This is a genomic window from Paenirhizobium cremeum, from assembly GCF_022884085.1.
Lineage (GTDB): Bacteria > Pseudomonadota > Alphaproteobacteria > Rhizobiales > Rhizobiaceae > Allorhizobium > Allorhizobium cremeum.
In genome coordinates this window covers 284,060-338,055 of record NZ_JAGGCS010000004.1, presented here as the reverse complement: position 1 = coordinate 338,055, position 53,996 = coordinate 284,060, and the positions used below count along the sequence as shown (strand labels likewise).

58 protein-coding genes, 1 tRNA gene and 2 riboswitches (2 of these 61 running past the window's edge) are annotated in these 53,996 nt (G+C 62.8%); of the genes, 25 read left to right on the top strand and 34 right to left on the bottom strand.

The window, feature by feature from the left end; all coding sequences use genetic code 11:
* A protein-coding gene (acnA, locus tag J5N58_RS10190) for an aconitate hydratase AcnA (RefSeq protein WP_113338078.1) crosses the window boundary here: on the bottom strand, positions 1–1,574 show its 5' portion. The gene continues 1,120 nt to the left of window position 1, outside the view; the window shows 1,574 of its 2,694 coding nt (coding positions 1–1,574); its start codon is at positions 1,572–1,574; the stop codon falls past the left edge of the window.
* A gap of 277 nt (positions 1,575–1,851) precedes the next feature.
* On the opposite strand from acnA, the gene ccmA reads away from it, so the two are divergent.
* The 5 genes from ccmA to J5N58_RS10165 all read left to right on the top strand — a co-directional run bounded on the left by ccmA (position 1,852) and on the right by J5N58_RS10165 (position 4,856).
* On the top strand, positions 1,852–2,499 hold the full coding sequence (gene ccmA, locus J5N58_RS10185) for a heme ABC exporter ATP-binding protein CcmA (RefSeq protein ID WP_113466018.1): 648 nt from the start codon (positions 1,852–1,854) through the stop codon (positions 2,497–2,499).
* A 91-nt stretch (positions 2,500–2,590) separates the two neighbouring features.
* Positions 2,591–3,250 carry a heme exporter protein CcmB gene (gene ccmB / locus J5N58_RS10180; protein ID WP_112830602.1) on the top strand — a complete coding sequence of 220 codons (660 nt, stop codon included), beginning with the start codon at positions 2,591–2,593 and terminating at the stop codon, positions 3,248–3,250.
* A 45-nt stretch (positions 3,251–3,295) separates the two neighbouring features.
* Entirely contained in the window at positions 3,296–4,063 is a 768-nt protein-coding gene (locus J5N58_RS10175) for a heme ABC transporter permease (protein WP_113338080.1), read from the top strand.
* Positions 4,060–4,242 (top strand): heme exporter protein CcmD, encoded by a 183-nt coding sequence (gene ccmD, locus J5N58_RS10170; RefSeq protein WP_112830600.1) that lies wholly within the window; start codon positions 4,060–4,062, stop codon positions 4,240–4,242. The genes J5N58_RS10175 and ccmD overlap by 4 nt, the downstream gene beginning before the upstream one ends.
* On the top strand, positions 4,239–4,856 hold the full coding sequence (locus J5N58_RS10165; RefSeq protein ID WP_113338081.1) for a DsbE family thiol:disulfide interchange protein: 618 nt from the start codon (positions 4,239–4,241) through the stop codon (positions 4,854–4,856). The genes ccmD and J5N58_RS10165 overlap by 4 nt, the downstream gene beginning before the upstream one ends.
* On the opposite strand, the gene J5N58_RS10160 is transcribed toward J5N58_RS10165, so the two are convergent.
* From J5N58_RS10160 to J5N58_RS10105, 12 genes are all read right to left on the bottom strand, one after another.
* On the bottom strand, positions 4,840–6,021 hold the full coding sequence (locus J5N58_RS10160; protein WP_244710666.1) for a GGDEF domain-containing protein: 1,182 nt from the start codon (positions 6,019–6,021) through the stop codon (positions 4,840–4,842). The genes J5N58_RS10165 and J5N58_RS10160 overlap by 17 nt on opposite strands.
* A gap of 203 nt (positions 6,022–6,224) precedes the next feature.
* On the bottom strand, positions 6,225–6,815 hold the full coding sequence (locus tag J5N58_RS10155; RefSeq protein WP_113443155.1) for a DUF2585 domain-containing protein: 591 nt from the start codon (positions 6,813–6,815) through the stop codon (positions 6,225–6,227).
* Positions 6,812–7,462 carry a septation protein A gene (locus J5N58_RS10150; protein ID WP_113443154.1) on the bottom strand — a complete coding sequence of 217 codons (651 nt, stop codon included), beginning with the start codon at positions 7,460–7,462 and terminating at the stop codon, positions 6,812–6,814. The genes J5N58_RS10155 and J5N58_RS10150 overlap by 4 nt, the downstream gene beginning before the upstream one ends.
* Before the next feature lie 46 nt (positions 7,463–7,508).
* Positions 7,509–8,870: a signal recognition particle-docking protein FtsY gene (gene ftsY, locus J5N58_RS10145; protein WP_113443153.1), complete on the bottom strand. Its 1,362-nt coding sequence runs from the start codon at positions 8,868–8,870 to the stop codon at positions 7,509–7,511.
* Positions 8,871–8,899: 29 nt separating this feature from the next.
* Complete coding sequence (mtaB, locus tag J5N58_RS10140; RefSeq protein WP_280519926.1) at positions 8,900–10,273, bottom strand: tRNA (N(6)-L-threonylcarbamoyladenosine(37)-C(2))-methylthiotransferase MtaB; 1,374 nt, start codon at positions 10,271–10,273, stop codon at positions 8,900–8,902.
* The gene (gene dapF, locus J5N58_RS10135) at positions 10,195–11,100 is read right to left on the bottom strand and encodes a diaminopimelate epimerase (protein ID WP_244710663.1); all 906 of its coding nucleotides are present in this window, start codon (positions 11,098–11,100) and stop codon (positions 10,195–10,197) included. Before dapF ends, mtaB begins: the two co-directional genes overlap by 79 nt.
* A 78-nt stretch (positions 11,101–11,178) precedes the next feature.
* Complete coding sequence (locus J5N58_RS10130; RefSeq protein ID WP_244710660.1) at positions 11,179–11,784, bottom strand: thiamine phosphate synthase; 606 nt, start codon at positions 11,782–11,784, stop codon at positions 11,179–11,181.
* On the bottom strand, positions 11,781–12,554 hold the full coding sequence (locus J5N58_RS10125) for a thiazole synthase (protein WP_113338088.1): 774 nt from the start codon (positions 12,552–12,554) through the stop codon (positions 11,781–11,783). Before J5N58_RS10125 ends, J5N58_RS10130 begins: the two co-directional genes overlap by 4 nt.
* A 1-nt stretch (position 12,555) precedes the next feature.
* Positions 12,556–12,753 carry a sulfur carrier protein ThiS gene (thiS, locus tag J5N58_RS10120; protein WP_112830590.1) on the bottom strand — a complete coding sequence of 66 codons (198 nt, stop codon included), beginning with the start codon at positions 12,751–12,753 and terminating at the stop codon, positions 12,556–12,558.
* Positions 12,750–13,760 carry a glycine oxidase ThiO gene (gene thiO / locus J5N58_RS10115; RefSeq protein WP_244710658.1) on the bottom strand — a complete coding sequence of 337 codons (1,011 nt, stop codon included), beginning with the start codon at positions 13,758–13,760 and terminating at the stop codon, positions 12,750–12,752. The genes thiS and thiO overlap by 4 nt, the downstream gene beginning before the upstream one ends.
* A 1-nt stretch (position 13,761) precedes the next feature.
* A complete protein-coding gene (gene thiC / locus J5N58_RS10110; protein WP_244710656.1) occupies positions 13,762–15,603 on the bottom strand; it encodes a phosphomethylpyrimidine synthase ThiC in 1,842 nt (613 codons plus the stop codon).
* Positions 15,604–15,742: 139 nt separating this feature from the next.
* Positions 15,743–15,874, bottom strand: a riboswitch (TPP riboswitch).
* Positions 15,875–15,923: 49 nt separating this feature from the next.
* The gene (locus J5N58_RS10105) at positions 15,924–16,931 is read right to left on the bottom strand and encodes an MBL fold metallo-hydrolase (RefSeq protein WP_244710654.1); all 1,008 of its coding nucleotides are present in this window, start codon (positions 16,929–16,931) and stop codon (positions 15,924–15,926) included.
* Positions 16,932–17,261: 330 nt separating this feature from the next.
* Between J5N58_RS10105 and ffh the strand changes: the two genes are divergently transcribed.
* The 5 genes from ffh (at position 17,262) to trmD (ending at position 21,012) form a co-directional block, all read left to right on the top strand.
* A complete protein-coding gene (ffh, locus tag J5N58_RS10100; RefSeq protein ID WP_244710652.1) occupies positions 17,262–18,833 on the top strand; it encodes a signal recognition particle protein in 1,572 nt (523 codons plus the stop codon).
* A gap of 11 nt (positions 18,834–18,844) precedes the next feature.
* Positions 18,845–19,165 (top strand): chorismate mutase, encoded by a 321-nt coding sequence (locus tag J5N58_RS10095; RefSeq protein ID WP_112830585.1) that lies wholly within the window; start codon positions 18,845–18,847, stop codon positions 19,163–19,165.
* A gap of 63 nt (positions 19,166–19,228) precedes the next feature.
* Complete coding sequence (gene rpsP, locus J5N58_RS10090; RefSeq protein ID WP_112830584.1) at positions 19,229–19,603, top strand: 30S ribosomal protein S16; 375 nt, start codon at positions 19,229–19,231, stop codon at positions 19,601–19,603.
* Between the two features lie 129 nt (positions 19,604–19,732).
* Entirely contained in the window at positions 19,733–20,302 is a 570-nt protein-coding gene (gene rimM, locus J5N58_RS10085; protein WP_113338091.1) for a ribosome maturation factor RimM, read from the top strand.
* Between the two features lie 8 nt (positions 20,303–20,310).
* Positions 20,311–21,012, top strand: coding sequence for a tRNA (guanosine(37)-N1)-methyltransferase TrmD (trmD, locus tag J5N58_RS10080; RefSeq protein ID WP_112830582.1), 702 nt, complete (start codon positions 20,311–20,313; stop codon positions 21,010–21,012).
* On the opposite strand, the gene J5N58_RS10075 is transcribed toward trmD, so the two are convergent.
* Positions 20,994–21,740 (bottom strand): sulfite exporter TauE/SafE family protein, encoded by a 747-nt coding sequence (locus tag J5N58_RS10075; RefSeq protein ID WP_244710650.1) that lies wholly within the window; start codon positions 21,738–21,740, stop codon positions 20,994–20,996. The genes trmD and J5N58_RS10075 overlap by 19 nt on opposite strands.
* A gap of 268 nt (positions 21,741–22,008) precedes the next feature.
* Here J5N58_RS10075 and rplS point away from each other — a divergent pair, with 268 nt between their 5' ends.
* The 4 genes from rplS (at position 22,009) to J5N58_RS10055 (ending at position 25,038) form a co-directional block, all read left to right on the top strand.
* Positions 22,009–22,545, top strand: coding sequence for a 50S ribosomal protein L19 (rplS, locus tag J5N58_RS10070; RefSeq protein WP_244710648.1), 537 nt, complete (start codon positions 22,009–22,011; stop codon positions 22,543–22,545).
* A 145-nt stretch (positions 22,546–22,690) separates the two neighbouring features.
* Complete coding sequence (gene tsaA / locus J5N58_RS10065) at positions 22,691–23,215, top strand: tRNA (N6-threonylcarbamoyladenosine(37)-N6)-methyltransferase TrmO (RefSeq protein WP_244710645.1); 525 nt, start codon at positions 22,691–22,693, stop codon at positions 23,213–23,215.
* Positions 23,216–23,363: 148 nt separating this feature from the next.
* Positions 23,364–24,161, top strand: a complete 798-nt coding sequence (locus tag J5N58_RS10060) for a transporter substrate-binding domain-containing protein (RefSeq protein WP_113466005.1) — start codon at positions 23,364–23,366, stop codon at positions 24,159–24,161.
* A gap of 43 nt (positions 24,162–24,204) precedes the next feature.
* Positions 24,205–25,038, top strand: coding sequence for an amino acid ABC transporter permease (locus tag J5N58_RS10055; RefSeq protein ID WP_113443145.1), 834 nt, complete (start codon positions 24,205–24,207; stop codon positions 25,036–25,038).
* An 18-nt stretch (positions 25,039–25,056) separates the two neighbouring features.
* Here the strand turns inward: J5N58_RS10055 and ppk2 are convergent, their stop codons facing one another.
* Positions 25,057–25,962 (bottom strand): polyphosphate kinase 2, encoded by a 906-nt coding sequence (gene ppk2 / locus J5N58_RS10050; RefSeq protein WP_112830727.1) that lies wholly within the window; start codon positions 25,960–25,962, stop codon positions 25,057–25,059.
* Positions 25,963–26,282: 320 nt separating this feature from the next.
* Between ppk2 and leuC the strand changes: the two genes are divergently transcribed.
* The 4 genes from leuC to J5N58_RS10030 all read left to right on the top strand — a co-directional run bounded on the left by leuC (position 26,283) and on the right by J5N58_RS10030 (position 30,446).
* Complete coding sequence (gene leuC, locus J5N58_RS10045; RefSeq protein WP_244710643.1) at positions 26,283–27,692, top strand: 3-isopropylmalate dehydratase large subunit; 1,410 nt, start codon at positions 26,283–26,285, stop codon at positions 27,690–27,692.
* 187 nt (positions 27,693–27,879) lie between these two features.
* The gene (locus J5N58_RS10040) at positions 27,880–28,689 is read left to right on the top strand and encodes a class I SAM-dependent methyltransferase (RefSeq protein ID WP_112830575.1); all 810 of its coding nucleotides are present in this window, start codon (positions 27,880–27,882) and stop codon (positions 28,687–28,689) included.
* Between the two features lie 195 nt (positions 28,690–28,884).
* Positions 28,885–29,715: a DMT family transporter gene (locus J5N58_RS10035; protein ID WP_244710641.1), complete on the top strand. Its 831-nt coding sequence runs from the start codon at positions 28,885–28,887 to the stop codon at positions 29,713–29,715.
* Between the two features lie 173 nt (positions 29,716–29,888).
* Positions 29,889–30,446, top strand: a complete 558-nt coding sequence (locus J5N58_RS10030; RefSeq protein WP_112830574.1) for a SixA phosphatase family protein — start codon at positions 29,889–29,891, stop codon at positions 30,444–30,446.
* Between the two features lie 46 nt (positions 30,447–30,492).
* Here the strand turns inward: J5N58_RS10030 and J5N58_RS10025 are convergent, their stop codons facing one another.
* Complete coding sequence (locus J5N58_RS10025) at positions 30,493–30,915, bottom strand: hypothetical protein (RefSeq protein WP_244710639.1); 423 nt, start codon at positions 30,913–30,915, stop codon at positions 30,493–30,495.
* Entirely contained in the window at positions 30,912–31,469 is a 558-nt protein-coding gene (locus J5N58_RS10020) for a L,D-transpeptidase family protein (RefSeq protein ID WP_414899878.1), read from the bottom strand. The genes J5N58_RS10025 and J5N58_RS10020 overlap by 4 nt, the downstream gene beginning before the upstream one ends.
* A gap of 151 nt (positions 31,470–31,620) precedes the next feature.
* On the opposite strand from J5N58_RS10020, the gene J5N58_RS10015 reads away from it, so the two are divergent.
* Entirely contained in the window at positions 31,621–32,304 is a 684-nt protein-coding gene (locus tag J5N58_RS10015) for a response regulator transcription factor (RefSeq protein WP_112830573.1), read from the top strand.
* 22 nt (positions 32,305–32,326) lie between these two features.
* On the top strand, positions 32,327–32,782 hold the full coding sequence (locus tag J5N58_RS10010; RefSeq protein WP_112830572.1) for a cyclic nucleotide-binding domain-containing protein: 456 nt from the start codon (positions 32,327–32,329) through the stop codon (positions 32,780–32,782).
* A gap of 14 nt (positions 32,783–32,796) precedes the next feature.
* On the opposite strand, the gene xth is transcribed toward J5N58_RS10010, so the two are convergent.
* From xth to tesB, 6 genes are all read right to left on the bottom strand, one after another.
* Positions 32,797–33,600, bottom strand: a complete 804-nt coding sequence (gene xth, locus J5N58_RS10005) for an exodeoxyribonuclease III (protein ID WP_113338097.1) — start codon at positions 33,598–33,600, stop codon at positions 32,797–32,799.
* A gap of 84 nt (positions 33,601–33,684) precedes the next feature.
* The gene (locus J5N58_RS10000) at positions 33,685–34,296 is read right to left on the bottom strand and encodes an outer membrane lipoprotein carrier protein LolA (RefSeq protein WP_414901820.1); all 612 of its coding nucleotides are present in this window, start codon (positions 34,294–34,296) and stop codon (positions 33,685–33,687) included.
* 145 nt (positions 34,297–34,441) lie between these two features.
* Positions 34,442–37,117, bottom strand: coding sequence for an FtsK/SpoIIIE family DNA translocase (locus J5N58_RS09995; protein WP_113438903.1), 2,676 nt, complete (start codon positions 37,115–37,117; stop codon positions 34,442–34,444).
* Positions 37,118–37,379: 262 nt separating this feature from the next.
* Entirely contained in the window at positions 37,380–38,741 is a 1,362-nt protein-coding gene (locus J5N58_RS09990) for an ammonium transporter (RefSeq protein WP_112830568.1), read from the bottom strand.
* Between the two features lie 27 nt (positions 38,742–38,768).
* Complete coding sequence (locus J5N58_RS09985) at positions 38,769–39,119, bottom strand: P-II family nitrogen regulator (RefSeq protein ID WP_162708326.1); 351 nt, start codon at positions 39,117–39,119, stop codon at positions 38,769–38,771.
* Between the two features lie 213 nt (positions 39,120–39,332).
* Positions 39,333–40,217, bottom strand: coding sequence for an acyl-CoA thioesterase II (gene tesB / locus J5N58_RS09980; protein ID WP_113438904.1), 885 nt, complete (start codon positions 40,215–40,217; stop codon positions 39,333–39,335).
* Positions 40,218–40,338: 121 nt separating this feature from the next.
* Between tesB and J5N58_RS09975 the strand changes: the two genes are divergently transcribed.
* Entirely contained in the window at positions 40,339–41,553 is a 1,215-nt protein-coding gene (locus tag J5N58_RS09975) for a ubiquinone biosynthesis hydroxylase (protein WP_113438905.1), read from the top strand.
* Between the two features lie 55 nt (positions 41,554–41,608).
* On the opposite strand, the gene J5N58_RS09970 is transcribed toward J5N58_RS09975, so the two are convergent.
* The 4 genes from J5N58_RS09970 to J5N58_RS09955 all read right to left on the bottom strand — a co-directional run bounded on the left by J5N58_RS09970 (position 41,609) and on the right by J5N58_RS09955 (position 44,272).
* The gene (locus J5N58_RS09970) at positions 41,609–41,797 is read right to left on the bottom strand and encodes a Trm112 family protein (RefSeq protein ID WP_113338279.1); all 189 of its coding nucleotides are present in this window, start codon (positions 41,795–41,797) and stop codon (positions 41,609–41,611) included.
* A gap of 135 nt (positions 41,798–41,932) precedes the next feature.
* Complete coding sequence (locus tag J5N58_RS09965; protein WP_112830723.1) at positions 41,933–42,616, bottom strand: LON peptidase substrate-binding domain-containing protein; 684 nt, start codon at positions 42,614–42,616, stop codon at positions 41,933–41,935.
* A gap of 95 nt (positions 42,617–42,711) precedes the next feature.
* Positions 42,712–43,689 carry a thioredoxin gene (gene trxA, locus J5N58_RS09960; RefSeq protein ID WP_113443142.1) on the bottom strand — a complete coding sequence of 326 codons (978 nt, stop codon included), beginning with the start codon at positions 43,687–43,689 and terminating at the stop codon, positions 42,712–42,714.
* Positions 43,690–43,750: 61 nt separating this feature from the next.
* Positions 43,751–44,272: a prolyl-tRNA synthetase associated domain-containing protein gene (locus J5N58_RS09955; RefSeq protein ID WP_112830564.1), complete on the bottom strand. Its 522-nt coding sequence runs from the start codon at positions 44,270–44,272 to the stop codon at positions 43,751–43,753.
* A gap of 260 nt (positions 44,273–44,532) precedes the next feature.
* On the opposite strand from J5N58_RS09955, the gene J5N58_RS09950 reads away from it, so the two are divergent.
* Positions 44,533–44,607: transfer RNA gene (locus J5N58_RS09950), tRNA-Gly, on the top strand.
* Positions 44,608–44,726: 119 nt separating this feature from the next.
* Positions 44,727–45,494: an SDR family NAD(P)-dependent oxidoreductase gene (locus J5N58_RS09945; protein ID WP_244710637.1), complete on the top strand. Its 768-nt coding sequence runs from the start codon at positions 44,727–44,729 to the stop codon at positions 45,492–45,494.
* A 34-nt stretch (positions 45,495–45,528) separates the two neighbouring features.
* Here J5N58_RS09945 and J5N58_RS09940 read toward each other — a convergent pair whose 3' ends face one another.
* The 6 genes from J5N58_RS09940 to J5N58_RS09915 all read right to left on the bottom strand — a co-directional run bounded on the left by J5N58_RS09940 (position 45,529) and on the right by J5N58_RS09915 (position 50,701).
* A complete protein-coding gene (locus J5N58_RS09940) occupies positions 45,529–46,539 on the bottom strand; it encodes an aldose epimerase family protein (RefSeq protein ID WP_113425456.1) in 1,011 nt (336 codons plus the stop codon).
* 39 nt (positions 46,540–46,578) lie between these two features.
* Positions 46,579–47,763 (bottom strand): vWA domain-containing protein, encoded by a 1,185-nt coding sequence (locus J5N58_RS09935; RefSeq protein WP_113425457.1) that lies wholly within the window; start codon positions 47,761–47,763, stop codon positions 46,579–46,581.
* Between the two features lie 6 nt (positions 47,764–47,769).
* Complete coding sequence (locus J5N58_RS09930) at positions 47,770–48,222, bottom strand: GNAT family N-acetyltransferase (RefSeq protein WP_112830560.1); 453 nt, start codon at positions 48,220–48,222, stop codon at positions 47,770–47,772.
* Between the two features lie 4 nt (positions 48,223–48,226).
* On the bottom strand, positions 48,227–49,156 hold the full coding sequence (gene metA, locus J5N58_RS09925; protein ID WP_113338104.1) for a homoserine O-acetyltransferase MetA: 930 nt from the start codon (positions 49,154–49,156) through the stop codon (positions 48,227–48,229).
* A gap of 106 nt (positions 49,157–49,262) precedes the next feature.
* Positions 49,263–49,340: riboswitch (SAM riboswitch) on the bottom strand.
* A gap of 24 nt (positions 49,341–49,364) precedes the next feature.
* On the bottom strand, positions 49,365–49,862 hold the full coding sequence (locus J5N58_RS09920; protein WP_113425458.1) for an NUDIX hydrolase: 498 nt from the start codon (positions 49,860–49,862) through the stop codon (positions 49,365–49,367).
* Positions 49,859–50,701: an AAA family ATPase gene (locus tag J5N58_RS09915; RefSeq protein ID WP_113443139.1), complete on the bottom strand. Its 843-nt coding sequence runs from the start codon at positions 50,699–50,701 to the stop codon at positions 49,859–49,861. Before J5N58_RS09915 ends, J5N58_RS09920 begins: the two co-directional genes overlap by 4 nt.
* A gap of 233 nt (positions 50,702–50,934) precedes the next feature.
* Here J5N58_RS09915 and J5N58_RS09910 point away from each other — a divergent pair, with 233 nt between their 5' ends.
* Both J5N58_RS09910 and J5N58_RS09905 read left to right on the top strand, forming a co-directional pair.
* Positions 50,935–51,585: a thiamine diphosphokinase gene (locus J5N58_RS09910; RefSeq protein ID WP_112830722.1), complete on the top strand. Its 651-nt coding sequence runs from the start codon at positions 50,935–50,937 to the stop codon at positions 51,583–51,585.
* Between the two features lie 4 nt (positions 51,586–51,589).
* Positions 51,590–53,422, top strand: a complete 1,833-nt coding sequence (locus J5N58_RS09905; protein ID WP_113443138.1) for an ABC-F family ATP-binding cassette domain-containing protein — start codon at positions 51,590–51,592, stop codon at positions 53,420–53,422.
* 45 nt (positions 53,423–53,467) lie between these two features.
* Here J5N58_RS09905 and J5N58_RS09900 read toward each other — a convergent pair whose 3' ends face one another.
* Positions 53,468–53,996, bottom strand: the final stretch of a protein-coding gene (locus tag J5N58_RS09900) for an ABC transporter ATP-binding protein/permease (protein ID WP_112830555.1). Its footprint extends 1,277 nt past the window's final position; the window shows 529 of its 1,806 coding nt (coding positions 1,278–1,806); its start codon lies off the right edge, out of view; the stop codon is at positions 53,468–53,470.

Here is a 53,996-nt window from a genome sequence, read left to right as displayed (position 1 = left end):
CCCTTGTCGTTGATCGTCTTCGAAATTGCCGGCGGCAGCGGGCCGGAGTTACCGATGCAGGTCGTGCAGCCAAAACCGACAAGGTTGAAGCCGAGCGCGTCGAGTTCCTTCTGCAGGCCGGACTTGGCGAGATATTCGCCGACGACCTGCGATCCCGGTGCGAGCGAGGTCTTGACCCACGGTTTGGTCTTCAGGCCCTTGGCAACGGCGTTGCGGGCGAGAAGGCCGGCGGCGATCAGGACGCTCGGATTCGACGTGTTGGTGCAGGAGGTGATGGCGGCGATGCAGACGTCGCCATGACCGAGATCGAAGCTTTCGCCTTCGACCTGGTAGCGCGTGGTAAGCTGACCCGGCTTCTTGTAGTCGCCTTCGAGGGCGGTTGCGAAGTTCGGGGCGATGGTTTCGAGCGGCAGTCTGCCTTCCGGACGCTTCGGGCCGGCCATCGAGGGAACGACGTCGCCGAGGTCGAGTTCCAGCGTGTCGGTGAAGACGAGCTGGGAGCCGTCATTGTCGCGCCACATGCCCTGCGCCTTGGAATAGGCTTCGACGAGGGCGATGCGGTCCTTGGTGCGGCCGGACATGTTGAGGTAGTTGACGGTTTCGGCGTCGATCGGGAAGAAGCCGCAGGTCGCGCCGTATTCCGGACCCATGTTGCCGATGGTGGCGCGGTCGGCGACCGGCATGTTGTCCATGCCCGGGCCGAAGAATTCAACGAACTTCGAAACGACGCCCTTCTTGCGCAGCATCTGGACGACGGTCAGCACGAGGTCGGTGGCGGTGACGCCTTCCTTGAGCTTGCCGGTGAGCTTGAAGCCGATGACCTCGGGCAGAAGCATCGAGACCGGCTGGCCGAGCATGGCGGCTTCGGCTTCGATACCGCCCACGCCCCAGCCCAGAACGCCGAGGCCGTTAATCATGGTGGTGTGGCTGTCGGTGCCGACGCAGGTATCGGGGTAGGCGATCGTCTCGCCGTCTTCTTCCTTGGTCCAGACAGCTTGGCCGAGATATTCGAAATTGACCTGGTGACAGATACCGGTGCCCGGGGGAACCACGCGGAAGTTCTTGAATGCCTGCTGGCCCCACTTCAGAAAGCGGTAGCGCTCGCCGTTGCGCTGGTATTCGAGTTCGACGTTGCGGGCGAAGGCCTGGGGCGTGCCGAATTCGTCGACGATGACCGAGTGGTCGATGACGAGGTCGACGGGAACGAGCGGGTTGATCTTTTCCGGGTCGCCGCCGAGAGCCTTGATGCCGTCACGCATGGCGGCGAGGTCGACGACCGCCGGAACGCCGGTGAAATCCTGCATCAGCACGCGAGCCGGGCGGTAGGCGATTTCCGCTTCCTTGAGGCCCTTGTTGTTCAGCCATTCGGCAACGGCTTCAATGTCGGCCTTGGTAACCGAACGGCCGTCTTCGTTGCGCAGCAGGTTCTCGAGCAGAACCTTCATCGAGTAGGGAAGCTTCGAGACGCCGGCGAGGCCGTTGGCCTCGGCCTTCGGAAGGCTGTAATAGACATAATCCTTGCCGTTGACGGTGAGCGTCGAACGACAATTGAAGCTGTCGATGGATTTGGACACGGATATGAACCCCGCTTATTCTGATAGCCTACACGTTCGTGCGGACGCCTATGCACTTCATGCACATCAGGATGCGGGTGCGACCATTTCCGCTGTCCGCCCGTGAAAATTGCCTTTCGCAATCATCAAGTTCGGCACAAGGATGAACTTCACGCCGGCCGCTGGCGTGGTTGAAACCCATATAGATAATTTCTAAGAAAGGTGCCAGACCAACGAATGGCGAATTGAGACAATTTTTTCGACAGGCAGCCGGGATGGTTGCCGGAAAGCGAACGGCATGCGGCTCACTGCCGAAAAGCTCGCCGCCAGGCGGGGTGAAGACCTGATTTTCGTCGACATTTCCTTCGAGTTGCGTGCGGGCGATGCGATGGTGCTGACCGGCCGCAACGGTTCGGGCAAATCGACATTACTGCGGGTGGTCGCCGGGCTTCTGAGGCCGGACCGGGGCAAGGTCGAGTTCCGTTTCCGGGATGGCGAAGAAACGCGCCCGGCACGGGAGGCGAGCCATTATCTCGGCCATCGCAACGCCATGAAGCAGGAACTGACCGTCCGCGAAAATCTCGCCTTCTGGCGGGATTTCCTCGGCGACGCCGAAGGCGGGGCCGGCCTTTCCGTGGAAGAGGCGGCCGAATCCGTCGGCCTCGGCAGCATCGCGCATCTGCCCTACGGCTATCTTTCCGCCGGCCAGCAGCGGCGATTCGCCATGGCCAAGCTCATCGTCGCCCACCGGCCGGTCTGGATTCTCGACGAGCCGACGGCGGCGCTCGATGCCAGCGCAGACGAAATGTTCGCCGGTCTGGTCCACGCCCACCTCGCCAAGGGTGGCATCGCAATTGCCGCTACCCACCAGCCGCTCGGCCTCAAGAACGCTAAGACGCTGGTGATGAAGGGGTTCGAGTATCACGAGGCGGAGGAAGTTTCGTGATGTGGCTTATACCCCTCTGCCCCGCCGGGCATCTCACCCTCAGGGCAGAGGGGGGTGCGGTCGGCGGAATGGTCGAAAATGGAGTTTCCGCATGATCGCCCTTTTCTTCCGTGACCTCAAACTCTCGGTGCGGGCGGGCGGCGGCGCGCTGATCGGCGTCCTGTTCTTCATGACGGTCGTCGCCGTCATCCCGTTCGGGGTCGGGCCGGATCTCAACCTCCTGTCGCGCATCGGGCCGGCCATCGTCTGGATCGGGGCGCTGCTTGCCGCCCTTCTCGGGCTCGACCGCCTGTTCCAGGCGGACCGCGACGACGGGTCGCTCGATCTGATCCTGATGCAGGAGACGCCGCTGGTCTTTACCGTCTTTGTCAAATGTCTGGCGCACTGGACCGCCACCAGCCTGCCCCTGGTTGCTGCTTCGCCCTTGCTCGGCCTCTTCATGAACATGAACGAGGTGGCGATCGGTGCGGTGATGTTGACGCTTCTCGTCGGATCACCGGCGATCACTTTTATTGGAGCGGCCGGTGCCGCCGTTGCCGTCGCATTGCCCCGCGGCGGACTTCTGGTATCCATTCTGGTGCTGCCGCTGGCCATTCCGGTACTGATCTTCGGGGTTAGCGCCTCCTATGCGGCGGTGGAGGAGCCGGCCCCATTTATGCCGCCGTTCCTGTTTCTGATTGCGATCACGCTGTTCTTCGCTGTGATCGGTCCGCTTGCCGCCGCTCTGGCGTTGCGCAATGCGTCCGATTGACCCGGATCAATTGCAGACGACCCTCTCTCAGGTTAGAAGCATTCCATGAACGACACGAGCCTTGCCATTTCGAAGTTCAGCGATCTTGCCAACCCGACCCGGTTCCTGGCGCTGGTCGCCCGTGTCCTGCCGTGGTTTGCCTGTCTGACCGCCATGCTCCTTGCGGTCGGGCTCTATCTGAGCTTCACGACCGAGGGCGACTATCAGCAGGGCGAGACGGTGCGCATCATGTATGTGCATGTGCCGGCAGCCTGGCTTTCGATGATGTGCTATTCGGTCATGGCGCTTTCGGCGATCGGCACGCTCGTCTGGCGTCATCCGCTTGCCGATGTCAGCCACAAGGCCGCCGCTCCGCTCGGGGCCGCCTTCACCCTGATTGCGCTTATCACGGGTTCTCTGTGGGGCAAGCCGATGTGGGGAACGTGGTGGGTCTGGGACGCGCGGCTCACCTCCGTCTTCGTGCTGTTCCTGATGTATCTCGGCCTCATCGCCCTCAACCGGGCGATGGACGATGCGTCGAGAGCCGCACGCGTCAGCGCCGTGCTCATCCTCGTCGGTTTCGTCAACATCCCGATCATCAAGTTTTCTGTCGAGTGGTGGAACACGCTGCATCAACCGGCGTCGGTGATCCGGCTCGACGGGCCGACCATCGATCCGGAATTCCTCTGGCCGCTGCTCATCATGGCGGTCGCCTTCACCATGCTGTTCTTCACGCTGCATCTGATGGCCATGCGTAACGAGATCTGGCGCCGCCGGATCGCGACGCAGCGGCGCATGGCGGCTCGCATGGCGGGCCGGGAGGTTTCTCCATGAGCCATGCCTTCTACGTCTACCTGTCCTATGGGATTGCCGGCCTGATCGTTCTTGCGCTGATTGTGTGGGTCTGGCTTGACGGCCGCGCGCGTCAGGCCGAACTCAAAGCTCTGGAAGCTTCCGGCCTGCGCCGTCGCAGCGCCGGTGCGGCAAGCAAGGCCGAGGGCGCCGCGCAATGAGCGAACCTGCCATCGAGGAAAAGGCAAGCAAGGGCATCGGCCGATATGCACTGGCGCTCGTTCCGCTCGCGGTGTTTGCCGTCATCGCCGGTACGGCCGCCAAGATGCTTTACGAGCAAGATGTCAACGGCAAGAATGTTTCCGATATTCCCTCGGCCCTAATCGGCACCCGTGCGCCTGCGCTCGACCTGCCCGCTCTCGACGGTTCGAACACGGCGCCGCTGACAACGGCCGCCATTTCCGGCAGGCTGACGCTGGTCAACGTGTTTGCCTCATGGTGCGTGCCCTGCCGGCAGGAGCACCCGATCCTCAAGGAACTCTCGAAGGATCCCCGCCTGAACGTGGTGGGCATCAACTACAAGGATAAGAACGAGAACGCCCTGCGCTTCCTCGGTGAACTCGGCAATCCCTACAAGGCGATCGGCGTCGATCCGAACGGCAAGGCCGCAATTGACTGGGGCGTTTACGGCATTCCGGAAAGCTATCTTGTCGCCGCCGACGGCACGATCCTTTACAAGAAGGTCGGACCCTTCGATCCGCAATCGCTGGAAAACGGCCTCTTCCCGGCCATCGAAAAGGCGCGCGCCGCCGCCGAGGTCACGACGACGAAATGATGCGCAGTGTCGGCGTTTCCCCGGATACCTTTCCTTCCATGACCACCTTGTTGCGGCCGGCGCGTTTCGCCTCGTAGAGACAGGCATCGGCGCGGGCGATTGCGGCGTGGACGGAATAATCGCTTTTCGCCTGGGCGGCGATGCCGAAGCTTGCGGTTATCTCGCAATTGAAACCGTCATTCTCCCAGGCGTGGGCGGCAAAGGCCTGGCGTAGCTTTTCCGCGATTTCCCCTGCTGTCGCCGGCACTTCCTCTGGCAGGAAGGCGACGAAATCCTCACCCCCGAACCGGGCGAGAATGGCTTTGCGGGGCATGAAGTGCGTGAAGAGCGCCGCAAAGCCGGCAATTACCGCGTCTCCGGCGGCGTGGCCGAAACGATCGTTCACCTGCTTGAAGTGATCGATATCGCCGATGACAATGGTGCCGGCCAATCTTCCGGCCGGCATGGAGTCCATCGCCTGCTCGAAGCCCCGGCGGTTGAGAAGGCCCGTCAGGGGATCGCGGTAGGCGGCATATTTGTAGCGCTGTATGAGGTCGTCGACCAGCGTGCCAAGCACCGTCAGCGCCAGCAGGAAAGCGATCACTCCGGCGCCGAGTTGGATGTAGAAGGCGTAGGCCGAACCGAGGAAGGCGTCGAGGGTCCCCACATCGGAGGACGAGGTCATCAGGATCAGGACGGCCACTCTCGTGAAGGTCTCGACCACGACGAGGCCGACCATGAAGACCAGCAGGCGGTCCATGGGACGACGCGGAGCGCGGGCGACTTGAAACACCGGCACGATCAGCAGCAGGGCGATGCTGGTGTCGCCGAGGATCAGTTCAGCCCGCAGGTCTTCCTTGAGGATGATGACGGCGGCAATCGCCACGAGCGCGATGCCGGCGAAGGCATAGCGCGGAGCGCGGTAATGTCTTTCCCCGAAACGGGTGAGCAGCGCATCTCCGAAAAGACAGAAGGCCGCGAGGAACAGGGCGTTTGCAACAATGGCCTGGGCCTTGAAGGACAGCACCTCCGGTGGCAGCAGCGGTATGGAAAAGCCGGCCGCCGCCGACAGGAAGCCAAGTCCCCAGAAGGTCGCGGAACCGGCGGCCCAGAGATGTGCCGACAGGAAGACCGCTCCAAAGACCGTCATGAAGAAAGGCAGGAGAAAGGCGAAATTGTCGGTCATGTCCATACGCACCCGCGCCAGTCGGCGACCGGGCGGTTTGTCCGTCCGATCGGCGGGAACCCAGCAGACGGAAATCTGCGCCGCGGCTCCCGGGTCAAAACAGGGGTCGGCGCGCTAGCCGTGGCGCGCCTCGTGCTGTTTGTCCGGAAAGCCTAGCAACCTTTTCTTAACAAAGTCTCGCTCTTGACGATCGTCAAGAAATTTCAGCCGCCCTGCCACGCGCGGACCGCATCCAGCGGCCAGACGAGCATCAGCACGTTGAGGGTGAGGTTGTCGCGGATCAGCCAGCCGGTGAAGAGTTCGAAGGCGATGGCGATCACGACCGTCAGCCAGACGGGCGCACGGGCGGCGAAGAGAAAGCCCAGCATCATCGCGACCGTATCCATCGCCGAATTCAGCACGCTGTCGCCGGTATAGCCGATCGCCATGGTCTCGCTGCGGTAGCGATTGATGATGATCGGAGAGTTCTCGAGGATTTCCCAGGCTGCCTCGATGATGACTGCAAGCGTCAGGCGGGCGCCGAACGAGCCCCGGCGCAGTACCGCCCAGCCGAGCAGGTAGAAGAGGAAGCCGTGAATGATATGGGAGGGCGTGTACCAGTCGGCGATGTGCTGGGAATTGCCTGGCGTGTTGACGCCGGGTTCGAAGAGCTTGACGTAGCCGCATTCGCAGATCGGTATGCGCCCCATGCCGAGCAGCACGACGATCTGGGCCAACAGCAACAGGCCGGTGACGATCAGCCAGAAGCGGGTGGAACTGTTGCGTATTTCGAGGTTGCCGGCGCCCGTCGTCATTTCGTCTTTCCTTCCGTGTCCTGCTCGACACCATGACGCATAATCAGCGGCATCTGGGCGAGGGTGAAGAGGATGGTGATCGGCATGGTGCCCCAGACCTTGAAGTTCACCCAGACATCGTCGGAGAAGTTGCGCCAGACGGCTTCGTTGAGCACGGCGAGGAACAGGAAGAAGATGCCCCAGCGCAGGGTGAGCTTCTTCCAGCCTTCCTCATCGAGCTGGAAGGCGGCGTTGAACACATAACCGAGCAGCGACTTGCCGAAGAAGAGGCCGCTGAGCAGAACCACGCCGAACAGCGTGTTAACGATGGTCGGCTTCATCTTGATGAAGGTCTCGTCCTGCAGCCAGATCGACAGCGAGCCGAAGACCATGACCACCACGCCCGAGACGAAGGGCATGACCGGCAGGTGCCTGAAGACGATCTTGGAAACGATCAGCGATGCAATCGTCGCGGCCATGAAGAGGGCGGTCGCGATCAACAGCGGTCCGCCGACTGCGGTCAACGCCGGGAAGGTTTTTGCCAGCCATTCGCCGCGCAGGTTGCCGAAGAAGAAGACAAGCAGCGGGCCAAGTTCGAGCGCCATCTTCAAAAGCGGATGGTGACGCTCCTCGGTGGTTGGCTGGGTATCGCTTTCGAAGTTGTTCATTGAGATGTCCGTTTGTAATCCCTGGGCTTCGGCCCGCAGTCGGTCGTCAGCGGGCGATGCCGGCAATGGCACTGGCGAAATCCTCGGCCTCGAAGGGTTCGAGATCGTCGACGCCTTCGCCGACCCCGATGAAGTAGACCGGCAGCTTGTGCTTCGCCGCGATGGCGACGAGGATGCCGCCGCGGGCGGTGCCGTCGAGCTTGGTCATGATGAGGCCGTTGACGCCCGCCACGTTGCGGAAGATTTCCACCTGGTTCATGGCGTTCTGGCCTGTGGTGGCGTCGAGCGTCTGGAGAACCGTATGCGGCGCTTCCGGATCGAGCTTGCCGAGAACGCGTACGATCTTTTCGAGTTCGGCCATCAGCTCGGCCTTGTTCTGCAGCCGGCCGGCGGTATCGATGATGAGGACGTCGCTTTTTTCGGCCTTCGCCTTTTCGAAGGCGTCATAGGCAAGACCTGCGGCATCGGCCCCGAGTTTGGTGCCGATGAAGGTGGAGCCGGTGCGGTCGGCCCAGATTTTCAGCTGCTCGATGGCGGCGGCGCGGAAGGTGTCGCCGGCGGCGAGCATGACCTTGAGGCCGGAGCCGGAAAGTTTGGCGGCGAGCTTGCCGATGGTGGTGGTCTTGCCGGTGCCGTTGACACCGACTACGAGGATGACATGCGGCTTGTGGCTGAGGTCGAGCGCCAGAGGCTTTGCCACCGGCTTCAGCACCTTGGTGATTTCGGCCGCCATGATGCGGGCGACATCCTCGCCGCTTACATCCTTGCCGTAGCGTTCGGATGACAGGGCACCGGTGATGCGCATGGCGGTCTCGACGCCGAGGTCCGCCTGGATCAGCAGGTCCTCAAGCTCGTCGAGCGTATCCTCGTCCAGCTTGCGCTTGGTGAAGAGGGCGGCGATCTGCCCGGTCAGCTGCGAGGAGGTGCGGAAGAGGCCCGCCTTCAGGCGCTGGAACCAGGTGAGTTTTTCCTTCGGCGTTTCCGCTTCCGGCTCAGGCGTCGTTTCTGCCGTGGCGAAGCCCTTGGGGAGTGCCACCGGCCCTTCCTGTTCCGGAGCGATGTCCTCCCGCGATGCGATTTCCCCATGGGGAACGTCGGCGGGCTGTTCGGGTTGAGGGTGGAAGGCGGCTTCGGCTTCTTGCGGGACCTCGGGAATGGCGGACGGTTCCTCGGGTGCAGAGGCCTGCTCTTCCTCGACCGCCTCGTCCGGCGATGGGCCGCCGGCGGTTTCGATCACTTCGGGCAGTACCGGCTCGGCGGCGAAGACGGCTTCCTCCGGCATCGCTTCGGCTTCAGCCTTCTCGGCAGCTTCGATCAGGCTTGCGAAATCCTCGCCTTGCGGCGGCTTTTCGCTTGCCGGCTTCTCCTTGCCGAAGGTGAAGACTTTCTTGATGAAGCCGAGCGCCATGAAGCTTTCCGTTCTGTCTTTCCGTTCGATCAGGCGGCCGAGGCCGGTTGAATCTCGAGGTGGCGGCCATTGTGGCCGGTGATCGTGACCGTCACAAGGTCGCGCGGCTGGAAGCCGGGCGTGGCGACGAGCGCGAAGTTTTCCGTATGGGCCATGCCGCTCATTTCCACAAGCACCGTCTGTCGCGTGCCGATCATCGCGGCGAGATGGCGGGCCTGAAGCTTTTCCGCTGTCTCGCGCAGCCGGGCGGCGCGCTCCTTGACGAGGCGGCGGTCGAGCTGCGGCATTCGGGCAGCGGGCGTGCCCGGACGCGGGCTATAGGGGAAGACGTGAAGTTGGAAAATCCCGATCTCTTCCGCGAGCCGGGCGGAATTTGCCGCCATTTCCTCGGTTTCGGTCGGGAAGCCGGCGATCATGTCGGCTCCGAAACTCATGTCGGGGCGCAATTGTTTCACGTGCGACACGAATTTCAGCGCGTCGGCCCGGCTATGGCGCCGCTTCATCCGCTTGAGGATCAGGTCGTCGCCATGCTGCAGCGAGAGATGCAGATGCGGCATGAAGCGCGGCTCCGCGGCGATCAGGTCGAGGAGGTGGCGGTCGACCTCGATGCTGTCGATCGAGGAGAGCCTGAGCCGCCGGATTTCCGGCACCTGCTTCAAGAGCGTCTTCGCGAGCAGCCCGAGCGTCGGTTCACCCGGCAGGTCGGTGCCGTAGGAAGTGGCATCGACGCCGGTCAGCACCACTTCGCGGTAGCCGTTTTCGGCAAGCTTGCGGGCCTGTTCGACCACCGCGCCCATGGGCACGGACCGCGAGTTGCCGCGGCCGAAGGGGATGATGCAGAAGGTGCAGCGGTGGTCGCAGCCGTTCTGCACCTGGATGAAGCCGCGGACATGGCCGTCGAGATGGCCGACCATCTGCGGGGCGGTTTCGGTCACGCTCATGATGTCGTTGACGCGAACCTTCTCCTCGGCGGAAATGCCGAAGTCGGGCAGCGACCGGTAGCTCTCGGAGCGCAACTTCTCCTCGTTGCCGAGCACGGCATCGACCTCGGGCATGGCGGCAAAGCCGGCCGCATCGGTCTGGGCGGCGCAGCCGGTGACGATGATGCGGATTTCGGGATTGTCGCGCCGCGCCTTGCGGATCGCCTGACGAGCCTGACGCACCGCCTCGCCGGTGACGGCGCAGGTGTTGAACAGGATTGCGCCGTTCAGCCCGGCCCTGGCGGCTTCCGCCTTCATTACCTCGGATTCATAGGTGTTGAGCCGGCAGCCGAAGGTGACGATGTCGATGCCGCCCTGCCCGGTTGCGCGCGAAGCGTCGCGGCTCACTTTGCCGAGGCCCCGGCTTCCGCGTCGCGTTCGAAGGCGCCGGTCACGGGATCGAGATGGCCGGACCACTCCCATTCGGCGGGACCCGTCATGACGACGTGATCGTCGCGCTCGCGCCATTCGATGACGAGCGGCTGGCGGCTGGGGCTGGACGCAACGTCGATCGTCACCTTGCGGCCGGTTCGTCCGGTGCGCGCGGCCGAGACGCCGGCGGCACAGGCGGCGGAACCGCAGGCGAGCGTCAGGCCTGCGCCGCGCTCCCAGGTGCGGGTGCGCAGGCAATCCTTGCCGGTGACCTGGGCGAGCGTGATATTCGCCTTTTCGGGAAACATCGGATGGTTTTCGAGCAGCGGCCCGAAGCGGCCGAGATCGAAGGACATGGGATCGCGGTCGACCCAGAAGATCGCGTGCGGATTGCCCATGGAGGCGACGGAGGGGGAGTGCAGGACCGGATCGTCGATCGGGCCGATCTGCAGTTCGATGCGGCTGGTGTCGTGGAATTCCTCCGCCAGCGGAATGCGGTTCCATTCGAACACCGGCTTGCCCATGTCGACGGAGATCATTCCGTCTTCGTGTTCCACAGCATTGAGGATGCCGGCGACGGTCTCGAAGGTGAAGGCCTTACGGCCGGTTTCGGCTGAAAGCGCCTGAACGACGCAGCGCGTGCCGTTGCCGCAGGCCTGCGCCTTTGAACCGTCGCAGTTGATGATGTCGATATAGGCGTCGGTGCCGTCGATCTTCGGATCGTGGATCGCCATGATCTGGTCGAAGCCGGTCTCGGCCTCGGCGGCAAGGGCGACGGCGGCCTCCGGGGTCACCCGGTCGCCACGGCCGCGCATATCGACGACGAGGATCTTGTTGCCAAGCCCGTTCATCTTCGCGAATTCGACCATCTCTGTCATGCAGCGCCCGTCTTCTCTCGATCTTGTGGCTTATATGGCCGAAAAGCGGTGAAATTACCAGTGGCGTGATGCGGGTGCTCAGCGCCAGCGGCACGTCGCGGCGATCCACTCACGGGTCCGCTGTTCGGGGTCGGGATTGCGGGTGATGTCGGTGACCACCGCGGCGCTGTCGGCACCATGGGCGAAGACGTCGTCCAGCCGTTCTACCGTCACGCCGCCGATCGCTACGAGCGGCAGATCGCCGATCCTCTCCTTCCAGTCCTTCACCCTTGCCAGCCCCTGAGGTGCCCAGGGCATCTCCTTCAAGACGGTGGGCCAGACGGGGCCGAGCGCAACATAGTCCGGTGCCGCGGCAAGGGCCGTGGCCAGTTCCGCCTCGTCGTGGGTGGAGAGGCCGAGCCGCAACCCCGCCGCGCGGATCGCGCCCACATCCGCCTCACACAGATCCTCCTGGCCGAGATGGACGAAATCGCAGCGTTCCTCGATCGCGATCTGCCAGTGGTCGTTGACGACGAGTTGGCAGTCATGGGCGGCGCAAAAAGCCCTGGCCTGGCGAATTTGCGTTCGCAGTTCTGCCTCTGTGCGATCCTTCATCCGCAATTGTACGAGCCTGACGCCGAGCGGCACGAGGCGTTCGATCCAGCCGGCGCTGTCGACGATCAGATAGAAGGGATCGAGCCTCATGCGAAGACGCCCTTGCCGATCACCGGCGTCGACGGCACGGCCATGTCGCGTGGTTCAAGTGGGCCGGCGAGCCAGGCCTTGCGCCCGGCGTCAATCGCTCCGGCAAAGGCTTCCGCCATGCCGGCGGGGTCGCCGGCACTCGCGACGGCGGTATTGAGCAGCACCGCGTCATAGCCGAGTTCCATCACGGTCGCCGCATGGGACGGCCTTCCGATGCCTGCATCAATGATCATCGGAATTTCCGGAAAGGCCGCCCGCATGGCTCTGAGGGGGGAGAGGTTCTGCGGTCCCATGGCGCTGCCGATCGGGGCGCACCAGGGCATCAGCACCCGGCATCCGGCGTAGAGCAGGCGCTCGCCAACCACAAGGTCGTCGGTCGTGTAGGGGAAGACCTCGAAACCATCGTCGGCAAGGATGCGTGCCGCCTCGACAAGCTGGAAGACGTCGGGCTGCAGCGTGTCGTGATGACCGATCAGTTCGAGCTTGATCCAGTCGGTGCGGAACAGGTCGCGAGCCATGCGCGCGGTCAGAACCGCTTCTGATACGCTGTGACAGCCGGCTGTGTTGGGTAATATCCGAACGCCGAGGTCACGGATCAGTTCGAAGAAGGCACCGCCTGCCCTGCCACCAGCAGTTTCACGCCGCAGCGAGACCGTGACGATGCCGGTGCCGGACCGGCGGACCGCTTCCGCCAGTACCGATGGTGAAGGGTAACGCGCGGTGCCGAGCAGCAGGCGCGAAGCGAGTTCTGTCCCGCAAAGTTCGAACATGTCAGCCTCCCTGCATGGGCGTAAGGATTTCGATCCGGTCGCCGTCCGATAGCGGGAAGGAGGCGCGGTCTTCGCGATGGACCAGTTCCCCATTCACTGCGGTGGCGAGCCAGTCGCCTTCGTAGTCGAGTGTACGGAGCAGGTCTTCCAGTGTAGTGGCGGTGCAATCCTGTTGGTCGCCGTTGACGATCAGCGTCATCGGAATGTTCTCCTGTTGTTGTCGGATGGAGTGCGGTCTCCTTCGAGCCGCTTCAGCAAGAGGTCTGCCGTCTGGCGCGCCATGGCCGGCGCCAGCAGAAAGCCGTGCCGGTGCATGCCGGCGATCGCGAGCCCCTCGTCAGTTTCGACGACGCGGGGAAGGTTGTCGGGAAAGGCAGGGCGCAGACCGACGCCGGTCTCCACAAGTCGCGCCTTGGCAAAGGCCGGGTGCAGTGCGTAGGCGGCGTTGAGCAGTTCCATCAGCGATTGTACGCTGATTGCCCCGTCATCTTCCGTCTCGAGCATGGTCGCACCGATCATGACACGGCCGTTCGAGCGGGGCACGAGATAGATCGGATAACGCGGGTGCAGCAGCCGTACCGGACGGCGAAGATGAAGCTCGAAGGTTTCCACGACGAGCATCTCCCCGCGTACGGCCCTCAGGCCGGCAAGCTTGCCGATCGCCTGGGGGCCGGTGCAGTCGATGACGGCGGCGTGGCTCCGTCGGTCGGGCGGCGCGACGGTATCGAGATGGAACCGCGCGCCCCGTTCGTGCAGCCGGCGCGCGAGGTCGGCCAGCGTTGTTTGCGGATCGAGATGTGCCTCGTCGGCAAAGAACAGGCCACGGCGAAACCGTCCTCTGAGATCCGGCTCGAGAGCCGCGATCCCAGCTTCATCCACCCACTCGAAGCCGGTGGTTCGTGCCGCAAAGCGGGAGAGCTCGTTGACGTCACGGCCTGGCGCCAGGACAAGCGTTCCCTGGCGCGTGACCGACCCCGGAACGGCGGCCTCCCACCAGTCGGCAGCCTGCAAGCCGAGGGTCAAGACGGCCTCCCCGGCTGTCTCGCGTTCGCAAAAGGGGGCAAGCATGCCGCCGGCGAAATGCGAAGCCCCGTGCCCGACTGCTCCGGCGCGGTCTATGATCTCGACGTTGAAGCCGCGCTCTGCGAGTTCATGGGCTGCGGCAAGGCCGGCAACACCGGCGCCGCGGATCAGGATACCGACCATTTCAGCCATCCGTGGCGAGCGTGCCGGGTGCTGTGACCGGCATGTAGAGGTCGCCGCCGTCGCGGTATTTCGTGGCCATGGCTTCCATGCCCTCCTTCTGGGCCTCCGCGCGGATGTCGTGGGAAATCCGCATGGAGCAGAATTTCGGGCCGCACATCGAGCAGAAATGGGCGACCTTGTGGGCCTCCTTCGGCAGGGTCTCGTCATGCATCGAGCGGGCGGTATCGGGATCGAGCGACAGGTTGAACTGGTCTTCCCAGCGGAACTCGAAGCGGGCGCGCGACAGCGCGTCGTCGCGGACGCGCGCCGCCGGATGGCCCTTGGCGAGATCGGCGGCATGGGCGGCGATCTTGTAGGTGATGACGCCCACCTTCACGTCGTTGCGGTCGGGAAGGCCGAGATGCTCCTTCGGGGTGACGTAGCAGAGCATGGCCGTGCCGAACCAGCCGATCATCGCCGCGCCGATGCCAGACGTGATGTGATCGTAGCCCGGGGCGATGTCGGTGGTCAGCGGTCCGAGCGTGTAGAACGGTGCCTCGCCGCAGACTTTCAGCTGCTTGTCCATGTTCTCCCTGATCTTGTGCATGGGAACATGGCCGGGACCCTCGATCATAACCTGGCAGTCCTTCGCCCAGGCGATCTTCGTCAGTTCGCCGAGCGTTTCGAGTTCGGCGAACTGCGCGCGGTCGTTGGCGTCGGCAATCGAGCCGGGGCGCAGGCCGTCGCCCAGCGAGAAGGACACGTCATAGGTCCGGCAGATGTCGCAGATCTCCTCGAAATGTTCGTAGAGGAAGCTTTCCCGGTGATGATGCAGACACCACTTGGCCATGATGGAGCCGCCGCGCGAGACGATGCCGGTGACCCGGTCGACGGTGAGCGGGATGTAGGCGAGGCGCACGCCGGCATGGATGGTGAAATAATCGACGCCCTGTTCCGCCTGCTCGATGAGCGTGTCGCGATAGACTTCCCAGGATAGGTTTTCGGCGATGCCGCCGACCTTTTCCAGCGCCTGATAGAGAGGCACGGTGCCGATCGGCACCGGGGCGTTTCTCACGATCCAGTCGCGGATGTTGTGGATGTTGCGGCCGGTCGAGAGATCCATCACCGTGTCGGCGCCCCAGCGGATCGCCCAGACCATCTTCTCCACCTCTTCGGCCATCGACGAGGTGACGGCGGAATTGCCGATATTGGCGTTGATCTTCACGAGGAAATTGCGGCCGATCGCCATCGGCTCGCTTTCGGGATGGTTGATGTTGGCAGGGATGATGGCGCGGCCGGAGGCCACTTCCTGACGCACGAATTCGGGGGTGACGACGTCGGGAATATGGGCGCCGAAGCTCTCGCCATCGCGGGGCGTGGGGAGGGAAGCATCCCGCATCGCCTTGCGGCCGAGATTTTCGCGGATGGCGACGAATTCCATTTCCGGCGTGACGATGCCGGCGCGGGCATAGGCGAGCTGGGTGACGGCTTTGCCGTCCCTGGCGCGCAGTGGCGCATGGCGGAGCGGAAATTCGGGCGTCAGTTTTTCGGGCGAGACGAAGCCGTTGTCCTCCGGCTTCACGATGCGTCCCTCATAGGTCTCGACGTCGCCGCGTGCCGCGATCCATGCGGCCCTGAGGCGGGCAAGACCCCGGTCGATGGCAATGTCGCAGGCGGGGTCGGTGTAAGGGCCGGAGGTGTCGTAGACGTTAACCGGTGGTTCTCCGGCGGTCGGATGAACGGCGATCTGGCGCATGGGGACGCGGATTGCCGGGTGGATCTCGCCGGGAATGTAGATCCGGGTCGAGGCGGGAAGAGGGTCCGTGGTGATGTCGGGTTTTGCGATCTGCGGGGCGATGTTCATCGTGGAGCTCCAAGGTTTGATGTTGGAGACCCAGTCATGTCAGCCGGAATGATGGAATGCGCCTTGCGGATCCTGTTTCGGATCCGTCTTCGCCTGAGCCGTTCCGAGAAAACCAAGGAGGTCCTTGCCCGAAAGAGATCTGGCAGCGCTCGCACCGTCCCTACGCCAGTATGAACTGGATCAGGTTCAACGGGTCACCGCGCTGCCATCCGTCGTTTTGGATGGCCCAGCGGAATCTCAGCCCCTTGTCGGGACACCCCTGGTGAATTCGATGATTTTCGAAAATTCCGGCGCGCCTGTCAACGGCCGGAGGAGAGAGTTCACGGCACGGGCGGCACGTCGAAGGCTTCGCCGGCACGCAAGGGACGGAAGCGCTCCGGCTCCATGCCCTCAGCGGCAAGGGCTTGCGACAGGTGTTCCACCGGCGCTTCGATGGCCTCGTCGGTGAGCTGGAAGGTACCGAAATGGTGGCCGACGGCATAGGCCGCGTTGCAGAGCCGCATGCCGGCGACGGCTTCCGCGGGGTTCTGGTGTTGCCCCTTCATGAACCAGCGCGGTTCGTAGGCGCCGATCGGCAGCACGGCGAGGCGGAAGGCGCCGTGCTTTGCCGCGGCGGCCTTGTAGTTTATGCCGTCGTGAAAGCCGGTGTCGCCGATGTGGTAGACCTTGCCGGCCGGTGTCGAGATGACGAAGGCGGCCCAGAGCGCCATGCGGCGGTCGTTCATGCCGCGCGCCGACCAGTGATGGCAGGGTTCCGCATCGATGGAAACGTCATCGGAAAGCGCGATGCGGTCGCCCCAGTCCATGACCGAAATCAGGGCCCCGGGCATGGCCTTGCGGATCAGCGGGTCGTTGCCGAGCGGGGCGACGACCTGCGGCGCATGATGCTTGCGGAGGCGGGAAAGCGTTTGAAGATCGAGATGGTCGTAGTGATTGTGGGTGACGATCACGAGGTCGATCGGCGGCAGCTTGTCGAAGGGGATGCCCGGCTCGATCACACGCCTTGGTCCGGCGAAGGAAAAGGGGCTGGCGCGTTTTGACCAGACGGGATCGGTGAGGATATTGAGGCCGGCGACCTGGATCAAAAGGCTGGCATGGCCGATCATGGTGACGCGCAGGCCGTCGCCGCTGATGCGTTCAGCAGGCGCTGCCGGCTGCGACAGGCGTTCGACCCGCTTCGGCCAGCGGGCGCGCTCGCCGTTGGTTCGCCATTTCCAGAGATCGCGGAGATTGCCGGGTTCCACGCCTTCCGGATTGAAGAAGCGAATGCCGTCGAAATGATCGGTGACGGGGCCTGAATAATAGGGGTTGGCCGGTTTTCTCGCCATGGTGCCTTGCCGTTGTCGATGAAGACATGCATCTGGGAATGGGGCGGCTGGTTTGGAAGAGGCATTGCGCAAAATGCCCGCTTTTGCGTCCATTTCCCGGCAAGCCTTGACTTTCCCGGGCATTTCCTGTTTATCGCGGCGAAATCTGCGACGAGACAAGAACTCCGAGCCGCCGACCGGGACCCTGACAGGTATAAAGAGATCCCGGAGGTCAACATCCGACAGCGCGATGCGCCCTCGGGTGCTTTTTGGCTTTGCGTCTTGTTTTCGGCGGAAAAAAGACCAACGTTCCGGTTCGAAAGACGAAACCGGAACGATAAGGAAGAGCCGATGTTTGAAAACCTCCAGGACCGCCTTGGATCCATTCTGAATGGACTGACCGGCCGTGGCGCATTGTCCGAGGCGGATGTCTCCGCCGCGCTGCGCGAGGTGCGTCGTGCGCTTCTGGAAGCCGACGTGGCGCTGGAAGTGGTGCGTTCCTTCACCGACAAGGTGCGGGAAAAGGCGGTTGGCGCCTCCGTCCTGAAATCGATCAAGCCCGGCCAGATGGTCGTCAAGATCGTCCATGACGAACTCGTGGAAATGCTGGGCTCGGAGGGCGTGTCCATCGACCTCAATGCGCCGGCTCCCGTCGTCATCATGATGGTTGGCCTGCAGGGCTCGGGCAAGACCACCACCACCGGTAAGATCGCCAAGCGGCTGACGGAACGCGACAAGAAGAAGGTGCTGATGGCGTCGCTCGATACGCGACGCCCGGCCGCCCAGGAACAGCTTCGCCAGCTCGGCGCACAGACCGGCATTGACACGCTTCCGGTGATCGCCGGCCAGTCGCCGACCGACATCGCATCGCGCGCCGTACAGGCGGCCAAGCTCGGCGGCCATGACGTCGTCATCCTCGACACCGCCGGCCGTACCCATATCGACGAGCCGCTGATGGTCGAGATGGCCGAGATCAAGGCCCGCTCGAAGCCGCATGAAATCCTGCTCGTCGCCGACAGCCTGACCGGTCAGGACGCCGTCAATCTTGCCCGCAATTTCGACGAGCGCGTCGGTATTACCGGTCTCGTCTTGACTCGCATGGACGGCGATGGCCGTGGCGGTGCGGCCCTTTCGATGCGCGCGGTCACCGGCAAGCCGATCAAGCTGATCGGCGTCGGCGAAAAGATGACGGAACTTGAGGAGTTCCATCCCCGGCGTATCGCCGACCGCATCCTCGGCATGGGCGACATCGTTTCGCTGGTCGAAAAGGCGGCCGAGACGATCGACGCCGAGAAGGCGGCCGCCATGGCCGCCAAGATGGCGAAGGGCAAGTTCGACCTCGACGACCTCGCCGAGCAGCTCAAGCAGATGAAGAAGATGGGCGGCATGGGCGGCATCATGGGCCTGATGCCCGGCATGGCCGGCATGAAGGACAAGATGGCGTCGGCCGGTCTGAACGACAAGCTGTTCGACCGCCAGATCGCCATCATTTCCTCGATGACGAAGGCCGAGCGCGCCAATCCCGATATCCTCAAGCATTCCCGCAAGAAGCGCATCGCGGCAGGTTCCGGTACGGACGCCGCCGAGATCAACAAGCTTCTGAAAATGCACCGCCAGATGGCCGACATGATGAAGATGATGGGCGGCAAGGGCAAAGGCGGCATGATGAAGCAGATGATGGGCGGCCTTGCCTCGAAGATGGGGCTTGGGGGCGGCATGGGCGGTATGCCCGACCTCTCGAACATGGACCCGAAGCAGCTCGAAGCGCTGGCCAAGCAGGCGGAAGCCGCCGGCCTCAAGCCGCCGCCCGGTCTCGGTGGCATGGGCGGACTTCCCGGTCTCGGTGGCGGAGGGCTTCCGGGTCTGGGCGGAGCGAAGCTTCCCGGTCTCGGCGGCCTGCCGGGCCTGCCGAAGAAGAAGTGAGGGGAAGGAAGATGGTCGATCAAGCCGTCAAGGAACAGCTTTCCAGCTATCGCCAGTCGATCGACAATATCGACGCCGCACTGGTGCACATTCTGGCCGAACGCTTCCGCTGCACCAAGGCAGTGGGCATGCTGAAGGCCAAGTATAATCTGCCGCCGGCCGACCCGGCGCGCGAGGAATACCAGATCGCTCGCCTGCGCCGGCTGGCACAGGACGCGCATCTGGACCCGGATTTCGCCGAGAAGTTCCTGAACTTCATCATCACGGAAGTCATCCGGCATCATGAAGCCATTGCCGCCGAACATGGCGGTGCAACCGAAAAGACCGCCTGACGGCGGCCTCAACAAGAACCGGACCGCCGGAAGGCGGCCCAAAGAAAACCCAAGGAGTACATTATGTCCCTCAAGATTCGTCTCGCCCGCGGCGGTTCCAAGAAGCGCCCCTACTACCAGATCGTCATCGCCGACGCCCGTTCGCCGCGCGACGGCCGTTTCCTGGAAAAGGTCGGTTCGTGGAACCCGATGCTCGGCAAGGACAATGAAAAGCGCGTCGAACTGAACGTCGACCGCATCAAGGATTGGCTCGCCAAGGGCGCACAGCCGACCGACCGCGTCCTTCGTTTCCTCGCCGAAGCCGGCGTTGCTACTCGCGATGCCCGCAACAACCCGGAAAAGGCAAAGCCGGGCAAGAAGGCCCTCGAGCGCATCAAGGAAAAGGAAGCAAAGGCTGCTGAAGCCGCTGCTGCCGCCGCCGAAGCTGCTGCCGAGTAATTTTTCTACCGGATTTGTCCGGTTTGAACGGGCGGCAGGTCTCCTGCCGCCCGTTTTAGCGTTTTCTTTCGGTGGGTTTCGCACTAAAAGGCAGTGATCCGACAATTGCCCGAAAATGCGACAGAACCCATGACCAAGCTAGAAAATCCCGTTCTGATGGCCGTGATCGGCGCAGCCCAGGGCCTGCGCGGCGAAGTCCGGGTGAGGGCCTATACCGGCGATCCGCTGGCACTCGGCGACTACGGCAACCTGCACAGCCTTGACGGGCGGGTCTTTGAAATCCTCGAGATCCGCGAGGCCAAGAATGTCGCCATCGTGCGGTTCCGTGGGGTGAATGACCGCAACGCCGCCGAAGCGCTGAACGGGCTGGAGCTTTATATCGACCGCGACGCCCTGCCGGATGAAGAGCTCGACGAAGACGAATTCTACTATGCCGATCTCGAAGGCCTCGACGTGCACGATGCCGAGGGCAATCATTACGGCGCGGTGACCGGCATATACGATTTCGGCGCGGGCGATCTGCTCGAGCTGAAGGGCCCCGGCAAGCGTCCGGTCCTGATCCCGTTCTCAGAGGCCGCCGTTCTGGAAATCGACCTTGAAGGCGGTAAGATCCTCGTCGATCCCATTGCCGCCGGGCTCAAGGACGACGAGGAAAAGCCCTATGGCGGCGGCAAGGTGCGTCCGAAGAAGGACGAGTGAAAACGCTCATGGCTTTCAAGGCGACGGTTCTTACCCTCTATCCGGAGATGTTTCCAGGTCATCTCGGGGCGGCACTTGCCGGTCGGGCGCTGGAGCGCGGCGACTGGTCGATGGAAGCGGTGCAGATCCGCGATTTTGCCCTCGACAAGCACCGCAGCGTCGACGACACGCCATCCGGCGGCGGAGCCGGCATGGTGCTCAAACCCGATGTGCTTGCCCGCGCCATCGACTCGGTCGGGGCCGATGACCGTCCGCGGCTGCTGATGAGTCCGCGCGGACGGCCGCTGACGCAGGAGCGTGTACGTGCGCTTGCCGCCGGCGAGGGTGTGGTGATCGTCTGCGGCCGGTTCGAGGGCGTCGACCAGCGGGTGATCGATGCCCGCAATCTCGAGGAAATTTCCATAGGCGACTATATTCTTTCCGGCGGCGAACCCGCCGCGCTGACCCTGCTCGATGCCATCGTGCGTATTCTGCCCGGCGTCATGGGCAACCAGCTTTCGGGCGTGCATGAAAGCTTCGAGGCAGGGCTTCTGGAACATCCGCACTATACCCGGCCGCAGGTGTTCGAAGGTCGCGAGATCCCGGCGGTGCTGACCTCGGGGGATCATGCGGCCGTCGAAAGATGGCGGCTGGAGGAGGCGGTCAAGCTGACCGCTGAACGGCGGCCGGATCTCCTGATGGCGGACGAGGATCAGCCGGTCAGGAAGTAATAGACGGCGAGCAGAAGGCCGGCCACGATGACCAGGAAACGCAGGATAGACTGGGGGACCCGCCTGGCGAGGCTGACGCCGGCATAGCCGCCGAGCGCGACAGCGGGGACCATGACCAGCGCATGGGTCCAGGAGACGGCACCGGCCGTGGCAAAGACCGCGATCGCCACTGCCGCGATGACGATCGACAGGAAGTTCTTCAAGGCGTTCAGCCGATGATAGTCGCCGCCGCTTGCAAGGCCGAGCGAGGCGAGCATCATGATGCCCATCCCGGCTCCGAAGAAGCCGCCATAAAAGGCCGTCAGCGTCTGCAGGCCAAGGCCGAGCGGCGTCGCCGGGTGGCCCTCGCCCGCGGTTTTCGGCCTGAGCTTCGGCCCGGCCGCGAAGACGGCCGTGGCGGCGATCAGCAGCCATGGCACCATGGCGCGAAATGTCGGATTGGACAGAGAAACGAGGAAGAGCGCGCCGGCGAGCGCCCCCGCCGCGGAAACGAGGGCGAGGACGACGGCCCCCCGCCAGAAGCTCTTCAGCTCGCGAAGATAGGCGAGCGTCGAGGTGACGTAGCCCGGAAACTGGGTGATCGACGATGTGGCGTTGGCGGCAATCGGCGGCAGGCCGGCCAGCGTCAGCGCGCCGAAGGTCAGGAAGGTGCCGCCGCCTGCAATCGCATTGACGACACCGGAAAAGAAACCGGCGGCAAAGAGAAGAAGGATCGTCGCAATCGGCATGTCATGTCCCCGTCCACGGCGACAAGGCTTATGCCTTCCCGTTCGTGTGGGCAAGCGGCGGACTGCCGCCTCCGACAAAAGTGTCGTGTCGGGGGTGACAACCGGGGTTGTTTGGTGTATTTGCGCCCACGGAAATGGGCTCCTGCCCGTCTGCCGCAACAAAGAGCATGCGTATCCGCTCCTGCCCGCAAGGCAAATCCGGAGGTTTCGACCGAAGGATCAACCGTTGAGCGCTCTGGCTGTTTTAGAAGAACCGAAGGTTAGACACATGAACATCATTGAACAGCTGGAAGCCGAACAGGCTGCCAAGATCGCCGCCAAGCGCACGCTTCCCGAATTCTCCCCGGGCGACACCGTCCGCGTCAACGTGAAGGTCACGGAAGGCAACCGTACCCGCGTGCAGGCCTATGAAGGCGTCTGCATCGCCCGTTCCGGCGGTGGCCTCAACGAGAGCTTCACCGTTCGCAAGATCTCCTACGGCGAAGGCGTCGAGCGCGTATTCCCGGTCTACTCCCCGATGGTCGAAGGCGTAGAAGTCGTTCGCCGCGGTAAGGTCCGTCGCGCCAAGCTCTACTACCTGCGCGACCGTCGCGGCAAGTCGGCCCGTATCGTCGAGAACACCGGCACCCGCGCCCGCAAGCTGAACGACGCCGAGCGCGCCGCAGTTGCCGAGGAAAAGGCACGTCTGGAAGCTGAAAAGATCGCAGCAGCACAGGCTCTGGCCGCCGAAAAGGCAGCAGCAGAAGCCGCTGAAGCAAAGGCTGCCGCCGAAGCAGCAGCTGTAGCCGAAGGCTCTGCAGAATAAGACTTCCCCGATTTCGGGTTTCGAAAGGCGGCCTTCGGGCCGCCTTTTTTCGTTTGTGCATGGGACTTTTCGTGCCAGCGATCGCGTGGCCTTTCGGCGATATTTCTAATGGGATATATCGCTATGCAAACGGAGGCAGCCAGACATGGTGCGTGAGAACGAGATCCGGGAAAACGAAGTCAAAATCGAGGCGCCGGAGGCCGTCGACGCCGGGCTGGTCTTCATCGGCCGTATCCGGACGCCCTGGAGTTCGCGGATGGAGACGCCGCGACAGGGGCGCCATGACGGCCCCGTCTGCGAGATCGAGATTTTCGAGCCCTGGGTGCCGGCGCTGAAAGGCGTCGAAAGGTTCGAGCAGCTTGAAATCCTCTACTGGCTCGATCGTTCCAGGCGCGATCTCGTTCTGCAGAGCCCGGGCGACAACGGCGAGGTGCATGGCACGTTTTCCATCCGCTCGCCGGTGAGACCCAATCCGATCGGCACCTCGATCGTCATCTTGGAGAAGGTCGAGGGCAACAGGCTTTTTGTCCGTGGCCTCGATTGCCTCGACGGGACGCCGTTGATCGACCTCAAGCCGGAACGCAGCCTGTTCAAGCCGATCGCCGCGCCGCAGAAGGGCGATTTCGAAGTCAGCGACGGCGTTCACGCCAGCCATTGCCAAAAAGCGTGAATCCTTCCTCCGGACGGATGGCTTTTCGGCCGGATATGCGGGATTGAGAAGGCCGTTTCGCCACCGGCGCCGTGGATGCAGTGCCGCCTTCTTGCAAGGCATAATCGAACTGTGACACTCTCGGCCCGCCACAATCAGGGAGACAATCATGCTTCTTCGCCGCGCCGTACTTGCCGGTCTTTCCGTGCTTTCGCTGCTGCCGCTTCCCGCCATTGCCGCCGACCTGCCGGATCTCGGCGGCAAGACCGTCGTGGTGGTGACCGAAAATGCCTATCCGCCGCTGCAGTTCGTCGATCCGAAGTCGGGCCAGGCCATCGGCTGGGAATACGACGCGATGAACGAGATCGCCAAGCGGCTGAACTTCAAGGTCGAATACCAGAACACGTCGTGGGACGCGATGATCCAGGCGGTCTCGGACGGCCAGTACCAGATCGGCATGACCGGCATCACCATCAAGGACGACCGCAAGGAGAAGGTCGATTTCTCCGACCCCTACATGCGATCCGAGCAGTTCATGCTGGTCAGGGGCGATGAGAGCCGCTTTTCGGACGCCAAGAGCTTCGGCGAATTCAAGGATGGCCTGATCGGCGCGCAGCCGGGCACCTCGCCTTTCTACACCGCCGTCTACGAAATTCTCGACGGCAACGAGCAGAACCCGCGCATCAAGCTGTTCGAGACCTTTGGCGCCACCGTTCAGGCGCTGAAAGCCGGCGACGTCGATCTCGTCCTCACCGACAGCGTCGCCGCCAAGGGCTATGTCGATGCATCGAATGGCGGCCTGAAGGTCGTCGGCGGCGCGCTCGGCGCGGAGGATTTCGGCTTCATTTTCCCGAAAGGTTCCGATCTCGTGGCGCCGGTCAATGCGGCGATCGCGGCGCTGAAGGCCGACGGCACCTTCGATGCGCTGAACAAGAAGTGGTTTCTCGACTACAAGATGGGCGAGTGAGGGTGCGGGAGCCGAGGCTGAGAAAGCCGGGGGCCATGAGCTGATGGGTTTTCAGACACTTTCGGGCGCAGGCAATGGAAAGGGCGAGGGCGACCGGCCGTGGTGGCTGGTCGCCCTTGTCGCGATCGCGCTTGGAATTGCCGCCGTCATTGCCTTCAACGATCTCTATGCGCAGGTCTTTGCCACCATTTCGCGCGGCATAGGGGTGACGGTCTTCGTCACCGTGGTGGGCTTTGCGCTGGCAACCATGCTCGGCCTGCTGGTGGCGCTCGCCGGCATGTCGGACAGCCTGATCGTCAGGCAGATCGCGCGGTTCTATGTCGAGGTGATCCGCGGCATTCCGATCCTCGTCCTCCTCTTCTACATCGCCTTCGTCGGCGCTCCGGGCTTCGTCAGTCTCTACAATTTCCTGACCGGGCCGCTCATCGAACACGGCTGGCTGTCGGCGCTTCAGGTGCGCGACGTGTCGCTGATGTGGCGGGCGATCTTTGCGCTGATGATCGGCTATTCGGCCTTCATCGCCGAGATCTTTCGCGCCGGTTTCCAGTCGGTCGACAAGGGGCAGATCGAGGCGGCGATGTCGCTCGGTCTCAACCGCTATCAGCGCTTCCGGCTGATCGTATTCCCACAGGCCGTCAAGGTGATCTTTCCGCCGCTCTCCAACGATTTCGTGGCGATGGTCAAGGATTCATCGCTCGTCTCCGTGCTCGGCGTCGCCGACATCAGCCAGGCGGGCAAGATCTATGCATCCGGCTCCTTCCGCTTCTTCGAGACCTATTCCATCGTCGCCTATATCTATCTTATCCTGACGATCGGCCTGTCGATGCTGCTGAGGCGCTTGGAAAAACGGATGCGGGAGAAAGGCGCTGCCCGGTAGCGGTCGGCGCCGCGCTCCTCAATAGACGTCCGGCACGTACATTTCCGGAGGAACCGGATGGCGGATGTAGTCGGCATTGCGGACGCGCTCCGGCAGCACGATCTGTTCCTTCGGAACGGTCTCGTAGGGGATCTGCCCCAGAAGGTGGGCGATCATGTTGAGGCGGGCCTTCTTCTTGTCGACCGCCTGCACGACCCACCACGGTGCCTCCGGAATGTGGGTGCGTTCCAGCATGTCTTCCTTGGCCTTGGTGTATTCCTCCCAATGGATGCGGCTCTCAAGGTCCATGGGCGAGAGTTTCCACTGCTTCAGCGGATCGTGAATGCGCATGCGGAAGCGGAATTCCTGTTCCTCGTCGGTGATCGAGAACCAGTATTTGAGCAGGATGATGCCGGAGCGGACCAGCATGCGCTCGAATTCCGGCACGGAACGGAAGAATTCCTCCAGTTCGTCAGGCGTGCAGAACCCCATGACACGCTCGACACCGGCGCGGTTGTACCAGGAGCGGTCGAACAGCACCATTTCGCCGGCGGTCGGCAGATGGGCGGTGTAGCGCTGGAAATACCACTGGCTGCGTTCGCGTTCCGTTGGGGCGGGCAGTGCCACGACACGGCAGACGCGCGGGTTCAGGCGCTGGGTAACGCGCTTGATCGCTCCGCCCTTGCCGGCGGAATCGCGGCCTTCGAAAAGCACGACGACCTTGAGTTTCTTGTATTGAACCCAGTCTTGCAGGCGAACCAGTTCATGCTGCAGCCTGAAAAGTTCCCGGAAATAGACCCGGCGGTCGATGGTCGGCTCGGAGAGGCCTTCGGCGACCATCTCTTCCAGCCGCTCCTCCTCCATCTGCTGTTCCAGTTCTTCATCGAAGCTGTCGATGATGTCTTCCTTGATCCGGTTGATCTGGTCGTCAATGGGTGCAGACATGCGGGCTATCTCCGTTTCGTCCGACAGATGAAGCATGTTTCCGCGAACACTTTATGACAGGGATGTGTCAGGCGGCCGACGAAGCAAATCCGTTGCCGATTTTGTGGAAAACTGTTATTGCGACGCCATGGGATCAAAATTCGGATGTCTCGCAAACCAGTTTATCGTGCTGCAGGACCACAAGCGTCTGCCGGCACGGTTCTTTGCGTGCGTCTCCGGAGCGCTCAACAGCCGCCTAGGCTGAAGGTTGCCGGCCGCATCGGCGGCGCTTCAGAATACCAAGAACCGATCCCACTTCTTCAGCCGGATGGAAACACGCCATGAGCGCACCGCGTACACTTTACGACAAGATTTTCGATGACCACCTGGTCGACCGCCAGGACGACGGCACCTGTCTTCTCTACATCGACCGTCACCTTGTGCATGAGGTGACGAGCCCGCAGGCGTTCGAAGGCCTGCGCATGGCCGGTCGGCCGGTGCATGCACCGCAGAGGACTCTGGCCGTGGTGGACCACAACGTTCCGACCACCGCGGATCGCCTCGAGGGCATCAAGAACGAGGAAAGCCGCATCCAGGTCGAGGCGCTTGCCCAGAACGCCAAGGATTTCGGTGTCGAATATTATTCCGAGCGCGACAAGCGTCAGGGTATTGTGCACATCGTCGGCCCCGAACAGGGCTTCACCCTGCCGGGCATGACCATCGTGTGCGGCGACAGCCACACCTCGACGCATGGCGCCTTCGGCGCGCTGGCGCATGGTATCGGCACGTCCGAAGTGGAGCACGTCCTGGCAACCCAGACGCTGATCCAGAAGAAGGCCAAGAACATGCTGGTGCGTGTCGACGGTAAGCTTCCGGAAGGCGTCACGGCCAAGGACATCATCCTTGCCATCATCGGCGAGATCGGCACCGCCGGCGGCACCGGCCATGTCATCGAGTTCGCCGGCGAGGCGATCCGTTCGCTCTCCATGGAAGGTCGCATGACCGTCTGCAACATGACGATCGAAGGCGGCGCCCGCGCCGGCCTGATCGCGCCGGATGAAAAGACCTTCGAATATATCAAGGGCAAGCCGAAGGCGCCGACCGGCGAGACCTGGGATCAGGCAGTCGCCTACTGGAAGACGCTGCATACCGACGAGGGCGCGCATTTCGACCGCACCGTCGTGCTTGACGCCGCCAACCTGCCGCCGATCGTGTCCTGGGGCTCATCTCCGGAAGATGTGGTGTCGATCCAGGGCGTGGTGCCAAATCCGGACGAAATTCAGGACGAGACCAAGCGGGCTTCCAAGTGGCGCGCGCTCGACTATATGGGTCTTACGCCCAGAACGAAGATGACCGATATCGCGATCGACCGCGTCTTCATCGGTTCCTGTACCAATGGCCGTATCGAGGATTTGCGGGCCGCCGCCGCCGTGATCGAAGGCAAGAAGGTCGCCTCGACCGTCTCCGCCATGGTCGTGCCGGGCTCCGGCCTCGTCAAGGAACAGGCTGAAGCCGAAGGCCTCGACAAGATCTTCAAGGATGCGGGCTTCGAATGGCGCGAACCGGGCTGCTCCATGTGCCTTGCCATGAACGACGACCGGCTGAAGCCGGGCGAGCGCTGCGCCTCGACCTCGAACCGCAATTTCGAGGGACGCCAGGGCTACAAGGGCCGCACCCATCTCGTTTCCCCGGCCATGGCTGCTGCCGCAGCCGTCGCCGGTCATTTCGTCGACATCCGCGACTGGAAGTAAGCTCCAGAGCGTCCTTATTCTACGCGTCGGCACCGCCGGCCGCAGATACAGCCTTCAGGGCCGTCCGCAGTGATGCGGGCGGCCTTATCTCGTTTCGGGGCCGCGAATGCCTTATCGGCCTGCGATGCCGTTGCTTTTCGCTGAAACGACGCTGCGGTATAATCACGATGTCTGGGAGGACGCAGCCATGACCGACGCCGACAAGGTATTTGCAGGCAGCATTCCCGCTCTTTACGAGCGGTTCATGGTGCCGATGATCTTCGCTCCATATGCCGAGGCGATTGCCGAGAAGGTGGCGGCGCGACATCCCGCGACCGTTCTGGAACTTGCTGCGGGAACCGGGGCGGTGACGCGCGCCATGGCGGAAAGGCTGCCGGAGACGGCGGCGCTCACCGCGACCGATCTCAACCAGCCGATGATCGATCTGGCAATGACTCTGCAGGAGACGGGCAATGTTCTCTGGCGGCAGGTCGATGCGATGGCGCTGCCGTTTGCCGATCAGTCCTTCGATACGGCTGTCTGTCAGTTCGGGGCGATGTTCTTTCCCGACAAGGTCGCATCCTATCGCGAAGTTCGTCGTGTCCTGAAGCCGCGCGGCGCCTATCTGCTGGCTGTCTGGGACAGGATCGAGAACAATGAATTCGTCTCCGTGGTGAGCGAGGTCCTGTCGCAGCGGTTTGCCGACAACCCGCCGCAGTTCATGCGCCGCATTCCGCACGGCTATCACGATCTCGCGCTGATCGACGGCCAGTTGAGAGCCGCGGGCTTCTCCACGGTCGAAACCGAAACACTGAAACTGACGGGTCGGTCGCCCTCCCCACTCGATGCGGCTACGGGCTATTGTCAGGCCAATCCCCTCCGAAACGAGCTCGAGGAGCGCGCACCGGGCGGCCTTGAGGCCGTCACCGAACTGGTGGCGGAGGCGCTCGAGAAACATTTCGGTCCGGGGCCGATCGAAGGCGTGCTCAGCGCTCACGTGATTACTGCGCGAGGCTGACGCTTCTCATGGGCCGGAGACCGGCGAAGTTCGGCCATTCGGGACCGCAGCCGCCGGATTGCGCGAAAGCGGCATTGTAAAGCGGTTGAAAGAAGCTATGGTCCGAGGCTTCACAAAACTGTCATATTGACCTTTGCCGATGCCTTTTCCACCGAGCATTTCCCTCTTCGTCCGGCGTTTTTCCGGAGCGTCCTCGTGAGCACGATTGCCATTGCGCTTGCGCTCGTCGCGGCCATCCTGCATGCGAGCTGGAATGCGTTCCTCAGAAACGGGGCGGATCGTCTGTGGTCCGTGACCGTGATGAGCCTTGCGGGAACGCTGGTCGCCCTGCCGTTCATCGTCTGGTTCCCGCTGCCACAGGGCGAGGCGTGGTTCTATATCCTGATGTCGGCCACGCTGCAGGTGGGCTACAGCCTCTTTCTCGTTGCGGCCTATCGTCATGGCGAACTCGGCCAGGTCTATCCCATCGTTCGCGGCACGGTGCCGCTGCTCGTGACGCTGGGCGGTTTTCTGTTCTTCGGCGAAATCCTCGGCACCTTCCAGACGATCGGGGTCATGCTGGTGGCAGCGGGGATCATGAGCCTTTCGCTCGGCAAGACGCGGGCCGCGACCTCGTCGCTGCTCTTCGCATTCGCGACCGGTCTGGTCATCGCCTGTTACTCGACGGTGGATTCGAGGGGCGTGAAATTCGTGGAACAGCCGGCGGCCTACGCCATGTGGGTACTGTTCCTTTACGGCCTGATGCTTGCGATTACCTACGCCGTGCTGCGGCGCGGACTTGCCATCGATATCCGCTCGCCGGTCACGTGGAAGGCCTTCGGCGGCGGTGTGGTGGCGATGATCGCCTATGGCCTCGTTGTCGTCGCCTATGCCTTTGCGCCGGCCGGCCTCGTCACGGCGGTGCGTGAAACAAGCGTGGTGTTTGCCGTCCTGATCGGAGCGCTGTTCCTCGGGGAGCGGCCGACGCTCAAGCGGCTGTTTGCCTGCCTGACCGTTGCGCTTGGCGCGATCTGCGTCAGCCTTTAGGGTAGGAAACGAGGACGGGAACGGCCGGCATGCTGTAGATGTCATCCTGGTTTGTCCGTTTCCCCGCAGGGAAAGGAGACCGGAGGCGTTGCGGGATAAGGCGCCGAGCGGAATCGGGTGCAGGTATCGCGTCTATCGTGCCGTCACACGTGAATCATGGGGAGGGTGAGGGGATGTCGAGCAAGAACGGGAAGACGCCCAGCCATGGTTTGAGGCTAATCCTCCTCCGGCATGCCAAGTCCGCGTGGCCGGAGGGTATCGAGGACAAGGCGAGGCCCCTATCCGACCGCGGCCGCAAGGCGGCGTCGGCAATTGGAGCCTATATGGAGGCGCAGGGGCTGACGCCGGACCTCGTGCTTGTCTCCACCGCCGAACGCACGCAGCAGACATGGATGCTGGTGAGAAAGACGCTTTCGGGCAAGCCTGAGGTTCGCAATGTCAATGAAATCTACGAGGCGCCAGCCGCGACATTGCTGTCGGTGATCTGTGGCGTGGAGCCTCAGTATCGCTCCGTGGCGATGCTCGGCCATAACCCCGGCATGGAGGAACTGGCGGCGATGCTCACCGGCAGCGGCGATGCGGAGGCGTGCCGGCGGATGGCGGAGAAATATCCGACCGGCGGACTGGCCGTCATCGATTTCGATGCAGAGGCCTGGCCGATGCTTCGCGCCGGTTCGGGCCGGCTGGAGCGCTTCGTTACGCCGCGCTTCCTCGAGCATTCTCGGCGATAACGGCGTTTTCAATGCCCTATCTGTTTGTTTCCTAAGGAATTCCGGTTCAAAGCCGCAATACACTTCTGCTGGAAACGCTCCTGGCAGAGCGAGCCTGTTTCTCCGGTGCAGCATGACGGCGGAGCAAGGCACCCTTCATGTCGGCGCTTTCGTTATGGAAGGAGAGAACGGTCGATATCTCGGCCTCATCGCAGTCGATGAGCAGTTTCGTTTCGGTGTCGCGTTTCACGAGGTCGACCGTACAGATGACGGCGACGATCCCGATCTTCTCCTGCGACCCGCGCCAGACATCCACGCCGCCGCCATCGGTCGACTGCGTGCCTTCGAGATAGCCGTAGTCCAGCGGGTAGACCATGGCCGGATAACGGGGATGGACGGAGCCCTTCGGCCGGTCGATGACGAGCCGCGCACCGGCCAGCAATTCGTCGAGGGCGGCCCAGAAAGCTCGTGGCGAAGCATCCGGGATCACAGGACCCGTATCCTGGTATGGTGGCCGAGATGCGGCAGGAGGCGGCGCATGTCGGCGAAGGAGAGCGCCACGCAGCCCTCCGTCGGCGCGTATCCCGGTTTTGCGAGATGGAAGAAGATCGCCGAGCCCGCGCCACGGCGTCGGCTGGCGACGTTCCAGTCCATGACGATGCAGACGTCGTAGAGGTCGTCGTCCCGGTTCAGTTTCTCGTGGCTCGCGGCAAAGGGCGCGCGGACCGGACGGTTATAAGAGGGGCTTGCCGGTGCGTCGCACCACAGCATGTCCGGACGGATGCGGCGCATGGCAAGTGCTGTGGGCGGGAGACGGACATGGTCGCTGCGCGTATAGCCATAAAGCAGGCGCATCGCCGCTCGCGGCGTGGCGCCATCGCCCTCGCGCTTGCAGGCGGTGATGCCGGAGCGGCCGATGGCGGCCCTGAAGCGGAGCGGGCCGGCCTGCAGGATCGCCTGCGACCGCTTTCCCGGCGCCCGCCGGATAATGATTTCACCCAGGCCCCGCGTCTTGCCGCCAGGTGATCCGTTGAAAATGCTCACGAGATTTTGCCTTGTTTGTGAAGTTCGGTGTATTCATAGCACTTCGAATGCGCGGCAAAGAAGCAGTGGACATGTTTCTTTGCGGCGCGACGGCGTTTCAGGTTCAAGCCGTTGCATGAATGGCGACGGAGAATGCAGGAGAAGGACAGACATGAGCGCGCGCACCATCCTTCTGGTTGATGACGACGACGATCTCAGGGAAACGCTGGTCGAGCAGCTTTCGCTTTACGACGAATTCACGCTGCTGCAGGAACCGAACGCAACGAAAGGCATGCAGGCAGCTCGCACCGGTCAGGTGGATCTGCTGATTATGGATGTCGGCCTGCCCGACATGGATGGCCGCGAGGCGGTGAAACTCCTGCGCAAGGGCGGCTTCAAGGCGCCCGTCATCATGCTGACCGGCCACGACACCGATTCGGACACGATCCTGGGACTGGAAGCGGGCGCCAACGACTATGTGACGAAGCCTTTCCGTTTTGCCGTGCTGCTTGCCCGCATCCGAGCGCAGCTTCGCCAGCACGAACAGAGCGAGGATGCAACCTTCGGCGTCGGGCCCTATCTCTTCAAGCCCAGCCAGAAGCTGCTCACCACCGAGGACGGCAAGAAGATCCGGCTCACCGAGAAGGAGGCGGCGATCATCCGCTATCTCTATCGCGCCGGTCAGAAGGTCGTGACGCGCGACGTCTTGCTCGAAGAGGTCTGGGGCTATAATTCGGGTGTGACGACGCATACGCTCGAAACCCATGTCTACCGCCTCCGGCAGAAGATCGAGCGTGATCCGTCCAGCGCCGAAATCCTCGTCACGGAAAACGGCGGCTACAAGATCATCCCTTGACCCGTGACGCCGGAGAACCCGCATGGCGCTTGCCGACGATATTGAGCTGCTTTCCGGCGTTCCGCTGTTTTCCGGGTTGGACAAAGATCAGCTCAGGCTGATCGCCTTCGGCGCTGAGCACAGGCCGGTTGCCGGCGGGCAGGCGCTCTTTCGCGAGAAATCGCCGGCCGAATGCGCCTATGTGGTGGCAAGGGGGCGCTTCGAGCTTTCGTCGCTCGGGCGTGGCGGCAAGCCGAAGGTCGAAGCCATCGCCGAGCGCGGTACCATGCTCTCGGAGCTCGCGCTGGTGACCATGGTGGAGCGCAAATATACGGCGGTCGCGCTGGAGGATGCCGATGTCATCCGCATCACCCGCGCACTGTTTCACAGGCTGCTTGAGGAATATCCCGAGATGGCGGCGATCATCGAGGCGCGTATCCGGGCATCGATCAGCAGCCTGATCGATGGTGCCGCCGCCATGTCCGACCGCTTCCGCTGAAGCGGTAATCTGCCTTACAGATCGAACCAGGCTGTTACAGGGACGTGATCCGACGGCTTTTCCCAGCCGCGGGCTTCCTTCAGGATATCGATCTTCTTCAGGTGGCCGGTGAGATCCGGCGACGACCAGATGTGGTCGAGGCGACGGCCGCGATCGGCCGCCTCCCAGTCCTTGGCGCGGTAGCTCCACCACGTATAGATCTTTGCCGGCTCGGGCGTGTATTGCCGCATCAGGTCGACCCAGCCGCCCTGGCGGACGACGTCCAGCAGGCCTTCGGTCTCGACCGGCGTATGACTGACGATCTTCAAAAGCTGCTTGTGCGACCAGACGTCGTTTTCGAAGGGGGCGATGTTGAGATCGCCGACGAGGATCGCGGAAACGCCGGGCTCGGCATCGGCCTTCAGCGCCTTCATTTCCTCGATAAAATCCAGCTTGTGACCGAACTTGGGATTGATCTCGCGGTCCGGCTCGTCGCCGCCGGCGGGAACGTAGAAGTTATGCAGGCGGATGCGTTTGCCCTGCCATTCGAAGATCGCCGAGATGTGGCGGGAATCGCCGACGCCGCAATAATCCTGCCGGTGATCCTCCGTCAGCGGAAAACGCGAGGCGATGGCGACGCCGTGATAGCCCTTCTGGCCGTGCAGAATGATGTTCTCGTAGCCGAGCGCCCTCAGCGCGTCGGCGGGGAACTGATCGTTCTGGCACTTGATTTCCTGCAGGCAGAGGATGTCGGGGCTCACCCGTTTCAGGAAATCCTCGACGATCGGCAGGCGCAGCCGGACCGAATTGATGTTCCAGGTGGTGATTGACAGTGACATGCCTCGTGCTCCGGTTGGTCGGGCAAGGTCTACCGTATCTCCTCGAAATTCAAAGCGGTTTTTAACCGGCCATGACCGCGGTCCTCAGCGTTTCGGTCCATGCACGTCGGCATAGGGGATTTCGAAGACGCTCGGATCGAGATCGACGCCGGTCTGGACGTTGAAGATCATCACAGAGGTATCCTTGGCCTGCATGTCGGTGATCGTCCACTGGCGCAGGTCATAGGTCTTCGGATCGAACATCAGGGTGATGGTGGAATCGCCGAAGATGGTCTTGTCGCCGAGAACGATGGTTGTGAGGTCCGCTTCTTCCTTGACGTCGCGCACCAACTGGTTTCCGAGGTCGATCTTGTCGGAAAGCAGCAGGCTGAGCGGTGTCTTTGACAGCGGATAGAGATCCCAGGTCTTCAGCTTCATGTTGCCGATGACGACATTCTTGCCGTCAGCAATGACGCGCATCGGAGAAGGCTTTTCGTAGTTGAAACGCAGCTTGCCGGGACGCTGGATGAAGAACTTGCCGCCGGTCTGTTCACCGCGCGGGCCGAACTGGACGAATTCGCCCATCATCGTCTTCACCGAGGAAAAATGGTCGGCAATCTTCTGGGCGGCGTCGGCTGCGGCATGGGCGCGCGGCAGGGGAAGCGCTGCCAGCGTCAGCAGGGCGCCGGAACCGAGCGCGAACTGTCGACGGGTCATGGACGCCGGCGCAATCGCCAGGCGTTCGGCATTTTCTTCAATCATCCGGAACTCCTTCATATGGTCATTCCATCGCCGAAAAACGCGGCGTCATCATGGCCGGGATATCAGCGACCGGGGGTAAACGTCATCCGTGGCCCGGGGTTCAACGTTCGATGATGTCGGCTTCCGTCGGCACGAGGATTTCCCGCTTTCCGGCATGGTTGGCCGGGCCGATGATGCCTTCCTGCTCCATGCGTTCGATCAGGGAGGCGGCACGGTTGTAGCCAATGCCAAGGCGGCGCTGGACATAGGAGGTGGAGGCCTTGCCGTCGCGCAGCACGATGGCGACCGCCTGATCGTAGGGATCGTCCGAATCGGCAAGGTTGGCGGTGCCGGCCGGGCCGCCGCCCTCCTCGTCCCCGTCCTCGTCGATGGTGATCGCGTCGAGATACTGGGGTGCGCCTTGAGTCTTCAGATAGGCGACGATTTCCTCAACCTCGTTGTCGGAGACGAAGGGGCCATGGACGCGCTGGATGCGGCCGCCGCCAGCCATGTAGAGCATGTCGCCCATGCCGAGCAGCTGTTCGGCCCCCTGTTCGCCAAGAATGGTCCGGCTGTCGATCTTCGAGGTCACCTGGAAGGAGATGCGGGTGGGGAAGTTTGCCTTGATGGTGCCGGTGATGACGTCGACCGACGGGCGCTGGGTCGCCATGATGACGTGAATGCCGGCGGCACGCGCCATCTGGGCAAGACGCTGCACGGCGCCTTCGATATCCTTGCCGGCGACCATCATCAGGTCCGCCATTTCATCGATGATGACGACGATATAGGGGATCGGCTTCAGGTCGAATTCTTCGGTCTCGTAGATCGCCTCGCCGGTCTGACGGTCGAAGCCGGTCTGGACGGTGCGGGTCAGTACCTCACCCTTCTCCAGCGCCTGCTCGACGCGGCTGTTGAAGCCATCGATGTTGCGCACGCCGATCTTCGACATCTTCTTGTAGCGCTCTTCCATCTCGCGCACGGTCCATTTCAGCGCGACGACGGCCTTCTTCGGATCGGTGACGACGGGCGAGAGCAGATGCGGGATACCGTCATAGACGGAAAGTTCCAGCATTTTCGGGTCGATCATGATCAGGCGGCACTTTTCCGGCGGCAGACGGTAGACCAGCGACAGGATCATGGTGTTGATGGCAACGGATTTACCCGAACCGGTGGTGCCTGCGACCAGAAGGTGGGGCATCTTGGCCAGATCAGCTATCACCGGTTCGCCGCCGATGGTCTTGCCGAGCGCCATGGCGAGCTTGGCTTTGTTGCTCTCGAAATCGCGCGAACCGATCAGTTCGCGCAGATAGACGGTTTCGCGCGTACGGTTCGGCAACTCGATGCCGATCGCGTTGCGGCCGGGGACAACGGCGACGCGGGCGGCTATCGCGCTCATCGAGCGGGCGATATCGTCGGCAAGCCCGATGACGCGCGACGACTTGATGCCGGGTGCGGGTTCCAGCTCGTACAGCGTGACGACCGGACCGGGGCGGACGTGGATGATCTCTCCCTTGACGCCGAAATCCTCCAGCACACCTTCCAGCATGCGGGCGTTCTGTTCGAGCGCGTCGGCGGAGAGCGTGGCATCGCGGGCAATCGTCTTTGGCTCGGCAAGCAGATGAACAGAGGGCAACTGGAAGCCTTCGGGTCTCAGGAGCGAAGCCTGCGCATCCCGTTCGATGCGGGCGCCCTGTTTCGGTCGCGGTGCCGGTGCTGCAACACGCGGGGCGGGGCGATCGGCGCCGCGGGCTGTGGGCGGCGACGGCGACCAGCCGCTGTCATCCGGCAGGATTCCGGCCGGGCGCGGCGGCATGTCGTCGAGATCGAAGGGCGGATCATCGTAATCGTCGTCGCTATCGACGCTGATCGGCGGTGGAGAGACCAGATGCCGCTTGGGAGCCAGCACGCGCGGTGCGCCATCGAGCGAGGGCTCGCGGCGTTCTAAGCTGTTCGGCGCTTTCGGGCGGATAGGTTCGTTGAGCGTGCCGAACTCGTCATCGTTGAAATCGTAGGGCTGCTCGAAATGGCGGCTGCGATCCACGGGCTTCATGCCAAGCAGGCGGCGAGCGCGGGCGCGTATGGTGTACCAGTTGTGGGTGAAGGCGCCGAGCGCGAGCGCAATCGGACCTTCCTCGTCATCCTCTTCCTCGGCTGGAACGGTGCGGGCGAGCGGCTTGCGACGCTCGGCGAGGGTCTCTTCCTCTTCGTCCTCCTCCAGCGGATCGCGCCCGATGAGGCCGGCGGCGAAAAGCAGCAGCCAAGCGGCGGGGAGCGCCAGCAGGGCACCAAGGATCATCGATACGGTGCCGGTCGGATAGGCGCCAATGAAAAGGCTCGGAAAGCGCAGTATCATATCGCCGAAGACGCCGCCAATGCCGTTCGGGATCGGCCAGGTGGCGGGAGGCGGAAAGCAGCCGACGACGGCAGAGGAAACGATCGCGCCGACGAACCAGGCGGCGATGCGGGCGGGAATGCGGTGAAGCCGGCGACCGGTGATGAGGGCCAGCGACCAGGCAAGCACGGGAAGCAGCGAAAGGAGGCTCGCAAGGCCGAAGAACTGCATCATCACGTCGGCGAAGATCGCGCCACCATGGCCGAGAATATTGGTCGGCTCGTTGGCCGTCGCATAGGAGAGACTCGGATCGGCGACGTTCCAGGTGGCGAGTGCAGCGACGGCCAGCACCAGCGCCAGGAAAATCAAAAAGCCCAGGAGCGCCAGCACCTGCCGTACGATGAAGGCGCTGAGCGCGAAGCGGCCCGGCTGGTCGCCGATCGCTGCGGAATTGCCTCTGTTCATCCCCTGCCTGCCCGTTCGTCGAAGAAAGCTCTTGCCGGCGACCAGAGCGCCAGGCACGAGGCGAGGCGGTCCTGTCACGGCTCCATAGGGCACATTACAGGGGACAGGGTTAATGGTGCATTAACCATGGAGGTTGCCAAAGACCGCTTTGCCCGAAGGGCACAAAAAAAGCCCGGACGCGGGGTCCGGGCGAAGAGCGGCTCGCCGTTCGACGGCCGCGACGGGAGGAGAAGCCGCACCGGAGGCCGGTGCGGCGAAATCCTTAGGAGTGGTATGCGGCTTCGCCGTGGGAGGCGAGGTCGAGACCTTCGCGCTCGGCTTCGACCGGGACACGCAGGCCAACGATGACGTCCGTGATCTTGTAGAGGATCGCGGAGCCGACGCCGCACCATACGAGCGTAACCAGAACGGCTTTCACCTGGGTGAAGAACTGGGCGCCCATGGTGACGCCTTCGGCATAGCCGATGCCGCCGAGCGAGGTCGAGGCGAAGATGCCGGTGGCAAGAGCGCCGAACAGGCCGCCCACGCCATGAACGCCGAAGACGTCGGCGGTGTCGTCATAGCCGAACTTGTTCTTCACCACGGAGACGAAGAAGTAGCAAAGCGGCGAGACGATCAGGCCCATGACGATCGCGCCCATCGGGCCGACGATGCCGGCGGCAGGCGTGATGGCGACGAGGCCGGCGATCATGCCCGAGGCAGCGCCGAGCATCGAGGACTTGCCGCGGGTCAGGCTTTCGACGAAGGCCCAGGAGACGATTGCGGCAGCGGTTGCGATGAAGGTGTTGACGGTCGCGAGCATGGCGCCGCCGGAGGCTTCGAGGTTAGAACCTGCGTTGAAGCCGAACCAGCCGAACCAGAGCATGGCCGCACCGACCATGGTCAGTGTCATCGAGTGCGGAGCCATCATGTCCTTGCCGTAGCCGGTGCGCTTGCCGACCATGATCGCGCCGATCAGCCCGGCAACACCGGCATTGATGTGCACGACGGTGCCGCCGGCAAAGTCAAATGCGCCCCAGCCGAAGATCAGGCCGTTTGCATCCCAGACCATGTGTGCGATCGGGAAGTAGACGAAGGTGACCCACAGAAGGCAAAACAGGATCGCGGCGGAGAACTTGATGCGTTCGGCGAAGGCGCCGATGATGAGCGCGGGGGTGATAGCCGCGAAGGTCATCTGGAACAGCATGAAGATGTATTCCGGAATGACGGCATCCGAGAAGGTGGCAGCCGTCGAATCCATCGTCACGCCCGAGAGGAAGAGCTTGGCCGTGCCGCCGAAGAAGGCGTTGGTCGAGCCGCCGAAGGCGAAGGAATAGCCGTAGATGACCCAGACCAGCATGATGGAAGCGCCGATGACGGTGCACTGCATCAGGACGGAGAGCATGTTCTTGGCGCGCACGAGGCCGCCGTAGAACAGGGCGAGGCCCGGAATCAGCATGAAGAGGACGAGAATGGTGCAAAGGAACATGAAGGCGGTATCGCCCTTGTCCGGCACGGGTGCTGCGGCTGCAGCTTCCGCGGCGGCCGGTGCGGCTTCCTGCGCAAAGGCAATCGCCGGCGCCAGCAGCGCGGCCGAAGCGGCGCCAATCCGCGCGAAAGTGGAAGAAAACTTGGTAAACGACATCAGTAACAACTCCCCTAACAGCCGTTCTTACAGAGCTTCAGAATTGGTTTCGCCGGTGCGGATGCGTACGGCCTGGTCGATCGAGTAGACAAAGATCTTGCCATCGCCGATCTGGCCCGTCTTGGCAGCAGAAGCGATCGCTTCGACGGCCTTGTCCGCGAGTTCGGAGGACACGGCGATTTCGATCTTCAGTTTCGGCAGAAAGCTTACGGCGTACTCGGTGCCGCGGTAGATTTCCGTGTGTCCCTTCTGGCGGCCGTAACCCTTGACCTCGGTCACGGTCAGGCCCTGAATGCCAACAGCGGTGAGGGCTTCGCGCACCTCATCCAGCTTGAACGGCTTGATGATGGCCATCACAATCTTCATCTGGTTTCCCATCCTTTGCTTGTCCTCGGCGCGGAGCCGACTCTCCTTGCCGCCAGCCCCAAAGCGCCCAGCGACTGCGGTCAGACATTCAAAGTATGTGCCAGATTCGTGACGACTAATAAGTTATTGAAATCTAAAGATTATAATAAACGAAGCTAATAAACAGGCAATTGAACGGCTCATGTGCGCACAAATTATGTGCAAAAATGCCGATTTGCCCTTCTTTTAGTCATCTGCTCTTTTCCGAATCAGCCCTTCCTGCGCAACGGAGGCAATGAGAATCCCGTCGCGGCTGTAAATGCTGCCACGGGTCATGCCGCGTGCGCCTGAGGCACTCGGGCTGTCCTGGGTATAGAGCAGCCAGTCGTCGAGGCGGGTGGGGCGGTGAAACCACATGGCATGATCGAGGCTCGCGGCCTGCAACGACGGATCGAAGATCGAGGTTCCGTGGGCATAGAGCGACGTGTCGAGCAGGGTCATGTCCGAGAGATAGGCGAGGATTGCCGCCTGATAATGCCTGTCGTCCGGCGGGGCGGCGCTGGTGCGCACCCAGATATGGGCCTTCGGCTCCAGCTTTTCCTTGGAGATGTAATGCACCAGCGAGACGGGCCGGATCTCGATCGGCCGCTCGCGACCCCAGTAGCGCCGCACGGTGTCGGGCGCCTGGGCGAGGAAGACATCGCGAAACTCCTTTTCGCCCATCAGGCTTTCCGGCGCCGGCACGTCCGGCATTTCGACCTGATGATCGAAGCCCGGCTCGTCGAGCTGGAAGGAGGCCGACATGGAGAAGATCGCCTTGCCATGCTGGATGGCGACGACGCGACGGGTGGTGAAGCTCGCGCCGTCGCGGATGCGCTCGACCTGATAGATGATCGGCACCGCAGGATCGCCGGGGCGCATGAAATAGGCATGCAGCGAGTGGACGAAACGGTCCGCCTCGACGCAGCGCTGGGCGGCCATGAGCGCCTGGGCGATAACCTGGCCGCCGAAAACCCGCTGCCAGCCGTTCTGGGGGCTCTTGCCGCGGAAGAGGTCTTCCTCCAGCTTTTCGAGGTCGAGCGTCGCGATCAGCTTTTCCATGATGCGCGTTTTCTCTTCCGACTGCGACATAGTATAGTGCCCCCGATTGTAGGAAATCGTTCAAGGCTGATCTATATAGCGGCCGGTGATATGCACAAGGGCAAACACGGGCAACGCGCTGCCCGGGGTGTCGGGATAAAGGAAGTTCGCCATGATGGATGTTCTGGTCGTCGGTGGTGGTTATGTCGGTCTGGCGGTCGCAGTCGCGGTCAAGCAGGCAGCGCCGCATCTCGCCGTCGAGGTAATCGAGGCAGCGCCGGAAGACGCCTGGAAGAAGGACCCGCGCGCCTCGGCGATCATCGCGGCGGCCACGAAGATGTTGGAGGTCTTCGGCATCTGGGAGCGGATCGAGCCCGAGGCGCAGCCGATCACCAGGATGATCGTCACCGATTCGAAGACCTCCGATCCTGTGCGGCCGGTGTTCCTTACCTTTGACGGCGAGGTCGAGGATGGTCGGCCCTTCGCCCACATGATCCCCAATGTCGCGATGGTCGGCGCGCTGCGCGAGGCGTGCGCTGCAGCCGGTGTCCGGATCCGCCATGACGCGACGGCCACGGGTTTCCGCAATACCGGGCCTTCGGCCGAGCTCTCGCTCTCCGATGGAAGCATTGTTTCGGCGCGGCTGGTGGTCGCCTGCGACGGCGTGCGCTCGAAGTTGCGCGACATGGCTGGCATCAAGACCGTCACCTGGGACTACGGCCAGTCAGGCATCGTCACAACGGTCGAGCACGAGCGGCCGCATGAAGGCTCAGCCGAGGAGCACTTCCTGCCGGCCGGTCCCTTCGCCATCCTGCCGCTCAAGGGCAATCGTTCCTCGCTGGTCTGGACGGAGCGCACAAGCGATGCCGAGCGGCTGGTGGCATCCGACGATCTCGTGTTCGAAGAGGAACTGGAGCGCCGTTTCGGTCACAAGCTCGGCACGATCCGCGCGACCTCCGATCGCCGTGCCTTTCCGCTGGGGCTGACGCTCGCCCGCGAATTCGTCGCGCCGCGGCTGGCGCTGGCCGGTGACGCCGCCCACGGCATCCACCCGATTTCCGGCCAGGGCCTCAATCTCGGCTTCAAGGACGTGGCAGCTCTCGCCGAGACCATCGTCGAGGCAGACCGGCTCGGCCTCGATATCGGCGACCTCAATGTTCTGGAGCGCTACCAGACCTGGCGGCGGTTCGACACCTTCCGCATGGGGGTGACCACCGACGTGCTGAACCGGCTCTTCTCCAACGACGTGACGCCGATCCGGGTGCTCAGGGATTTCGGGCTTGGTGTGGTCGACCGGATGCCGTCTCTCAAATCCTTCTTCATCCGGGAAGCGGCCGGCACGGCCAATGGCGGCGCACCGAAGCTCCTGGCGGGCGAGGCGATCTGACGGGGTATCGAGCCCTTCACCGAAAATTGCGACGGTGCGACCGGCTTTCGTCCCCTCAGGTTTCCAGCTTGCGGGCCTCGGAAACCAGCATGATCGGAATGCCGTCGCGAATCGGATAGGCAAGACCGGCACGCTCGGAGACGAGTTCGCCCTTCTCCCGGGCGAAGGTCAGCCCTCCTTGCGTCAACGGACAGACCAGAAGCTCGAGGAGCTTCGGGTCGACGGTGCTCATGCGGTTTTCCATGATCGACTTTCCAAGCGATTTCCTGGCAGGGTTCTCCCGCATTTCCGGCGATACCTGAATCGCCTTCGATGCTCTTCCGTTCGTTTCGATGCCATTCTGGAGGCAAAGCCGCCGCACAGCTTTGCTCGAATTGCTCTATTGCAGAACAGAGTCCGCGTCGCCGAAGGTGCGGGCGAGCACAATCTCGGTGATGGCAACGAGCGTTTCGGCGCGGGTCTTCAAGTCGGGGGCTTCGAGCAGCGCCTGCTTTTCGGCAGGGCCGAAGGGCGACATCATCGACAGCGAATTGACCAGGGTGAGATTGCTGGCTCGTTCGACGCTCTCCCAGTCCGCTTCCAGCTTGTTGGCGTCGAGATAGGCGCGGAAGGCGGCAAGCAGGGCAGTGCGGTCGACCTGCGCTTCCTCTTCGGCGCCGGTGGCCAGGTCGGTCATGAAGGGCGCTATGCGGAAATTGCGGTAGGGCTTGGAACCGGGAACTTCCTCCATCAGGCGGAAACGGCAGACGCCACCGAGCGACACGATATAGCGACCGTCGCCGGTTTCGGTGAAAGACGTGACGCGGCCGATGCAACCGACCTGGGCGAGCGGCGGGCGTTCGGGCAGGATGTCAGCCTCGGGAACCTCGCCGAGGGCCGGCTGGATCATGCCGATCAGGCGATTGCCGGCCAGTGCATGGTCCAACATGGCGAGATAACGCGGTTCGAAGACGTTGAGGGGCAACTGGCCGCCGGGCAACAACAACACACCCGACACCGGAAAAACGGGCAGAATTTCCGGTAGGTCGTTTTCGGTCAGATATCTGGCATTGCCGACATGCATGAAGATAAACCCATTCCGGCCGTTCCCAGCCGCAACCATCCCCATAATGTGGTTGCGGCAAGGGGAATCTCAAGGGCGGAAGCGCATTTCTCCGCTCAGGAGAACAGGATCGAGGAGAGTTTGCGCCGCGCCATGATCGTGGCCGGGTCCTTCGGGCCCCAGACCTCGAAGAACTGCAGCAGCTGGCGGCGCGCGCCGTCGTCATCGAATTCACGGTCACGCTTCATGATGAGCAGCAGATGTTCGGCCGCTTCCTCGCGCCGTCCCTCGACATTGCGGATCTTGGCGAGTTTCATCCGTGCTTCGTGATCGTCCGGATTGAGCGCCAGCGCATGTTCGAGCGCCACCGGGTCGCCCAGCTTGCGGGCCTCGTCGATCTGTTCGAACTTCTTGAGAAGCGCCTGGATTTCGGCGGCCTTCTTAACCTCTTCCGGCAGGCCCTCGAGCAATTGCCGGGCGCGGTCCTGCTGGCCGGCGGCCAGCATGCATTCGGCCATGCCGGCGATCGCCTTGGGGTTTTCGGGTTCGGCTTGCATGATGGCGCCGAAGAGCTGAGCAGCCTCCTGGATATTGCCCGAGGCAAGCAGCGTCGCCGCCTCCTCCAGCGCTGCCTCGATCTCCGCTGCCTGATCGGCGCCGGCGGGGCCTGCGACTTTGTCGATGAACTGGCGGACCTGGCTTTCCGGGAGCGCACCCATGAAACCATCCACCGGGCGGCCGTTGACGAAGGCGATGACGGCGGGGATCGACTGGATGCCGAGCTGGCCCGGAATGGCCGGGTGGTCATCGATGTTCATCTTGACCAGCTTGACGCGACCGCCGGCTTCGTTGACCACCTTCTCGATCACCGGGGTCAGCTGCTTGCAGGGGCCGCACCAGGGTGCCCAGAAATCGACGAGAACCGGCTGGTTGCGGGATTCTTCGATGACATCCTTGGTGAAGCCGGCCGTGGTGGTGTCCTTGATGGCTGCACCGTTGGCGGCTGCCACCGGGGCGGCGGACGCGCCGCCGAAATGGGCCTGGCCCGTCATCTGGCCGCCGAAACCGCCATAGGGATTGCTGTTGTCGCTCATCGAAATCTCTCCCGCACCTTGGGGCCTCTTCGGGGGCCGAGTTTGCCAGTAAGATCGTATGTCAGGCCGTGACTTTCAAGACAAGCGGCGTGTGGCCCGTCGCCTCAAGAAAGCGCAGGAGGTCATCCCGGCCGATCGAGGTCGTCGCATCGTTGGAAAGCGGATGGCCATTGATGATCTCGTGTTCCATCAGGTCCGCATCCAGGATGAAGGTGACATTGTGGCCGGTATCGTTGATCGCGCCGAAAACGGTGACGGAGCCGGGGATGACGCCGAGATATTCCATCAGCTTTTCCGGCTTTCCGAAGGAAACCTTGCTGGCCGCGCCGATCAACGTGTGTACCGTCTTCAGGTCGACAACGGCATTTTCCTCGACGGTGAGCAGGAAGAACCGGTCCTTCTTATCCTTCACGAAGAGATTCTTGGTGTGGCCGCCGGGGATCTCGTCGCGCAGCGCCACCGATTCGGCGACCGTGAAGACCGGCTCGTGACGGGCCGTCCTATGCTCGATCTTCAGGTCGTCGAGAAAACGAAAGAGGTCTTCGGCGGTCTTTGGGGAGGCGGTCTGGGGGTCGTTCGTCATGGAGGGCTTTCGGGACTGCGGATGAAAAGAGGAGGCCGTTTTGCTGTCGGGGGAGAGTGATACGTCCGCTTGCCGGGCTTGGCAATCGCGGTCATCCCATGCAAACCCCGGTTTTCCGGGCTTTCGAAAGGCGCGTGATTTTTTCTCGGAAATTTCGTCATTTCCCTGTTGCATTTGAAAAATGATTGGGCCATATAGCGCCCGTCGCCGCAACGCAGACGACCTTCGATCCACCGACTACCCCCGGATCGTCGATATGAGCGGGTGTAGCTCAGGGGTAGAGCACAACCTTGCCAAGGTTGGGGTCGGGCGTTCGAATCGCCTCACCCGCTCCAGTTTTCTCCCGAAAATAACAGAAAATGCAAAGCGGCTTAGACGTTGCGCCGTTTCAATCCGGCAGACAGGCGCTGTTTCGCGCCCTATAGTCCTCCAATCCGCATCGAAGGGGGACGGCATGGCCGACAGGTTGAGGGGCAAGATTGCAATCATTTCAGGCGGCGCGACCGGCATGGGCGGCGCGGCTTCCAGGCTGTTCGCAGCGGAGGGTGCGAAGGTCGCCATCATCGATCGCAATGGCGACGAGGCTGCCCGAACCGCGGCTGACATCCGCGAGGCGGGCGGTGTGGCGGAACATTGGGTCGCCGATGTTTCCGACGAGAAGGCCGTCAATGACGCCGTGCGGGGCGTCGAAGCGCATTTCGGTCCGGTGACCGTCCTTTTCAATCATGCGGGCACGATCGTCATCAAGCCTTTTCTCGAGACCACGACCGAGGAATGGGACTGGCTGCATGCCGTCAATGTCCGTTCGATGTTCCTGATGACCAAGGCCGTGCTGCCGGGCATGATCGGGGCCGGCGGCGGTTCGATCGTCTGCACCTCGTCGATATCGGCTGTGGCGGCAACGCCGATGGAAGTGCTCTACGACACGACGAAGGGCGCCGTACACATGTTTGCCCGCGCGATCGGCGTCGAGTTTCGCGACCGGAACATCCGTTGCAACGCCGTCTGCCCCGGCTTCATCCGCACGCCGCACGGACTTCGGGAAGTGGCTGAGCTTTCCGCGCATGGCGTCGACGTCTCCGACGCAGCCATTGCCGTCCAGCAGGGCCGTATCGGTGAGCCGGAAGACGTGGCGCGCGCCGCGCTCTATCTGGCCAGTGACGAATCGAATTTCGTCAACGGCGCGCATCTCTTCGTCGATAACGGCTTCACCGCCATCTGAAGACCATCGCGGGCATCGCCAGCCGGAGGCCGGTTCAGATCCGCGAAAACACGTAGTCGGTTTCCTGCCTCAGCACTTGGCCGGGCCTCAGCACCGGGCTCGGGAAGGCGGCGTGGTTGATCGCGTCCGGCCAGACCTGGGTTTCGAGGCAGAAACCGGCATAGGGGCCGTAAGTCTTCCCCTCGAGCCCTGGAACCGGCACGTTAACGTAGACGCCGGCATAGAATTGCACGCCGGGTTCGGTGGTGCGCACTTCCATGGTGACGCCGGAATTGATGCTACGGGCCAGCGCCACGCTGCGTTTTTGCATGCGGGTCGGGGAGAGGCAGAAGTTGTGGTCGTAGGGCACCTGTGTGCCGTCCACCTGACGGCGGATAGGCCGCATCTCGCGGAAATCGAAGGGGGTTCCGTCCACCGGCCGAATCTCGCCGGTCGGGATCAGCACGTCATCGACAGGCAGGTAGTGATCGGCGGCGATCATCAGGTCGTGGCCGAGAATATCGGCGCCGCCGTCGAGATTGAAATAGGCGTGCTGGCAGATATTGGCGAGCGTCGGCTGATCGGTCTCGCTTTCATAGACGACCGACAGCACGCCTTCGTCCCTGAGCTGGTAAGTGGCGGTGATCCGGCAATTGCCGGGATAGCCGGCGCGGCCATCCGGATCGGTCATCGCCAGCGTGACGCTGTCGGAGGATAAGCCGATGATCTGCCAGTTCCGTTTCGCGATGCCGTCCGAGCCGCCATGCAGATGATTGACGTCTTTCTCGTTGCGTTCGAGCCGATACGGCTTGCCGTCGAGCGTGAATGCGCCGCCGGCGATACGGTTGGAGCAGCGGCCGGGGGTCACGCCGAAATAAGGCGAATGGCGCTCATAGTCCTCCAGCCGGTCGAAGCCGAGCACCAGCGGTGCTGCGTGACCCTCAAGGCGCAGGTCCTGGATCGTCGCGCCATAGGTCATGATACGGGCCGTCAGGCCGCCGGCCGAAAGCGTGACGCGTTCGACTGTCTCGCCGCTTGCGGTCTGTCCGAAAATCTCTTTCTGCATGGCGTGATCCTGGCTTGGGAAATGTTGAGGAGATGAAAATCAGCGGGAAAGCTCTCTTGCCGCGGTTTCGAGCCCGCCGAGCGTCAGCGGAAACATGCGGTCGCCCATCAGTCGGCGGATGAGGCTGACCGATGTCGTATAGCCCCAGCGGTCCTCCTGCAACGGGTTGAGCCAGAGGCTCTTCCGGAAATGGCCCGTCAACCGGTCGATCCAGACCGCGCCAGCCTCCGTGTTCCAGTGTTCAACGGAACCGCCGGGATGGGTGATCTCGTAGGGGCTCATCGAGGCGTCTCCGACGAAGATCAGGCGGTAATCGGAGCCATAGGTTCGAATGACGTCCTCGGTCGCCATCACTTCGGAATGCCGGCGGCGATTGTCCTTCCATACCCGTTCATAGGGGCAGTTGTGGAAATAGAAGTAGTCCATGTGCCGGAATTCGGAGCGGGCGGCGGAGAAGAGTTCTTCGACGGTGTGGATGTGATCGTCCATGGAGCCACCGATATCGAAGAACATCAATAGCTTGACGGCGTTGCGCCGTTCCGGCCGCGTCTTCACGTCGAGATAGCCGTGTTCGGCGGTGGAGCGGATGGTGCCGGCAAGGTCGAATTCATCGGCCGCACCTTCGCGGATGAACCGGCGGAGCCGTCTCAGCGCTACCTTGATGTTGCGGGTGCCCAGCTCAACCCCGTCGTCGAGATTGCGGAATTCGCGTTTGTCCCAGACCTTCACCGCCCGGCGATGACGCGATGTGTCCTGGCCAATGCGAATGCCTTCGGGATTGTAGCCATAGGCGCCGAAGGGAGAGGTGCCGGCGGTGCCGATCCATTTGGAACCGCCCTGATGGCGGCCCTTCTGCTCGGAAAGCCGCTGGCGCAGCGTTTCCATCAGCTTGTCGAAGCCGCCTAGAGCCTCGACCAGTTTCTTGTCTTCTTCCGAGAGATGCTTTTCAGCCAGCCGGCGCAGCCATTCCTCGGGGATCGGCACGGTCTCCACACCATCGGCACCCGTGACGGTTTCCAGTCCACCGAAGATCTCGGAGAAGATGCGGTCGAAGCGATCGATATGCCTTTCGTCCTTCACCAGCGCGGTGCGGGCGAGGAAATAGAAGGCTTCCGTGTCGAAATCGGCAAGCCCTGCTTCCATGCCTTCGAGAAGCGCCAGGAACTCCCGGAGCGTCACCGGGATACTCGCTTCCTTCAGTTTCAGGAAGAAAGGGATGAACATCGGGCCTCAGAAATTCTTCTGATAGACGAGGAAGGGGGTCTTTTCCGCGATCCGGTCGTAGAGCCGGCGCGCAGTGGCGTTGAATTCCTGCGTCATCCAGTAGACCTCCTTCGAGCCTTCCGCTCTCGCCTTCTCGTAGACGGCCTCGATCAGCGCGCGGCCGATGCCGGTGCCGCGGACCTCAGGGTCGGCATAGAGATCCTGAAGATAGCACACATTGTCGATATGCCAGCAGGAACGATGGAAGAGATAGTGCGCAAGGCCGGCGGGGCGGCCGTCGACCAGCGCAAGGAGACCGCGATATTCGCCCGGTGCCGAACCGGTCAGCCGGGCGAAGGTCGTCGCATAGATTTCCTCGGGCAGTTCGGTCTCGTAGAAGGCCAGATAGGCCTTCCACAAGCGCCGCCATTCCGCCTCGTCCGCTTTGGCGAGCGGACGGATCTCGGCGGTTCCCGCCATGGGCTCAGGTCTCCTTGCCGCTGCCGATGACTTCCAGATCGTAGGGTGTCGTCTGGTAGATCTCGTTGATCCAGTTTCCGAACAGCAGATGGGCATGGCTGCGCCAGCGGTTCAAGGGGGTGATCTCCGGATCGTTGTGCGGGAAATAGTCGTGCGGCATCTTGATCGGCACGCCGGAATTGACGTCGCGGAAATACTCTTCTCCGAGCGAGGTCGAGTCGTATTCGACGTGGTTGAACATGTAGAGCCGGTTGCCGCGCTTCTCATGCACGAGGCAGACCCCCATTTCATCCGATTCCATCAGGATCTCCAGTCCCGGGACCACGCTGATGTCCTCGCGGCGGACCTCGGTCCAGCGGGAGACCGGCACCTGGAAATCATCCGAGAAACCATTGAGGTAGATGGAGGAGGGCGCAAGATTGCGGTGGCGATAGACGCCGAAGGCCTTTTCCTTCAGCGTGTGCTTCGGCACCTCGTGGAAGTGATAGATCGCCGCCATCGCGCCCCAGCAGACGTTCATCGTCGAATGGACGTTGGTTTCCGTCCAGTCGAGGATCTTTTCCATCTCCGGCCAGTAGGTGACTTCCTCGTAGGGCAGCGTTTCGACCGGCGCGCCGGTGATGATGAAACCGTCGAACTTGCGGTCCTTCACTTCCTCCCAGGTCTGGTAGAAGGAAAGAAGGTGCTCCTCCGGCGTGTTCTTGGCCTTGTGGCCGCCGATGCGCACGAGGGTTAGTTCGACCTGTAGCGGCGAGGCACCGATCAGACGGGCAAACTGTACCTCCGTCTTGATCTTGTTCGGCATGAGATTGAGCAGCCCGATCTGCAGCGGGCGGATATCCTGACGGATAGCGGCCGTTTCGGTCATGACCCGCACGCCCTCATGCACGAGGGTTTCAAAGGCGGGCAGGGTATCGGGTATCTTGATCGGCATGTTCGAACTCGACTTTCCGTGTCATGGCGGTCCGGACAGGCCCGGCACCGCGCACATACAAAAAAACCGGCAGCTTCCCATATCGCTACCGGTCCTCGGAAAGTTTCTCGAACTCGCCTCGGCCCTTTAGCGACTTATTTAACGTGGCTGCAAGCCGGCCGGCCAAATCACCACGAGGCCAGTCCTTTACGCCTGTCGGCGGCGTGAATCAACGGAAAAGGTTTTCGCGATGCAGCGCGGGTGTCATCGTCTCCCCGCCGAGACAGGCAAGCGCTTCCGCCATGCCGTATCCGAGCCTTTGACGGGCCTCGTCCAGCCCGAGCCAGAAGAAACGGAAACGGACCGGCTCGCCGCCGCCGAAAGGCATTTTTTCCCAGTGAACCCATGTTTCGGCAGGCTTTTCCGGCAGCGCCACATGAAAATAGGAGCGCCGGTGGGTGATGAGCGATCCCTTTTGCTCAAAGCGGTGGTTGCATGTCTCGATCAGCCGGAACGGTGCCTTCGGCTCGAGCCCGGTTTCCTCGGCAAATTCCCTGAAGGCAGCGCGTTCGACGGTTTCCGGATGCTCCACAGTGCCGCCCGGAACCTGCAACGCGATTTCGGGAAAGTCCGGTTCGTCGAAAACGAGAAGGCGATCGCGCCAGGTGACGTAGATCAGGACCTTGAATGCATCGGGTGTCCCATGTGGCGTAGCATCGCGCGTCATCGTCCCTCCCGCCTTGCCATGAAGGCGAGCCGTTCGAAGAGATGGACGTCCTGCTCGTTCTTCAGGAGCGCGCCGTGGAGCTTCGGCAGGGCCTGCTTCGGGTCGACGCGAAGGTCGGCGGGATCGACGTCCACGGCGACCAGAAGGCGAATCCAGTCGAGCGCCTCCGAGGTCGACGGTTTCTTGCGCAGGCCCGGCGTCTCGCGGATCTCGTAGAACTGGGTGAGTGCCGCGCGGATCAGGTTCTGCTTCAGGCCGGGATAGTGGACCTCGACGATCCGTGCCAGCGTATCTGCATCGGGAAAGCGGATATAGTGGAAGAAGCAGCGGCGCAGGAAGGCGTCCGGCAATTCCTTCTCGTTGTTCGACGTAATGATGACGATCGGCCGGACCCTGGCCTTCACGGTCTCGCCGGTCTCGTAGACATGGAATTCCATGCGGTCGAGTTCCTGCAACAGGTCGTTCGGGAACTCGATATCGGCCTTGTCGATCTCGTCGATCAGGAGCACGGTCTTCGTGTCCGCGGCGAAGGCCTGCCAGAGTTTGCCCTTGCGGATGTAGTTCTTCACGTCGTTGACGCGCCCGTCGCCGAGCTGGCTGTCGCGCAGGCGCGAGACGGCATCATATTCGTAGAGCCCCTGCTGCGCCTTGGTGGTCGACTTGACGTTCCATTCGATCATGTCGAGGCCGAGGGCCGCGGCCACCTGTCGGGCAAGCTCGGTCTTGCCGGTGCCGGGTTCGCCCTTGACGAGAAGCGGACGCTCAAGCGCGATCGCCGCGTTGACGGCGACCATGAGGTCCTTGTCGGCGACGTAATCGGCGGTGCCGGTAAATTGCATGGTTTTCTTTCCGTTTTTAGTCGGCGGGAAGGTAATGGGCGAGGAGTTGCGGTGCAAGGTGGACGTTGGTGGACGTTGCGTGTGGATCGCGGCCCCTCATCCGGCTGCCGGGACCTCTGCCCGCTTGTGGGGGGAGGGTCGGGGTGAGGGGCAGTCCTCGCAATGGGCCGGTCGACGGACTGCCTTGTCGAAGCGCTTTCCCTTTGACGCAAAGATGCGCTATGGGCAGGGCCATGAGGAAAAACAGCTTCACCATCCTGCTCGGAGGGCCGCTCACCGGAACCGAACGCCTGATGACGGCGATCGCCGGAAGCCGGGTGATCGCGGCCGACGGCGGCATGCGTCATGCGGCGGCGCTCGGCCTTAAGCCCGAACTCTGGGTGGGCGATTTCGATTCCTCGCCGGAAGACCTGTCCAGGGATTTCCCCGATGTGCCGAAAATGCCCTATCCGGCGCAGAAGGCCGAGACCGATGGGGCGATCGCCATCGGCGAGGCGCTGGCGCGGGGTGCCGAAAGCCTGATCCTTGCCGGCGGGCTCGGCGGCGAGCGGTCCGATCATGCGCTGATGCACATGCTGCAGGCCGTGAGCCTTGCTAAGGAGGGCCGCCACATTCTTCTCACCTCGGGCGAGGAGGAAGTCTATCCGCTGCTTCCCGGGGAAAGCGCCATCGACCTGCCGAAGGGGTCGCTTTTTTCCATTCTCGGATTTTCGCCACTTACAGGGCTTTCGATCCGCAATGTCCGTTATCCGCTCGACGATTTCCAACTGCCGTTCGGTTCGTCGCGCACCATTTCCAATGTGGCGGAAGGCCCGATTGCGCTATCGCTGAAGAGCGGAGACGCGATCCTGCTTGCCCGCCCCTATGACATGACCGGAGCCTGAAGCCTTGGCGCCTCCCATCCTGAAACTCGACGATATCTTCCTTTCCTTCGGCGGCACGCCGCTGCTTGCCGGCGCCAGCCTGCAGGTGGAACCAGGAGACCGGATCTGCCTCGTCGGCCGTAACGGTTCGGGAAAGTCGACGCTGATGAAGATCGCGGCCGGGCTGGTCGAGGCGCAGTCGGGCGAGGTCTTCCGTCATCCGGCTGCGACCATCCGTTATCTGGAACAGGCTCCCGATTTCGCCGGTTTCTCGACCGTGCAAGCCTATGCCGAGGCAGGGCTCGGACCGGGCGACGATCCCTACCGCGTCACCTATCTGCTCGAGCATCTGGGGCTGACGGGCCATGAGGACCCGAAGAGCCTTTCCGGCGGCGAGGCCCGCCGGGCGGCACTGGCGCGGGTGCTGGCGCCGGAACCCGATATCCTGATGCTCGACGAGCCGACCAACCATCTCGACCTTCCGACCATCGAATGGCTGGAAAGCGAGCTTGCCAAGAGCCGTAGCGCGCTCGTTCTGATCAGTCACGACCGGCGTTTTTTGGAAAAGGTTTCCACCGCGACCGTCTGGCTCGACCGCGGTCTTTCGCGCCGGCTCAACCGGGGCTTCGCCCACTTCGAGGAATGGCGCGACAAGGTGCTCGAGGAGGAAGAAATCGAGCAGCACAAGCTCGGCAAGGCGATCGAACGCGAGGAGCACTGGCTGCGTTACGGCGTGACCGCCCGGCGCAAGCGCAACATGCGCCGCCTCGGCCAGCTTCAGACGATGCGGGCGGAATATCGCGGTCACAAGGGGCCGCAGGGCACCATCCAGGCCAATGTCACCGAGGGCCGCGAGAGCGGCAAGCTGGTGATCGAGGCGGAAAAGATCACCAAGGCCTATGGCGAGCGCACGATCGTCGCGCCGTTTTCTATCCGGGTTCATCGCGGCGACTGTATCGGCCTGATCGGCCCGAACGGGGCCGGCAAGACGACGCTCCTCAAGATGCTGACCGGTCAGCTCGAACCGGACAGCGGTTCGGTGAAGCTTGGCACCAATCTCGAAATCGCGGTGCTGGACCAGAAACGCGAAGGGCTGAACCCCGACGATACGCTCGCCCATTACCTGACGGACGGACGCGGCGAAAACCTGCTCGTCAATGGCGAGCAGAAGCATGTGACCGGCTACATGAAGGACTTCCTGTTTCAGCCGGAACAAGCCCGCACGCCGATCCGCAACCTTTCCGGCGGCGAGCGCGCCCGGCTGATCCTCGCCCGGATCATGGCGAAGTCCTCGAACCTGCTCATCCTCGACGAGCCGACCAACGATCTCGACATCGAGACGCTCGATCTTCTGCAGGAGATCGTTGCCGGCTATTCGGGAACCGTCATCCTCGTCAGCCACGACCGCGATTTCCTCGACCGGACCGTGACGTCCACTATCGCGCCGGTCGATCCGGAACATCCCGATGGCCGCTGGATCGAATATGCCGGGGGCTATTCCGACATGCTCGCCCAGCGCAAGGGCGCCGAGGACGAGCGCAAGCGGGTGGAGAAAGCGGAGAAGGCGAAGGCGTCCGGCAGCGCGGACAAGCCTGTTGCGGATCAAGGTTCGAAGGGCAAGGGCAAGCTTTCCTACAAGCAGAAATTCGCTCTCGAAAACCTGCCGAAGGAAATGGAGAAGACGGAGAAGGAAATCGCCGCCCGCGAGGCGAAGATGGCCGATCCAAACCTTTTCACCAAGGACCCAGCGACCTTCAACAGACTTGCTGCCGAAATGGAAAAGCTGCGCGCCGATCTCACCCGCATGGAAGAGGAATGGCTGGAGCTGGAAATGCTGCGCGAGGAGCTGGAGGGCTGAGGTCCAGGACCTCAAAGCGGCGCGTACCGCCCGTGGCTTCCTGCCTCAGGCGGCTTCCGTCGTTTCCCGCGGACGGGGCGGTTCCGGGTTGAGCCGTTCCAGATGCAGAAGACGCGGGGAGGTTGCGTCGTAGAAGGCGCCGGAGCGGCCGATATAGATCAGCGTCGCGTCGGTGAATTCCGACATGACGCTCGATAGGGTCGCGACCGTGTCTGATTCCAGTCCTTCCAGAACATCGTTGAAGACGATCCAGCGGGGCTTGCGCAGGAGAAGGCCGGCAAAGGCCAGCGCCATCTGCTCGTCCTTGTCCAGCAGGCGGTCCCAGCGGGCGCGCTCGTCCAGCTTGTCGGCAATGCGTTCCAGGCCGACCCGCTTCAGGGCGGCGACCATCGCCTCTTCCGGGATGCCGGCCGAGGCAAGCGGATAGGCCAGCACGCTCTTCAACTTGCCTTCCGGCAGATATTCGAGCTGCGGCACGAAGAGGATGTTGTCTTCCTGCGGCAGGCGGATCGTACCCTTGCCGTAGGGCCACAGCCCGGCAATCGCATTGAACAGCAGCCGGCGGTTCACCCCC

What these genes read in the sequence shown, in the direction of transcription:
- ccmA (WP_113466018.1), top strand. Translation starts at nt 1,852, where the DNA reads ATGCGGCTCACTGCCGAAAAGCTCGCCGCCAGGCGGGGTGAAGACCTG.
- ccmB (WP_112830602.1), top strand. Translation starts at nt 2,591, where the DNA reads ATGATCGCCCTTTTCTTCCGTGACCTCAAACTCTCGGTGCGGGCGGGC.
- J5N58_RS10175 (WP_113338080.1), top strand. Translation starts at nt 3,296, where the DNA reads ATGAACGACACGAGCCTTGCCATTTCGAAGTTCAGCGATCTTGCCAAC.
- ccmD (WP_112830600.1), top strand. Translation starts at nt 4,060, where the DNA reads ATGAGCCATGCCTTCTACGTCTACCTGTCCTATGGGATTGCCGGCCTG.
- J5N58_RS10165 (WP_113338081.1), top strand. Translation starts at nt 4,239, where the DNA reads ATGAGCGAACCTGCCATCGAGGAAAAGGCAAGCAAGGGCATCGGCCGA.
- J5N58_RS10160 (WP_244710666.1), bottom strand. Translation starts at nt 6,021, where the DNA reads ATGACCGACAATTTCGCCTTTCTCCTGCCTTTCTTCATGACGGTCTTT.
- J5N58_RS10155 (WP_113443155.1), bottom strand. Translation starts at nt 6,815, where the DNA reads ATGACGACGGGCGCCGGCAACCTCGAAATACGCAACAGTTCCACCCGC.
- J5N58_RS10150 (WP_113443154.1), bottom strand. Translation starts at nt 7,462, where the DNA reads ATGAACAACTTCGAAAGCGATACCCAGCCAACCACCGAGGAGCGTCAC.
- ftsY (WP_113443153.1), bottom strand. Translation starts at nt 8,870, where the DNA reads ATGGCGCTCGGCTTCATCAAGAAAGTCTTCACCTTCGGCAAGGAGAAG.
- mtaB (WP_280519926.1), bottom strand. Translation starts at nt 10,273, where the DNA reads ATGGGAGTGGTCCGGCCATCTCGATCCCGTGACCGGCGCCTTCGAACG.
- dapF (WP_244710663.1), bottom strand. Translation starts at nt 11,100, where the DNA reads ATGACAGAGATGGTCGAATTCGCGAAGATGAACGGGCTTGGCAACAAG.
- J5N58_RS10130 (WP_244710660.1), bottom strand. Translation starts at nt 11,784, where the DNA reads ATGAGGCTCGATCCCTTCTATCTGATCGTCGACAGCGCCGGCTGGATC.
- J5N58_RS10125 (WP_113338088.1), bottom strand. Translation starts at nt 12,554, where the DNA reads ATGTTCGAACTTTGCGGGACAGAACTCGCTTCGCGCCTGCTGCTCGGC.
- thiS (WP_112830590.1), bottom strand. Translation starts at nt 12,753, where the DNA reads ATGACGCTGATCGTCAACGGCGACCAACAGGATTGCACCGCCACTACA.
- thiO (WP_244710658.1), bottom strand. Translation starts at nt 13,760, where the DNA reads ATGGTCGGTATCCTGATCCGCGGCGCCGGTGTTGCCGGCCTTGCCGCA.
- thiC (WP_244710656.1), bottom strand. Translation starts at nt 15,603, where the DNA reads ATGAACATCGCCCCGCAGATCGCAAAACCCGACATCACCACGGACCCT.
- J5N58_RS10105 (WP_244710654.1), bottom strand. Translation starts at nt 16,931, where the DNA reads ATGGCGAGAAAACCGGCCAACCCCTATTATTCAGGCCCCGTCACCGAT.
- ffh (WP_244710652.1), top strand. Translation starts at nt 17,262, where the DNA reads ATGTTTGAAAACCTCCAGGACCGCCTTGGATCCATTCTGAATGGACTG.
- J5N58_RS10095 (WP_112830585.1), top strand. Translation starts at nt 18,845, where the DNA reads ATGGTCGATCAAGCCGTCAAGGAACAGCTTTCCAGCTATCGCCAGTCG.
- rpsP (WP_112830584.1), top strand. Translation starts at nt 19,229, where the DNA reads ATGTCCCTCAAGATTCGTCTCGCCCGCGGCGGTTCCAAGAAGCGCCCC.
- rimM (WP_113338091.1), top strand. Translation starts at nt 19,733, where the DNA reads ATGACCAAGCTAGAAAATCCCGTTCTGATGGCCGTGATCGGCGCAGCC.
- trmD (WP_112830582.1), top strand. Translation starts at nt 20,311, where the DNA reads ATGGCTTTCAAGGCGACGGTTCTTACCCTCTATCCGGAGATGTTTCCA.
- J5N58_RS10075 (WP_244710650.1), bottom strand. Translation starts at nt 21,740, where the DNA reads ATGCCGATTGCGACGATCCTTCTTCTCTTTGCCGCCGGTTTCTTTTCC.
- rplS (WP_244710648.1), top strand. Translation starts at nt 22,009, where the DNA reads ATGAACATCATTGAACAGCTGGAAGCCGAACAGGCTGCCAAGATCGCC.
- tsaA (WP_244710645.1), top strand. Translation starts at nt 22,691, where the DNA reads ATGGTGCGTGAGAACGAGATCCGGGAAAACGAAGTCAAAATCGAGGCG.
- J5N58_RS10060 (WP_113466005.1), top strand. Translation starts at nt 23,364, where the DNA reads ATGCTTCTTCGCCGCGCCGTACTTGCCGGTCTTTCCGTGCTTTCGCTG.
- J5N58_RS10055 (WP_113443145.1), top strand. Translation starts at nt 24,205, where the DNA reads ATGGGTTTTCAGACACTTTCGGGCGCAGGCAATGGAAAGGGCGAGGGC.
- ppk2 (WP_112830727.1), bottom strand. Translation starts at nt 25,962, where the DNA reads ATGTCTGCACCCATTGACGACCAGATCAACCGGATCAAGGAAGACATC.
- leuC (WP_244710643.1), top strand. Translation starts at nt 26,283, where the DNA reads ATGAGCGCACCGCGTACACTTTACGACAAGATTTTCGATGACCACCTG.
- J5N58_RS10040 (WP_112830575.1), top strand. Translation starts at nt 27,880, where the DNA reads ATGACCGACGCCGACAAGGTATTTGCAGGCAGCATTCCCGCTCTTTAC.
- J5N58_RS10030 (WP_112830574.1), top strand. Translation starts at nt 29,889, where the DNA reads ATGTCGAGCAAGAACGGGAAGACGCCCAGCCATGGTTTGAGGCTAATC.
- J5N58_RS10015 (WP_112830573.1), top strand. Translation starts at nt 31,621, where the DNA reads ATGAGCGCGCGCACCATCCTTCTGGTTGATGACGACGACGATCTCAGG.
- J5N58_RS10010 (WP_112830572.1), top strand. Translation starts at nt 32,327, where the DNA reads ATGGCGCTTGCCGACGATATTGAGCTGCTTTCCGGCGTTCCGCTGTTT.
- xth (WP_113338097.1), bottom strand. Translation starts at nt 33,600, where the DNA reads ATGTCACTGTCAATCACCACCTGGAACATCAATTCGGTCCGGCTGCGC.
- J5N58_RS10000 (WP_414901820.1), bottom strand. Translation starts at nt 34,296, where the DNA reads ATGACCCGTCGACAGTTCGCGCTCGGTTCCGGCGCCCTGCTGACGCTG.
- J5N58_RS09995 (WP_113438903.1), bottom strand. Translation starts at nt 37,117, where the DNA reads ATGAACAGAGGCAATTCCGCAGCGATCGGCGACCAGCCGGGCCGCTTC.
- J5N58_RS09990 (WP_112830568.1), bottom strand. Translation starts at nt 38,741, where the DNA reads ATGTCGTTTACCAAGTTTTCTTCCACTTTCGCGCGGATTGGCGCCGCT.
- J5N58_RS09985 (WP_162708326.1), bottom strand. Translation starts at nt 39,119, where the DNA reads ATGGGAAACCAGATGAAGATTGTGATGGCCATCATCAAGCCGTTCAAG.
- tesB (WP_113438904.1), bottom strand. Translation starts at nt 40,217, where the DNA reads ATGTCGCAGTCGGAAGAGAAAACGCGCATCATGGAAAAGCTGATCGCG.
- J5N58_RS09975 (WP_113438905.1), top strand. Translation starts at nt 40,339, where the DNA reads ATGATGGATGTTCTGGTCGTCGGTGGTGGTTATGTCGGTCTGGCGGTC.
- J5N58_RS09970 (WP_113338279.1), bottom strand. Translation starts at nt 41,797, where the DNA reads ATGGAAAACCGCATGAGCACCGTCGACCCGAAGCTCCTCGAGCTTCTG.
- J5N58_RS09965 (WP_112830723.1), bottom strand. Translation starts at nt 42,616, where the DNA reads ATGCATGTCGGCAATGCCAGATATCTGACCGAAAACGACCTACCGGAA.
- trxA (WP_113443142.1), bottom strand. Translation starts at nt 43,689, where the DNA reads ATGAGCGACAACAGCAATCCCTATGGCGGTTTCGGCGGCCAGATGACG.
- J5N58_RS09955 (WP_112830564.1), bottom strand. Translation starts at nt 44,272, where the DNA reads ATGACGAACGACCCCCAGACCGCCTCCCCAAAGACCGCCGAAGACCTC.
- J5N58_RS09945 (WP_244710637.1), top strand. Translation starts at nt 44,727, where the DNA reads ATGGCCGACAGGTTGAGGGGCAAGATTGCAATCATTTCAGGCGGCGCG.
- J5N58_RS09940 (WP_113425456.1), bottom strand. Translation starts at nt 46,539, where the DNA reads ATGCAGAAAGAGATTTTCGGACAGACCGCAAGCGGCGAGACAGTCGAA.
- J5N58_RS09935 (WP_113425457.1), bottom strand. Translation starts at nt 47,763, where the DNA reads ATGTTCATCCCTTTCTTCCTGAAACTGAAGGAAGCGAGTATCCCGGTG.
- J5N58_RS09930 (WP_112830560.1), bottom strand. Translation starts at nt 48,222, where the DNA reads ATGGCGGGAACCGCCGAGATCCGTCCGCTCGCCAAAGCGGACGAGGCG.
- metA (WP_113338104.1), bottom strand. Translation starts at nt 49,156, where the DNA reads ATGCCGATCAAGATACCCGATACCCTGCCCGCCTTTGAAACCCTCGTG.
- J5N58_RS09920 (WP_113425458.1), bottom strand. Translation starts at nt 49,862, where the DNA reads ATGACGCGCGATGCTACGCCACATGGGACACCCGATGCATTCAAGGTC.
- J5N58_RS09915 (WP_113443139.1), bottom strand. Translation starts at nt 50,701, where the DNA reads ATGCAATTTACCGGCACCGCCGATTACGTCGCCGACAAGGACCTCATG.
- J5N58_RS09910 (WP_112830722.1), top strand. Translation starts at nt 50,935, where the DNA reads ATGAGGAAAAACAGCTTCACCATCCTGCTCGGAGGGCCGCTCACCGGA.